Origin of the sequence: Streptomyces caniscabiei (genome assembly GCF_014930365.1) — a bacterium.
Lineage (GTDB): Bacteria > Actinomycetota > Actinomycetes > Streptomycetales > Streptomycetaceae > Streptomyces > Streptomyces caniscabiei.
In genome coordinates, this window is the sequence record NZ_JABXWI010000015.1 from 229,536 (window position 1) to 278,910 (window position 49,375).

At 71.8% G+C, this 49,375-nt stretch carries 39 protein-coding genes (1 of these 39 running past the window's edge); 24 read left to right on the forward strand and 15 right to left on the reverse strand.

Going from position 1 to position 49,375, the window contains the following annotated elements; translation table 11 throughout:
* Nucleotides 1-1,254, forward strand: the 3' portion of a protein-coding gene (locus tag HW837_RS35940; protein WP_045556328.1) for an ATP-binding protein. Its footprint begins 15 nt before the window's first position; only the last 1,254 of its 1,269 coding nucleotides appear in the window; its start codon lies beyond the left edge, outside the window; it ends in the stop codon at nt 1,252-1,254.
* Between the two features lie 178 nt (nt 1,255-1,432).
* Here the strand turns inward: HW837_RS35940 and HW837_RS35945 are convergent, their stop codons facing one another.
* Nucleotides 1,433-1,975 carry a GtrA family protein gene (locus tag HW837_RS35945; RefSeq protein WP_045556329.1) on the reverse strand — a complete coding sequence of 181 codons (543 nt, stop codon included), beginning with the start codon at nt 1,973-1,975 and terminating at the stop codon, nt 1,433-1,435.
* A 272-nt stretch (nt 1,976-2,247) separates the two neighbouring features.
* On the opposite strand from HW837_RS35945, the gene HW837_RS35950 reads away from it, so the two are divergent.
* From HW837_RS35950 to HW837_RS35965, 4 genes are all read left to right on the forward strand, one after another.
* The gene (locus HW837_RS35950; RefSeq protein WP_045556330.1) at nt 2,248-3,408 is read left to right on the forward strand and encodes a 5-(carboxyamino)imidazole ribonucleotide synthase; all 1,161 of its coding nucleotides are present in this window, start codon (nt 2,248-2,250) and stop codon (nt 3,406-3,408) included.
* On the forward strand, nt 3,405-3,929 hold the full coding sequence (gene purE / locus HW837_RS35955; RefSeq protein ID WP_078853337.1) for a 5-(carboxyamino)imidazole ribonucleotide mutase: 525 nt from the start codon (nt 3,405-3,407) through the stop codon (nt 3,927-3,929). The genes HW837_RS35950 and purE overlap by 4 nt, the downstream gene beginning before the upstream one ends.
* A gap of 48 nt (nt 3,930-3,977) precedes the next feature.
* Nucleotides 3,978-5,165 carry a dipeptidase gene (locus tag HW837_RS35960; protein ID WP_193380298.1) on the forward strand — a complete coding sequence of 396 codons (1,188 nt, stop codon included), beginning with the start codon at nt 3,978-3,980 and terminating at the stop codon, nt 5,163-5,165.
* A 152-nt stretch (nt 5,166-5,317) separates the two neighbouring features.
* Nucleotides 5,318-6,643, forward strand: coding sequence for a dipeptidase (locus HW837_RS35965; protein WP_234442456.1), 1,326 nt, complete (start codon nt 5,318-5,320; stop codon nt 6,641-6,643).
* Nucleotides 6,644-6,762: 119 nt separating this feature from the next.
* On the opposite strand, the gene HW837_RS35970 is transcribed toward HW837_RS35965, so the two are convergent.
* Nucleotides 6,763-7,125 carry a VOC family protein gene (locus HW837_RS35970; protein ID WP_045556332.1) on the reverse strand — a complete coding sequence of 121 codons (363 nt, stop codon included), beginning with the start codon at nt 7,123-7,125 and terminating at the stop codon, nt 6,763-6,765.
* A 108-nt stretch (nt 7,126-7,233) separates the two neighbouring features.
* Between HW837_RS35970 and HW837_RS35975 the strand changes: the two genes are divergently transcribed.
* A complete protein-coding gene (locus tag HW837_RS35975; protein WP_093791827.1) occupies nt 7,234-7,740 on the forward strand; it encodes a CGNR zinc finger domain-containing protein in 507 nt (168 codons plus the stop codon).
* A gap of 130 nt (nt 7,741-7,870) precedes the next feature.
* Here HW837_RS35975 and HW837_RS35980 read toward each other — a convergent pair whose 3' ends face one another.
* Nucleotides 7,871-9,214: a UDP-glucose dehydrogenase family protein gene (locus HW837_RS35980; protein WP_193380297.1), complete on the reverse strand. Its 1,344-nt coding sequence runs from the start codon at nt 9,212-9,214 to the stop codon at nt 7,871-7,873.
* 218 nt (nt 9,215-9,432) lie between these two features.
* Between HW837_RS35980 and HW837_RS35985 the strand changes: the two genes are divergently transcribed.
* A complete protein-coding gene (locus HW837_RS35985; protein WP_045556335.1) occupies nt 9,433-10,590 on the forward strand; it encodes an acyl-CoA dehydrogenase in 1,158 nt (385 codons plus the stop codon).
* Between the two features lie 179 nt (nt 10,591-10,769).
* Nucleotides 10,770-11,135: a four-helix bundle copper-binding protein gene (locus tag HW837_RS35990; protein WP_045556336.1), complete on the forward strand. Its 366-nt coding sequence runs from the start codon at nt 10,770-10,772 to the stop codon at nt 11,133-11,135.
* Nucleotides 11,136-11,236: 101 nt separating this feature from the next.
* Here HW837_RS35990 and HW837_RS35995 read toward each other — a convergent pair whose 3' ends face one another.
* Together HW837_RS35995 and HW837_RS36000 are read right to left on the reverse strand one after the other, a co-directional pair.
* Nucleotides 11,237-12,508 carry an LCP family protein gene (locus tag HW837_RS35995; protein WP_045556337.1) on the reverse strand — a complete coding sequence of 424 codons (1,272 nt, stop codon included), beginning with the start codon at nt 12,506-12,508 and terminating at the stop codon, nt 11,237-11,239.
* A 186-nt stretch (nt 12,509-12,694) separates the two neighbouring features.
* Nucleotides 12,695-14,137: an LCP family protein gene (locus tag HW837_RS36000; RefSeq protein WP_435002744.1), complete on the reverse strand. Its 1,443-nt coding sequence runs from the start codon at nt 14,135-14,137 to the stop codon at nt 12,695-12,697.
* A gap of 142 nt (nt 14,138-14,279) precedes the next feature.
* Here HW837_RS36000 and HW837_RS36005 point away from each other — a divergent pair, with 142 nt between their 5' ends.
* A complete protein-coding gene (locus HW837_RS36005) occupies nt 14,280-15,308 on the forward strand; it encodes a glycosyltransferase family 2 protein (RefSeq protein WP_093791831.1) in 1,029 nt (342 codons plus the stop codon).
* A gap of 80 nt (nt 15,309-15,388) precedes the next feature.
* Here the strand turns inward: HW837_RS36005 and HW837_RS36010 are convergent, their stop codons facing one another.
* The 4 genes from HW837_RS36010 to HW837_RS36025 all read right to left on the reverse strand — a co-directional run bounded on the left by HW837_RS36010 (nt 15,389) and on the right by HW837_RS36025 (nt 21,613).
* Entirely contained in the window at nt 15,389-17,089 is a 1,701-nt protein-coding gene (locus HW837_RS36010) for an LCP family protein (RefSeq protein ID WP_093791833.1), read from the reverse strand.
* A gap of 292 nt (nt 17,090-17,381) precedes the next feature.
* Entirely contained in the window at nt 17,382-19,133 is a 1,752-nt protein-coding gene (locus HW837_RS36015; protein ID WP_093791835.1) for an LCP family protein, read from the reverse strand.
* A gap of 243 nt (nt 19,134-19,376) precedes the next feature.
* Nucleotides 19,377-20,573 (reverse strand): LCP family protein, encoded by a 1,197-nt coding sequence (locus tag HW837_RS36020; RefSeq protein ID WP_045556342.1) that lies wholly within the window; start codon nt 20,571-20,573, stop codon nt 19,377-19,379.
* A gap of 284 nt (nt 20,574-20,857) precedes the next feature.
* On the reverse strand, nt 20,858-21,613 hold the full coding sequence (locus HW837_RS36025) for a TIGR03089 family protein (RefSeq protein WP_045556343.1): 756 nt from the start codon (nt 21,611-21,613) through the stop codon (nt 20,858-20,860).
* Between the two features lie 120 nt (nt 21,614-21,733).
* Between HW837_RS36025 and HW837_RS36030 the strand changes: the two genes are divergently transcribed.
* Nucleotides 21,734-23,191, forward strand: coding sequence for an N-acetylmuramoyl-L-alanine amidase (locus HW837_RS36030; RefSeq protein WP_193380408.1), 1,458 nt, complete (start codon nt 21,734-21,736; stop codon nt 23,189-23,191).
* 196 nt (nt 23,192-23,387) lie between these two features.
* Nucleotides 23,388-24,470 carry a mannose-1-phosphate guanylyltransferase gene (gene manB / locus HW837_RS36035; RefSeq protein WP_045556345.1) on the forward strand — a complete coding sequence of 361 codons (1,083 nt, stop codon included), beginning with the start codon at nt 23,388-23,390 and terminating at the stop codon, nt 24,468-24,470.
* Between the two features lie 201 nt (nt 24,471-24,671).
* Here manB and HW837_RS36040 read toward each other — a convergent pair whose 3' ends face one another.
* The 4 genes from HW837_RS36040 to HW837_RS36055 form a co-directional block, all read right to left on the reverse strand.
* A complete protein-coding gene (locus HW837_RS36040; protein WP_045556346.1) occupies nt 24,672-25,673 on the reverse strand; it encodes a DNA-3-methyladenine glycosylase family protein in 1,002 nt (333 codons plus the stop codon).
* 178 nt (nt 25,674-25,851) lie between these two features.
* Nucleotides 25,852-27,153 (reverse strand): coenzyme F420-0:L-glutamate ligase, encoded by a 1,302-nt coding sequence (locus HW837_RS36045; RefSeq protein ID WP_045556450.1) that lies wholly within the window; start codon nt 27,151-27,153, stop codon nt 25,852-25,854.
* 80 nt (nt 27,154-27,233) lie between these two features.
* A complete protein-coding gene (gene cofD / locus HW837_RS36050; protein WP_193380295.1) occupies nt 27,234-28,193 on the reverse strand; it encodes a 2-phospho-L-lactate transferase in 960 nt (319 codons plus the stop codon).
* A 107-nt stretch (nt 28,194-28,300) separates the two neighbouring features.
* Complete coding sequence (locus HW837_RS36055) at nt 28,301-28,798, reverse strand: cysteine dioxygenase (protein WP_093791839.1); 498 nt, start codon at nt 28,796-28,798, stop codon at nt 28,301-28,303.
* Between the two features lie 627 nt (nt 28,799-29,425).
* On the opposite strand from HW837_RS36055, the gene HW837_RS36060 reads away from it, so the two are divergent.
* From HW837_RS36060 to HW837_RS36070, 3 genes are all read left to right on the forward strand, one after another.
* Nucleotides 29,426-29,689, forward strand: coding sequence for a WhiB family transcriptional regulator (locus tag HW837_RS36060; RefSeq protein ID WP_003975777.1), 264 nt, complete (start codon nt 29,426-29,428; stop codon nt 29,687-29,689).
* Nucleotides 29,690-29,891: 202 nt separating this feature from the next.
* Nucleotides 29,892-33,524 (forward strand): glycosyltransferase family 2 protein, encoded by a 3,633-nt coding sequence (locus tag HW837_RS36065; protein WP_093791841.1) that lies wholly within the window; start codon nt 29,892-29,894, stop codon nt 33,522-33,524.
* Nucleotides 33,521-35,059: a DUF5719 family protein gene (locus HW837_RS36070; protein ID WP_193380294.1), complete on the forward strand. Its 1,539-nt coding sequence runs from the start codon at nt 33,521-33,523 to the stop codon at nt 35,057-35,059. The genes HW837_RS36065 and HW837_RS36070 overlap by 4 nt, the downstream gene beginning before the upstream one ends.
* 253 nt (nt 35,060-35,312) lie before the next feature.
* Here the strand turns inward: HW837_RS36070 and HW837_RS36075 are convergent, their stop codons facing one another.
* Nucleotides 35,313-35,768, reverse strand: a complete 456-nt coding sequence (locus tag HW837_RS36075) for a metallopeptidase family protein (protein ID WP_093793006.1) — start codon at nt 35,766-35,768, stop codon at nt 35,313-35,315.
* A gap of 346 nt (nt 35,769-36,114) precedes the next feature.
* Between HW837_RS36075 and HW837_RS36080 the strand changes: the two genes are divergently transcribed.
* From HW837_RS36080 to HW837_RS36120, 9 genes are all read left to right on the forward strand, one after another.
* Nucleotides 36,115-36,543 carry a DUF3499 domain-containing protein gene (locus HW837_RS36080; RefSeq protein ID WP_086786971.1) on the forward strand — a complete coding sequence of 143 codons (429 nt, stop codon included), beginning with the start codon at nt 36,115-36,117 and terminating at the stop codon, nt 36,541-36,543.
* A gap of 227 nt (nt 36,544-36,770) precedes the next feature.
* Nucleotides 36,771-38,387 (forward strand): L-lactate permease, encoded by a 1,617-nt coding sequence (locus HW837_RS36085; RefSeq protein ID WP_193380293.1) that lies wholly within the window; start codon nt 36,771-36,773, stop codon nt 38,385-38,387.
* Nucleotides 38,388-38,503: 116 nt separating this feature from the next.
* Nucleotides 38,504-39,868 carry a phosphomannomutase/phosphoglucomutase gene (locus HW837_RS36090; RefSeq protein WP_045556451.1) on the forward strand — a complete coding sequence of 455 codons (1,365 nt, stop codon included), beginning with the start codon at nt 38,504-38,506 and terminating at the stop codon, nt 39,866-39,868.
* A 246-nt stretch (nt 39,869-40,114) separates the two neighbouring features.
* Nucleotides 40,115-40,285, forward strand: coding sequence for a Trm112 family protein (locus HW837_RS36095; RefSeq protein WP_193380292.1), 171 nt, complete (start codon nt 40,115-40,117; stop codon nt 40,283-40,285).
* A gap of 100 nt (nt 40,286-40,385) precedes the next feature.
* A complete protein-coding gene (locus tag HW837_RS36100; protein WP_193380291.1) occupies nt 40,386-41,513 on the forward strand; it encodes an SIS domain-containing protein in 1,128 nt (375 codons plus the stop codon).
* A 117-nt stretch (nt 41,514-41,630) separates the two neighbouring features.
* Nucleotides 41,631-42,782, forward strand: a complete 1,152-nt coding sequence (manA, locus tag HW837_RS36105; RefSeq protein WP_093792984.1) for a mannose-6-phosphate isomerase, class I — start codon at nt 41,631-41,633, stop codon at nt 42,780-42,782.
* Nucleotides 42,783-42,957: 175 nt separating this feature from the next.
* Nucleotides 42,958-43,935 (forward strand): cation diffusion facilitator family transporter, encoded by a 978-nt coding sequence (locus HW837_RS36110; protein ID WP_193380290.1) that lies wholly within the window; start codon nt 42,958-42,960, stop codon nt 43,933-43,935.
* Nucleotides 43,936-44,370: 435 nt separating this feature from the next.
* A complete protein-coding gene (gene ahcY, locus HW837_RS36115) occupies nt 44,371-45,828 on the forward strand; it encodes an adenosylhomocysteinase (RefSeq protein ID WP_045556357.1) in 1,458 nt (485 codons plus the stop codon).
* Between the two features lie 161 nt (nt 45,829-45,989).
* Entirely contained in the window at nt 45,990-46,604 is a 615-nt protein-coding gene (locus HW837_RS36120) for a hypothetical protein (protein WP_045556358.1), read from the forward strand.
* A 99-nt stretch (nt 46,605-46,703) separates the two neighbouring features.
* Here the strand turns inward: HW837_RS36120 and HW837_RS36125 are convergent, their stop codons facing one another.
* Complete coding sequence (locus HW837_RS36125; protein ID WP_177262177.1) at nt 46,704-47,735, reverse strand: RDD family protein; 1,032 nt, start codon at nt 47,733-47,735, stop codon at nt 46,704-46,706.
* A 149-nt stretch (nt 47,736-47,884) separates the two neighbouring features.
* On the opposite strand from HW837_RS36125, the gene HW837_RS36130 reads away from it, so the two are divergent.
* Entirely contained in the window at nt 47,885-48,892 is a 1,008-nt protein-coding gene (locus HW837_RS36130) for a stage II sporulation protein M (RefSeq protein WP_045556360.1), read from the forward strand.
* Nucleotides 48,893-49,375: the final 483 nt, after the last annotated feature.

Below are 49,375 nucleotides of genomic sequence, written 5' to 3' on the forward strand. Positions count from 1 at the left end.
ATCCAGTCCACCCTCGCCGTGGTCCTCGTGGTCATCGCCGTGTTCGGCGTCTCCCTCGTCATCGTCGAGACCCGCACGATCAGCAACAGCGCCGAGGAACGCGTGGAGTCCGAGGCCGTCCAGCTGACCAGCATCGTGGACAGCCGGATCATCGGCGACGAGAGGATCACCCCCGAGGTCCTGCGGGACCAGGTCGGCGACGAGCGCTACGCCCGTATCGAGATCCCCGGCCAGTCCGTGATCGAGATCGGCGAGAAGCCCGTCGGCGACGTCATCAGCCACCAGGCCACGGGCGAGAAGGACGAGGTCGTCACGGTCGAGGAGTCCCGCTCGGCGGTCAGCCGCGAGGTCGGCCGGACGCTGCTGATCATCGCGGCCGTGGCCCTGCTCGCGGTCATCGCCGCCGTCCTCCTCGCCGTACGCCAGGCCAACCGCCTCGCCTCCCCCCTCACCGACCTCGCCGAGACCGCCGAACGGCTCGGCTCCGGCGACCCGCGCCCCCGCCACAAGCGGTACGGCGTCCCCGAGCTGGACCGCGTCGCGGACGTGCTCGACGCCTCCGCCGAGCGCATCGGCCGCATGCTGACCGCCGAGCGGCGGCTCGCCGCGGACGCCTCCCATCAGCTGCGCACACCGCTGACCGCGCTGTCGATGCGGCTGGAGGAGATCACCCTCACCGACGACATCGACACGGTGAAGGAGGAGGCGCACATCGCGCTCACCCAGGTCGAACGCCTCACGGACGTCGTGGAGCGGCTCCTCACCAACTCCCGCGACCCCCGCAACGGCTCCGCCGTCTCCTTCGAGCTCGACGAGGTCATCAAGCAGCAGCTGGAGGAGTGGCGGCCGGCCTACCGCAGCGCCGGGCGGGCCGTCGTCAGCTCCGGCAAACGCCACCTCCAGGCCGTGGGCACCCCGGGCGCGGTCGCGCAGGTGCTGGCCGCGCTGATCGAGAACTCGCTGATGCACGGCGGCGGCACGGTGGCACTGCGCACCCGGGTCACCGGCAACCAGGCGGTGATCGAGGTCACCGACGAGGGGCCCGGCGTCCCCGCCGACCTCGGGGCGCGGATCTTCGAGCGGGCGATCAGCGGGCGCAACTCCACGGGCATCGGGCTGGCGGTGGCGCGGGACCTCGCCGAGGCCGACGGGGGGCGCCTGGAGATGCTCCAGGCGCAGCCGCCGGTGTTCGGGCTGTTCCTGTCGCGCACGCCGGTGCGGACGCCTGCCGGCGAGGACCGGCCGGTTCGGTAGCCCGGCGGTCGGTCAGCCGGCTCTCGGCGGTCGGTGCGAGGGGTTCGCGGGGGTGCTGAGCCTCGGGTTCGCGGATGCGCCGTGGCTGTCCCGGGCGTGATGCGGCGGCTGCGGGCCGGTGAGGCTTCTCGCGCGGTTCCCCGCGCCCCTGAAGGCGCGGCCCGCGCCCCCTCCGGTGTCAGCGGCGTTTGCCCGTGACCGTCCGCGGGTGGGCCGACTCCGCTTCCAGGAACGATTCCGCTCGGGCCACCGTCTCGCGCGCCGGGAGGGCCCGGAACACCCAGGTGCGGTACGACCAGAACCGGAAGAGGGTCGCGACGCCGATGCCGAGGAACTTGAAGACGTTGGACTGCAGGGGGCTGTCCCAGCCGAAGCCGTACGTGGCGGTGTAGAGGACGCCGTTCTCGATGACCAGGCCGACCGCGCTGAACAGCAGGAACAGCGACAGCTCCTTCGTACGGCCGCTCTTGTCACGGTCCCGGTACGTGAAGTAGCGGAAGCCGACGTAGTTGAACACGATGGCGACGACCGTGGCGATGACGCTGGCCCGGACCACCTGGAGCTCGGTGGTGTGCCGCACGAGGTTGAAGACCCCGAGGTTCACCAACAGCCCCGCACCGCCCACGGCGCCGAACTTGGCGAGCTCGCGCACGAGCAGGTCGAGTCGGCGGCGCAGGGCGCCGCGGGGCCTCGTATCGGGCCCCGAGCTGGTATGTCCCATCGTGTGCTGCCCCCGTCACTCGGTTCCGGTCGGTGTCGTGCCGGTGGTCAGCCGGGCGCTGCCCCGTCCGAAAAGATCTGAACGATCAGAAATGAGTTGATCTTCGGTCGAATTCCACTGGTCCCGCCATGCTAACCAGCGCCCCTGGACGATGCCTGTGCAGAAGCTCACAGCCGGGACACACGGGAGGTCCAGGGGCGGTCCGGTGGGGAAATCGGCGAGGAAATCGGGCACCCGCAAGTGGCCGATTCCGTGGCCGATACCCTGGGGGCGTGACGTTCCCGGTAGTCGGCATGGTCGGCGGTGGCCAGCTCGCTCGTATGACACACGAGGCGGGCATCCCGCTCGGCATCAGGTTCAAGCTCCTCAGTGACACCCCTCAGGATTCCGCGGCGCAGGTCGTCGGCGATGTCGTCATCGGCGACTACCGCGACCTCGACACGCTGCGGGCGTTCGCGCAGGGCTGCGACGTGATCACCTTCGATCACGAACACGTACCCACCGAGCATCTACGGGCACTGGAGGCGGACGGCATCCCCGTGCGCCCCGGCCCGGACGCGCTCCAGCACGCCCAGGACAAGGGCGTGATGCGGGCCAAGCTCGTCGAGATCGGTGTGCCGTGCCCACGGCACCGGATCGTCGCGGACCCCGACGACGTGGCCGCCTTCGCCGCCGAGGGGCTCCCCGAGGGCGCCGAGGGCGACGGGTTTCCGGTCATCCTCAAGACGGTCCGCGGCGGCTACGACGGCAAGGGCGTCTGGTTCGTCCGGTCCGTCGAGGACGCCGCCGAGCCCTTCCGCGCCGGCGTCCCGGTCCTCGCGGAGGAGAAGGTCGACTTCGTACGGGAGCTGGCGGCCAACGTCGTGCGGTCGCCGCACGGGCAGGCCGTCGCCTACCCGGTGGTGGAGTCGCGGCAGGTGAACGGCGTCTGCGACACCGTCATCGCGCCCGCCCCCGACCTGGGCGAGACGCTCGCCCTGCGCGCCGAGGAGATGGCCCTGCGGATCGCCAAGGAACTGGACGTCGTCGGCCACCTCGCCGTCGAGCTGTTCCAGACCCGCGACGGCCGCATCCTGGTCAACGAGCTGGCCATGCGCCCCCACAACTCCGGCCACTGGAGCCAGGACGGCGCGATCACCTCGCAGTTCGCCAACCACGTCCGGGCCGTCCTCGACCTCCCGCTCGGCGACCCGCGCCCCCGAGCGAAGTGGACCGTCATGGTCAACGTCCTCGGCGGCGACTATCCGGACATGTACTCCGCGTACCTGCACTGCATGGCCCGCGACCCGCAGCTCAAGATCCACATGTACGGCAAGGACGTGAAGCCGGGTCGTAAGGTCGGTCACGTCAACACCTACGGCGACGACCTCGACGACGTGCTGGAGCGCGCCCGTCACGCTGCCGGTTACCTGAGAGGCACGATCACCGAATGAGCCCCGTCGTAGGCATTGTCATGGGGTCGGACTCCGACTGGCCCGTCATGGAGGCCGCCGCGCAGGCCCTCGACGAGTTCGAGATCGCGTACGAGGTCGACGTCGTCTCGGCGCACCGGATGCCGCGCGAGATGGTCTCCTACGGCGAGGAGGCCGCGGGACGGGGCCTCAAGGTGATCATCGCGGGTGCGGGCGGTGCCGCCCATCTGCCCGGCATGCTCGCGTCCGTGACGCCGCTGCCGGTCATCGGCGTGCCGGTGCCGCTGAAGTACCTCGACGGCATGGACTCCCTGCTGTCGATCGTGCAGATGCCGGCCGGTGTGCCCGTCGCGACGGTCTCCGTCGCCGGCGCCCGCAACGCCGGTCTGCTGGCCGCGCGCATCCTCGCCACGCACGACGAGGAACTCCTCGGCCGGATGCGGGAGTTCCAGCAGGAGCTGAACGACCAGGCGACCGAGAAGGGCAAGCGCCTGCGCACCAAGGTCGAGGGAGCGGGCAGCGGCTTCGGCTTCGGGAAGTAGGCACCAAACGACATGACGGGGAACACGGGGGACACGGGGGAGATGGCCATGGCATCGCTGGAGGCGGCGCGGGAACTGCTGCGGGAGTTCCCGGTCGCGGACGGGCACAACGACCTGCCCTGGGCGCTGCGTGAGCAGGTCCGCTACGACCTGGGCGCGCGCGACATCGCGGACGACCAGAGCGCCTTCCTCCACACCGATCTCGCGCGGCTGCGCGCGGGCGGGGTGGGGGCGCAGTTCTGGTCGGTGTACGTCCCCTCGCACGCGGCGGCCCTGCCGGGCGCCGTCACCGCGACCCTCGAACAGATCGACTGCGTACGGCGGTTGATCGACCGTCACCCGGCGGAGCTGCGGGCCGCGCTGACCGCCGCCGAGATGGAGGCGGCCCGCGCCGAGGGCCGGATCGCCTCCCTGATGGGCGCCGAGGGCGGCCACTCCATCGACAACAGCCTCGCCACGCTGCGGACGCTGTACGCGCTCGGCGTCCGCTACATGACGCTCACCCACAACGACAACATCGCCTGGGCGGACTCCGCGACGGACGAGGCGGCGGCCGGCGGCCTCACCGCCTTCGGCCGGGCGGTCGTGCGGGAGATGAACCGCGAGGGGATGCTCGTCGACCTCTCGCACGTCGCCGCGACGACGATGCGCGACGCGCTGGACACCTCGGTCGCCCCGGTGATCTTCTCCCACTCCTCGTCGCGGGCCGTCTGCGACCACCCCCGCAACATCCCGGACGACGTCCTGGAGCGGCTCCCCGCCAACGGGGGAGTGGCGATGGTGACGTTCGTGCCGAAGTTCGTGCTCCAGGCCGCCGTCGACTGGACGACCGCCGCCGACGAGAACATGCGGGCCCACGGTCTGCACCACCTCGACACCACCCCCGAGGGGATGGCGGTCCACCGCGCCTTCGAGGAGCGCAACCCCCGTCCGGTCGCCACGGTGGCCACGGTCGCGGACCATCTCGACCACATGCGGGAGGTCGCCGGCATCGACCACCTCGGCATCGGCGGCGACTACGACGGCACGGCCTTCACCCCGGACGGTCTGGGCGACGTCTCCTGCTACCCGAACCTGATCGCCGAGCTGCTCGACCGCGGCTGGTCCCGGACCGACCTGGCCAAGCTGACCTGGCGGAACGCGGTCCGGGTGCTGGGCGCGGCGGAGGACGTGGCCCGGGACCTCCAGGCCCGCACGAGCGCGTCCCCCGCGACGCTGGAGCAGTTGGACGGGTGACCCCGGGCGCCGCCCGGTGACCTCACCCGGGTGGCGTAGCGGCGGCCCCGCGAGGGCCGTTCAACCCGAACGCCCCACCCACCAGGAAGGCGGGCGGCCTCCGTGCCACGGTGACGAGTACTGCGATCACCCAACGGCTACGGAGGTCCGCCATGGCAGATCTGCAGGACGAACTGCAAGCCGCGGGGGAGGCCGGCGAACTCGACACGCCTCCCGCGACCACCCGCACCGGACTCGGGCGCAAACGCGACCGGCGCCCGCCGGCGGCGGAGCCGATAGCCCCCGGCGACGGCGGCCACCCCGACGACGGCGGCGACGGCGCGACCGACGACGGCACGGCCGACGACATCCGTCCCGGCACAGCGGCCGACGTCCGCCGCGGCGGAGCGGACGTCCCCGAGGCACCCGGAGGCGAAGCCGTCGTGGTGGCCGGCCCCGAGCCCTCCTCGGCGGCCTCGCCCGCCTCGCCCTCCTCGGAGCTGGCCGAGGCGGACGCCTTCCTCGTCGCGCACCCCGTCGCCGACGGATACAGCGGGCTGCCGTGGGTGTTGCGTCAGCTGCCCCGGTACGACCTGGAGCTGGGCGGGGGCGGCGTCGACACCGACGTGCCGCGCATGCGCAAGGGCCACATCGGCGCACTGTTCTGGTCGCTGCACCTCCCGGACGGCCTCGCGGGCGAGCGGGCCGTGGGAGCCACGCTGGAGCAGCTGGACCTGGTCCGGACGGTCGTCGACGCCCACCCCGAGGGCCTGCGGCTGACGCACAGCGCCGGTGAGACCACCGACGCCCGCAACTGCGGTCGCGTCGCCGTCCTGCTGGGCCCCGCCGGAGCCCCGGCCATCGGCGACTCCCTCGGCATCCTGCGCTCCCTGCACGCCCTCGGCCTCAAGGCCCTCACCCTGGCCGGCGCGTCCTGGGCGGGCGAGTCCGGGCTGAGCAGGTTCGGTGAGGAGGTGGTCCGGGAGATGAACCGCATCGGTGTCCTCGCCGACCTCTCCGGCGCCTCCGGGGAGACCGTCCGCCGGGCGCTCGCGGTCTCCCGCGCGCCGGTGGTGTGCACCCGCTCGGCGGCCGCCGCGCTGCGGTCCCACCCCGCCAACCTCCCCGACGACCTCCTCGCCGCGCTGGGCGAGGCGCGGGGCCTGTGCATGGTGCCGCTCACCGCCGAGCAGACCGGGCCCTCGATCCGCGACGTCGCCGACCACCTCGACCACGTCCGCGCGATCGCCGGCCCCGAGTGCGTCGGCCTCTCCGGCGCCTACGACTCCGGCGAGGCCCATCCCCGGGACCTCACCGACGCCTCGTGCTACCCCCGCCTCGTCGCCGAACTCATGCACCGGGGCTGGTCGGAAGCCGACCTCGCCCTGCTCACCTGGGGCAACGTCCAACGCGTCCTGCGCACCGCCGACTTCACGGCCAGGGCGGCACGCGACCGCCGGGAGGCCTCGACGGCGAGGATCGCGGAACTGGACGGCTGACGGGGCCACGCCCCGTCAGGGGCGCGGGGAACTGCGCGACCAGCCACGTACGACCCGCGGCCGCCGAACACACCCCGCGCCCCTCCCCCTATCGCGAACTACCGCGAACCACCGCGACCTCAGCCGTGGCAGAGACAGAACGGATGCCCTGCGGGATCCGCGTACACCCGGAATCCCCGCTCCCGGTCCGCCGCGTCCAGCACCGTCGCCCCCAGCGCGAGCACCTGCTTCTCCGCCGCGTCCATGTCCTCCACGTCCAGGTCGAGATGGAACTGCTGCGACCGCTCCGCCGAGGGCCACGCGGGAGCGACATACCCCGGCGCCCTCTGGAACGCCAGCCGCGCGCCCCCGCCGGGCACCTCCAGATCCACCCACTCCCCCTCCCCGCTGACCTTCCCGCCGAGCACCTCGGCGTAGAACCCGGCGAGCGCGGCCGGGTCGGGACAGTCCAGGACGACGACATCCAGCTTGGCGATGGCCACGGCTTTCTCCTTGCTCGTTCTCAGCTCACGTGTGCGTCGGTTACCTGTAGAGGAGAGTAACCAGTAACGGTTACCTTATGCACCCCCATAAGCAGTAACCTCACCGGCATGAGCGAGAGAGCGTCCGCGCCGGGGGCCCTGGCCCTCGTCGAGGACCTGGTGAACACGCTGGACGTGGAGACGGGCGCCGACACCCTGGAGAGCCCGGAGAGTCGCGCCCGCCTGCGCCTGGCGGCCGACGAGGACCTCACGGCCGTACGCGATCTGCGGGAGTCCCTCCGCGCGACCCTGCTGGCCCACGCCGGTCACCCCCCGCACCGCGCGGTGACCCCGCTGGGCACCCTGCTGGCCGCCGCGCCGCTCGTCGTCATGGTCTCCGCGGAGGACGGCTCGGCGAGTCTGCGCCCCGCCGCAGACCCGGCCCCGCTCCTCTCCCGCGTCGCCGCCGCCGTCGCCGAGGCCCTCACGGCGGACACCTGGCAGCGCCTCAAGGCCTGCGAGGCCGGTGACTGCCACTGGGCGTACTACGACCGCAGCCCGGCCGGACGCCGCCGCTGGTGCTCGATGCAGGTGTGCGGAGCCCGTGCGAAGATGCGCCGCTACCGAGCGAAGTAAGCGCTTCGCCCCCGCCGGGCGCCGGAACGGTGGACAATGGCGAAAGACGCCGTTCCGGCCGACTGAGCCTCGGCCGGAACGGCGTCACCTGTCACTGCGGTGAGCACCTCAGGGCATGCCGCGAGGCGTCCTACGCGGTCGGCCGCCCCATCGCCCGGTACGTCCAGCCCGCACGGCGCCACAGCTGAGGGTCCAGCGCGTTGCGGCCGTCCAGCACGAGCCGGGTCGACGCGACCTCGCCCAGCGCCTCCGGGTCCAGCGCCCGGAACTCCTGCCACTCCGTCAGATGCAGCACGATGTCGGCGCCGCGTACGGCGTCCAGCGCGGTGTCGGCGTACCCGAGCGTCGGGAAGATCCGCCGCGCGTTGTCCATGCCCTTGGGGTCGTAGACGGTGACCTGGCCGCCCTGGAGGTGGATCTGCCCGGCCACGTTGAGGGCGGGGGAGTCGCGCACGTCGTCGGAGTCGGGCTTGAAGGTGGCGCCGAGCACGGCGACCCGCTTGCCCAGGAAGGAACCGCCGCCCAGCGCCTGCCGGGCCAGCTCCACCATCTGGCCGCGCTGGCGCATGTTGATGGAGTCGATCTCGCGCAGGAACGTCAGGGCCTGGTCGGCGCCCAGTTCACCGGCGCGGGCCATGAACGCCCGGATGTCCTTCGGCAGACAGCCGCCGCCGAAGCCGATGCCGGCCCGCAGGAACTTCTTCCCGATCCGGTCGTCGTGCCCGATGGCCTCGGCGAGCTTGGCGACATCGCCCCCGGAGGCCTCGCACATCTCGGCCATGGCGTTGATGAAGGAGATCTTGGTGGCGAGGAAGGAGTTCGCGGAGGTCTTCACCAGCTCGGCGGTCGGGAAGTCGGTGAGGACGAACGGGGAGCCCTCCTCGACCGGCGTCGCGTACACCTCGCGCAGCAGCTTCTCGGCACGCTCACTGCGCACCCCGACCACGATCCGGTCCGGGTGGAGCGTGTCGTTCACGGCGAAGCCCTCGCGCAGGAACTCCGGGTTCCAGGCCAGCTCGGCGTCCTCCCCGGCGGGCGCGTGCTCGCTGAGATAGGCGGCCAGCCGGTCGGCGGACCCCACCGGCACGGTCGACTTGCCGACGACCAGCGCCGGGCCCGTCAGATGCGGGGCGAGCGAGGCGAAGGCCGCGTCGACGTAGGACATGTCGCAGGCGTACTCGCCGTGCCGCTGCGGGGTGTTCACACAGACGAAGTGGACGTCGCCGAAGGCCGCGACCTCGGCGTAGTCGGTGGTGAAGCGCAGCCGCCCGCTCGACCCCTCGATCCCGGCGACGTGCTTGCGCAGCAGCTCCTCCAGCCCCGGCTCGTACATCGGGACCTCGCCCCGCCGGAGCATGTCGATCTTCTCCTCGACGACATCTAGCCCCAGCACCTCGAATCCCAGCTCGGCCATGGCGGCGGCGTGGGTGGCGCCGAGATAGCCGGTGCCGATCACGGTGATCTTGAGGGCCATGGGGTGCTCCTGGGGTGTCCGGCCGAGGGGTTGCGCACGCGGGCACATGCCGTGTGCACGCGTGCTCGTGAGCATAGTCGGGGCGTGTTCGAGCCCTTCACGGGGCAGATTGCCCGGAGAATCGCGGCCTGTCGTCAAACTCACGTACCCAGCGCCGTGGGCGGCCCTTTAAAATTTGAGTTACTTAACGGTAGTTAGCGTCAGGAGCGTGAGAGACCTTGGCCGGATCGGCTGATTTCGACCTGTACCGCCCGTCCGAGGAGCACGACATGCTCCGTGACGCGATCCGTTCCCTCGCCGAGGCGAAGATCGCGCCCCACGCCGCCGCCGTGGACGAGGAGGCCCGCTTTCCGCAGGAGGCGCTGGACGCGCTCGTCGCCAACGACCTGCACGCCGTGCATGTGCCCGAGGAGTACGGCGGCGCCGGCGCCGACGCCCTCGCCACGGTCATCGTGATCGAGGAGGTGGCCCGCGCCTGCGTGTCGTCCTCCCTGATCCCGGCCGTCAACAAGCTCGGCTCGCTGCCCGTGATCCTCTCCGGCTCCGAGGAGCTGAAGAAGAAGTACCTGGGCCCGCTCGCCAAGGGCGACGCGATGTTCTCGTACTGCCTCTCCGAGCCGGACGCCGGCTCCGACGCGGCCGGGATGAAGACCCGCGCGGTCCGCGACGGCGACCACTGGATCCTGAACGGCGTGAAGCGCTGGATCACCAACGCGGGCGTCTCCGACTACTACACGGTCATGGCCGTCACGGACCCGGACAAGCGCTCCAAGGGCATCTCCGCCTTCGTCGTCGAGAAGTCCGACGAGGGCGTCTCCTTCGGCGCCCCGGAGAAGAAGCTCGGCATCAAGGGCTCCCCGACCCGCGAGGTCTACCTCGACAACGTCCGCATCCCCGCCGACCGCATCATCGGCGAGGAGGGCACCGGCTTCGCCACGGCGATGAAGACCCTGGACCACACCCGCATCACCATCGCGGCCCAGGCCCTCGGTGTCGCCCAGGGCGCCCTCGACTACGCCAAGGGCTACGTCCAGGAGCGCAAGCAGTTCGGCAAGCCGATCGCCGACTTCCAGGGCATCCAGTTCATGCTCGCCGACATGGCCATGAAGATCGAGGCCGCCCGCGCCCTGACCTACCAGGCGGCGGCCAAGTCCGAGCGCGGCGACAAGGACCTCACCTTCCAGGGCGCCGCCGCCAAGTGCTTCGCCTCCGACGTCGCCATGGAGGTCACCACGGACGCCGTCCAGCTCCTCGGCGGCTACGGCTACACCCGCGACTACCCGGTGGAGCGCATGATGCGCGACGCCAAGATCACGCAGATATACGAGGGCACCAACCAGGTCCAGCGCATCGTCATGGCGCGCAACCTGCCGTAACCCCGTCGGCGCAGTCCGTGCACAGCCCCCGGCACCCGCCGGGGGCTGTTGTCGTACGGGACGAACGGGGCGGATTGTTTCCGTCCGCCCGATGGCGGGCGGGGGCGCGGAGGCGTAGGACGGAAGGGTGCGAGGGTCCGGCCCCGGGCCCCGTTCTCCCACCAACCCCAGGAGGAGCCATGACGCAGCAGGCCGGGAACATGACCGCGATGAGCAAGGAGATGCAGGACTGCGTCAACGCCTGCATGACGTGCCACAGCATGTGCGAGGAGACCATGAGCTCCTGCATGCAGGCCGGCGGCCAGGCCCAGATGCAGATCATGCGCGCCCTGATGGACTGCGCCGAGATGACCCGTATGTGCGCGGACATGATGATGCGCCGCTCGCCGCTGTCCGCCGAGATGTGCGCGATGTGCGCCCGCGCCTGTGACATGTGCGCCGAGGCGTGTATGTCCATGCCGGACGACCCGCAGATGATGCGCTGTGCCGAGGCGTGTCGCCGCTGTTCCGAGATGTGCCGGACGATGGCGGGCGCGACCGCCTGACCCGTCACACGAACGCCCGAACGCCCGAACGCCCGAGGGGCACCCCACCATGGAACAGGGGGTGCCCCTCGGTCGCGTCGTCCGCCGGGTCGGTAGCCGGGTCAGTTGCCCGACACCGTCACCGTCTCGTCGTTCTTCAGCTGCTCCACCAGCTGCTTCACCTTCGCGGTGTCCCACTGGAGGTTGCCGTTGCCGGAGTTGCCGGAGATCGGCATGTTCATGGACTTGCCGTCACCGCCCGTCACGCCCTTCATCGCCCAGAACATGTCGGCCAGGTCGAACAGGCTCATGTCCTTGTCGACGATCAGGGTGTCCAGACCCGCGCCCATCGTCGGGTACAGCTTGAAGGGGTTCAGGATCGTGCTCGGCGTCGCCGTCTGGCTCGCGAGGGCCGCCAGGAACTTCTGCTGGTTCTTCGTCCGGTCCAGGTCGCTGCCCGCGAGGGCGTAGCGGGTGCGGACGAAGGCGAGGGCCTGCTCGCCGTTGAGGGTCTGCTTGCCCGCCTCGAAGTCGGCACCGGACTTGGTGTCCTTCATGCCGCCCTTCGGGATCTCGATCTCCACCCCGCCGACCGCGTCGACGATGTTCGCGAAGCCCGCGAAACCGATCTCCACGTAGTGGTCGATGCGCAGCCCGGTGTTGGCCTCGACGGTACGGACGAGCAGCTCGGGCCCGTCCTCCGCGTACGCCGCGTTCAGCTTCACCTGGCGTCCGGTGCCCTTGTAGGTCTTGCCGGACTCGGAACCCACGAACGACGGGATCTCCACGTTGGAGTCGCGGGGTAGCGAGATCAGGGTCGGGCCGTTGGACCCGGTGTGCAGGATCATCATCGAGTCCGTGCGCTTGCCCTCGGCGGACCCGGTGTGGAGCTCCTTCTTCTGCTCGTCGGACAGGCCCGCACGGCTGTCCGAGCCGACGATCAGGTAGTTGGTGCCCTCGCCCTCGCCCGGCCGGTCGATGACCTTGGAGAGGTCGACCTCGCGGTTCAGCTTGGAGTCGGCCCAGAAGTAGGTGCCGATCGTCGTGGCGAGCAGTACGACGGTGACCGTGATCGCGGTCAGCTTGATTCGGCGCCCCCAGTTCGGTGCGCCACGCTCGCCCCGGCCGCCACCGTGACCCCCGGTGCCGCCCGAGCCGGCGCCGTAGACCTGGCCGGTGTTGTAGTCGCTCTGGTAGCCGCCGCCGTACTGGTCGGGGCCGCTGTTGCCGTGGCCGTCACCGTACGGGTCGCCGTACGACGGCTGCTGGGGCACACCACCCTGAGGGGGTGCCGACGGGCCGCGCCGGACCTGGCGCATCACGCGCGGCCCGTCGGGCTGGGCGTAGTCGCCGCCGCGGTTGTTGCCGGACCATCCCTCGGGCCAATCGTTCATGCGCCCCAGTGTGCCGGGTCGGGCTGTGCCCTTTACAAGGGTCGATGAAAAACAAAGGCAGGGCTGTTGCGAAGCCGACACAAATTGCACGGTTTTGTAGGGGGCCGGGCGCCTGTTGATCAAGGGGGAGCGGTTTGGGGGCGAGTGCGGGTTGTTCGTGGTCGCCCGCGCGGTTCCCCGCGCCCCTCACGGGGCGCAGGAGACCTGGTCGCCCCGCACCACGCCCGACTCGTCCTGCTCCGGGTTCTCCGCGCGCACCTTGCGGACCCGTTCGAAGTCCGTGCCGGCGATCACCTTCATGGTGGGGCCCTGGGCGCGGACCGGGCGGAGCTCCGAGCCCGGGAGGGCGGCCGCGAGGGAGCGGGCGGAGCGGTCCCAGCGGGGGTCGTAGAAGACCTGGGTGCGGGTGGCGTTCGGCTGCGGGGCGTTGACCGGGGCCCTGGTGGTGCGGAAGCCGGTGGCGGCCAGCTGCCGGTCGACCTTCCTGCCGAGGCCCGGGACGGCGGTGCCGTTCTCGACCTGGACACGGATCTGCTGCGGCGCCACGTCGACGAGCGCGTACGTGCCGCGCGCCTTGTAGGGGGCGAGGGGCCGGTCGTCGCGCAGGGCCTCGAAGAGGCGGGCGGCCTTGGCGTCGTCCCACTTCAGCGTCGAGCCGACGCCCTCCACGGCGTATCCCATGCGTCCGATGGGCACGGTGGTGAACTCCGAGGACGCCGGTGTGAGATTGCGCAGCGCGCGGCCGAGGTCGATCAGCTCGCCCGTGCCGAACTCCTTGTCGGCGCGGACGGAACCGAGGACGGCCTGGGTGATGTCGCGGAACTTCATCGGGTTGAGCAGGACCCCGGAGGAGGTGGCCTGCGACATCAGGGCCGCCATGAACCGTTGCTGGCGCTTCATCCGGCCGAGGTCCGAGGAGCCGTCGGTGTGCCGGGAGCGGACGTACTGCAGGGCCTCGCCGCCGTCCAGCTCATGGGTGCCCGCGTCCAGGTCGAGGCCGGTGTAAGAGTCCTTGAGGGGGCGGGTGGTGCAGATCTCGACACCGCCGAGGACGTCGACGGTCCGCATGAAGCTGGTGAAATCGACCTCGACGTAGTGGTCGATCTTCACCTTGGTCATGTGCTCGACCGTCCGCACGGTGAGCTGCGGCCCGCCCTCGGCGTAGGCCGCGTTCAGCTTGAGCGGGTGGGAGCGCAGCACCTTCCCGGTGGCGCGGTCGGTGTGCTCGGGCGTCTCGGCGTAGGAGTCGCGCGGCAGGCTCACCACGCTCGCGCGCTCCCGGTCCTCCGAGATGTGCACGATCATCATCGTGTCCGTGCAGTGGCAGGGGGCACCCCCCAGCCGGTACTTGCGCCGCTCCCGCTCGCTGATCCGGTCGCGGCCGTCGGTGCCGACCAGCAGCACGTTCATGCCGTGGCCCGCCTCGGGCCGGTTCTTCATGTCCTTGAAGGCGTCGACCCGCTTGATCTCGCCGTCCAGGCGGGTCACCACCGCGTGCCCGATGCCCGCGGCGGCCAGCACCACCACCGAGAGCGTGGTCACCGCCCGCATGGCCCAGCTCCGCCGCCGGGGAGGCACGGGGGGCCGGGGCTGCTGCGGACGGGCTGGACGGCGGGGCGGTGCGGACACGGGGGACACCTCCGCGAGACCGGTCAGGGGAAGAGGAGAGTCAGAGAACCTTGAGCACCGTAGGGTCCCGGCATCCGCGCCCCGCGCACGCGACCGGGCGGCGCGCGTTCGTGTCCCCCGTTCGCGGTAACGTGAGCCCCCTATGAACGCCAAGCCCGACGTGCCGCTCCCCGCCGTGTCCGTGATCATGCCCGTCCTCGACGAGGAGCGGCATCTGCGCGGAGCCGTCCAAGCGATCCTCGCGCAGGAGTACGCCGGCGAGATGGAGGTCGTGATCGCCCTCGGTCCGTCCGCGGACCGTACGGACGAGATCGCGGCCCAGCTCGTGGCCGAGGACCCGCGCGTGCACACCGTCCCGAACCCCACCGGCCGTACGCCCGCCGCGCTCAACGCCGCGATCAAGGCCTCACGCCACCCGATCGTGGTCCGGGTCGACGGCCACGGCATCCTCTCGCCGAACTACATCGCCACCGCCGTACGGCTCCTGGAGGAGACCGGCGCGCAGAACGTCGGCGGCATCATGCACGCCGAGGGCGAGAACGACTGGGAGCACGCGGTCGCCGCCGCGATGACCTCGAAGATCGGCGTCGGCAATGCCGCCTTCCACACGGGCGGCGAGGCGGGCCCGGCGGAGACGGTCTACCTCGGTGTCTTCCGGCGCGAGGCGCTGGAGCGGCAGGGCGGCTACAACGTGGAGTTCATCCGCGCCCAGGACTGGGAGCTGAACTTCCGTATCCGTGAGGCGGGCGGCCTCATCTGGTTCTCGCCCGAGCTGCGGGTGTCGTACCGGCCCCGGCCCAGCGTGAAGGCGCTCGCCAAGCAGTACAAGGACTACGGGCGCTGGCGGCACGTCGTCGCCCGCTACCACGAGGGCTCCATCAACCTGCGCTACCTCGCCCCGCCGACCGCGGTGTGCGCGATCGTGGCCGGCACCCTGGTGGGCGCCCTGCTGACCCCGCTGGGCTTCGTCGTCCCCGGCGGCTATCTCGCGGCGATCGTCGCGGGCTCGGTCCCGGCGGGCAAGGGGCTGCCGCTCAAGGCCCGCCTCCAGATCCCTGTCGCCCTCGCCACCATGCACATGTCGTGGGGCTTCGGCTTCCTCACCAGCCCTAAGTCGCTGGCGAAGAAGGTCATCGCCTCCCGCCGCCCGGCGGTGCCGGCCGAGAGCTGAGCACCGAGCACCAGCACCGAGCACGTACGAGCGGGGCCCCTCCCACAGCCGGGAGGGGCCCCGCTCGACGTTCCGGGCACTCACCAGGTGAACGCCGGATTGACCTCCATGCAGGCCTTCTTGTCAGCGCCGTTGAGGGCGTCCGCCGACTCCGGAGTCGTGTCGTCCTCCTTCTCGGCCTCGTACGTCTTCCCCTCGCGCCAGTCGGCGCCGACGACGAGCGTGACACCACTGACGTTCGTGGACTTCTCCACCTGGCCCAGCGGGATGCCGAGGGCCTTGGCGACCGCCTGGGCGTCACCCTCCAGCTCGGCGCTCGGGTACCGGACGACCGTCTTGTCCTCGACGACCGCGGTCGTCGTGGACGACGAGGCCTTGGCGAAGCCGTCCTCGACGAGCAGCTGCGACACCGAGAGCGCGCGCCCGGGGACCGGCTCCAGGGTGGAGGTCATGGTGCCGTTGATCACCAGCACCCCGATCTCGTCCTTCGCCGCCGCCGGGTCGTCGGAGGCCGCTTCCTCGGTGGTGGTCTTCTTCTTGTCCTTGCCGTCCAGGGCGATGTCCTCGCGCACCAGGCGGAACAGCTTCTCCGCGTCGCCCTCCTTGGGCACGACGCGCGCGCCGGCGTACGTGTACGGCATCGTCGTCATCGTGATCCGGGCCGGCTCGACCTTGCGCAGCTCCGTGCTGAGGTCGTAGAGCTTGGCGACGTCACCGAGGCCCTCGTCGACGGTGAGCGCGTCGGTGGCCTGCTCGGCGAGCTTGCGCAGCTTGTTCGGGTTGGTGATCGTGGCGTTCTCGCGCAGCTCGCGGACCATCGCGTTCATGTACTGGTGCTGGGCCTTGGCGCGCGCGATGTCGCTGCCGTCCTCGAAGCCGTACCGGGTGCGCAGCCACTGCAGGGCCTGCTTGCCCTGGATGTAGGTGGTGCCCTTCTCCAGCTTCAGCCCCGAGCCCTTGCCGTCGCTGGTGTGCGAGTAGATGTTGGCGTCCACGCACACCGGCACACCGCCGATCGCGTCGGCCATCGACACCACACCGGCGAAGTCGACCATCATGAAGTGGTCGATGTGTATGCCGGTCAGTTCCTGCCAGGTGGCGACCGTGCAGCCGGGGCCACCGCGGCGCAGCGAGTCGTTGGTCATCGCCTGGGTGGACGCGTCGTACACGTCGCCGCTGTCGGGGTCCGTGCACTTGGGGATGGGGAGCAGGGTGTCGCGGGGCATGCTGACGACCGACATGTTGGTGCGGTCGGCGGACAGGTGCAGCAGCATCTGCACGTCGGCGAGCGGCGGGCCGTCGAAGGTGTCCCGGGCGCCGCCGAGTTTCTGGTTCTCCGCGGTGTCCCGGGCGTCCGAACCGATCAGCAGGATGTTCAACGGGGTCTGACCGGCCGCGTTGGGCGTCGGCTCGGCGATCTTCGTGTCGCCGAGGTTCAGCTTCTCCTTCTTGATGTTGCCGTTGAGGTGCTGGTAGTAGAGGTAACCGGCACCGGCGGTGCCGAGTATCACCACCGCCAGGACCGTCGCCGACCAGCGCAGCACCCGTCTGCGCCGGGGCCTCCCGGGGGCCTTGGCGCGCCCTCGCCCGCCGTCGTCGTCACCGTCACCGCCGCTGTCGCGGCGCTTGCGTCCGCCCCGCCCGCCCTGCCCGGGAACCCTGGCGCCCGCGTCGCCGTCCGAGCCGGACGCGTCGTCCTTCGGATCCAGGTCCCCGTCCTGCTCGCCGGGTTCGTCGACACGCGGTCGCCCCCCGTCCCCGCGCACGTCGCTCCGTACCATCTCCCTGCCCCTCCCCACCCTGCCGTGGCGGGGCCGTCCCCGCCTCCTGTTGGACTGTCGAGAACCCAACCGGGATGTACTCATGTTCTGTTGAACGCGTCATGTGTTCCGACCGGATGACATGCGGACACGGTTCGCCGCGGCGGCGCACGCCGCCCCACGGCATCTTCGACGACATTCAGAACTGCACCGGGCGGGCGCGTCCTCGCGCCCGCCCGGTGCACCACCGGATCTCTCGACCGTTCTTGCGCTGCTCGCGTCGGGTTAGACGCGCCGCGACCCCGTCAGGTCATCAACTGGCGCACTTTTCCTTGTCCGCGGTGTTCTTCTGGACGTCCAGATCCGCCGCCGAGCCCCCGCTGAGCGGCACCCCGGCTCCCTCGAAGTCCTCGCCCAGGGTCAGCACCATCGAGGGCAGGCCCTGGGAGTTGGTCTCGCTGTTGCCCTTGCCGGGCTTCAGCGCGGACGCGGACAGACCCATGAGGTCGGCCAGCTTGCGCGCCTGGTCGGCCTGGTCCGGGTCGTACGCGAGGGTCGTCTTCTTCAACGTCTTGTCGGCGTTGCCGAGCTGGCTCGACTTGGTCACGCCGACATCGTTCTGCAGCCAGCTGAGAGTGGCCTGTGCGCTGCCGGCCTCGGCACCGCCGTTGTAGACGCTGACCCGGACCTCGGAGGCGTCGGCGCGCGCGCCCTTGAGCTTCGCGGCCTCCTTCTCCTTGGCCTGCTTCTTCACCTCGGTGAGGGAGATGTCGTTCCTGATGGTCTCGAAGAGCTGCTCGGCGCTCTGCGGTTTGGGCAGCACGGTCGCGCCGTCGGTGTTGTCGACGACCGGCACGGTGGTGAAGGTGATGTTCTTCGTCTTCACCTTGCCGACCTCCTGGCCGAGCGAGGCCAGCTTCTTGATGTCCGAGATCTTCGAGTCGACCGACAGCGCGCTGGTGGCGGCCTCCGCGAGGTCCAGCACCTTCGACGGGTCGGTCAGCGTGTCCTTGGACTTCATCTGCCGGATCATCGAGCTGAGGAACTGCTGCTGCAGCTCGATCCGGCTCAGGTCGCTGCCGAGGCCCACGCTGTAGCGGGTGCGCAGGAAGGCCAGCGCCTCCTCGCCCTCGATGGTGTGCTTGCCCGCGGTGAGGTCCAGCTTGGACTTGGAGTCCTTGATGTCCTTCTCCAGACACACCTCGACACCGCCGATGGCCGTGGAGAGCGTCTTCACCGCGTTGAAGTCGGCCACCATGAAGTGGTCCGACTTGATTCCGGTCAGCTCCTCCACGGTCCGCATGGTGCAGCTCGGGGTCCGGCCGTCCTGGCCGAGGCTCGTGTTGAACCGGACGTTGGAGGTGCCCCGGATGTTCTTCTTGGAGCCGTCCTCCTGCGTGGTGAGGCAGTCCGGGATGTCCACGATCATGTCGCGCGGGATGCTCATCGCGGTGGCGTTCGTGCGGTCCTTGGACACGTGCAAAAGGATCGTGGTGTCGGCGTGGCCGACGCTGTCCTTGTCGCCGTAACTCCCGTTGCCCGCGCCGGTCCGCTTGTCCGTGCCGATCACCAGCAGGTTGATCGCCCGGTCCTTGCTGAAGCCGCCGGTGCTCGCGCCGTCGTCCGAGATCTTCTGGATGTTGTTGTTCAGGTGCTGGTAGTAGAGGTAGCCGGCGGCGCTCACCCCGACCAGCACGAAGGCCAGCGTGCCGCCCGTCCACACCAGTATCCGCTTGCCCGTCGACTTCTTGGGCTTCGTCCTGCCCCGGCCGCCGCGGCGGCCGGGCAGCGGCTCCTCCTCGGGCGTGCCCCGCCGACGCCGGGGTCCCGGCAGCGTGTCGGGGATCTCCCGGGTGTCCGTGCCCGCCGACGCGGAGCGCGTGGACGTACCGCTTCCCGCGGCCCTGGCCCCCGCCGCGGCGGGGGCGGCCCGACGCGGCCTCGGCACCGCCGACTGCGGTGCGGAAGGGGTCAGTCGCAGTTCGTATTCACCGGTGCTCGGGTTGAGTACCCACTGGTCTGCGGGGTCGATGTCGTCCGCCCGCCCACGGCCTTGCGCGTCCACGGTTGTCTGATTCCTCCGTCGGGGCCACGCGGCGTCTTCCCCCTCAAAAGACGCTCGGGTCTCGCTGCAAGGTGCGTGGCCGAGAAGGCCTGCCGCACCGGATCGCTCACACTAGCCGCACGATCAGGCGCCGAGCGACGGCGGTGACAAATTGCACGTCCCTACAACCGGGCAATCCGCCCATTTCCTAGAGCATTTGTTCCTGCTGTTGACGTGCGCTTTACCTGCGGAACCCCGCCGGAGTCATCCGCAGTCCTCCTCGGCGGCCGTACTGCCCCGGAAAGTCGGTACCGGATCCGGTGTCCCGGAGAGGCTTCCCGAAAGCTCTTCCGAATGCCCTTCCCGCGTTCCTTCCGGCAGTTCCCGCGCCACAGCCACGGGTGCGTCGGCGCGCAACCGTGCGAAAAGACTCCGCGCCGCCGGCTCGACGAGCTCGTCACGATTGGCGTCGTACGCATACGACTTCCGGGGGACGGTCAGGAATTGCACCTTTTCCATGGGGACCGTGCGCAGGCCGCGCACAAGGTCGTAGAGCCCGCGCAGACTCGCCAGTCCCGGGTCCGTGGTGAGTGACGAGGTGGCCGCGTCGAGCACCGGATAGAGCTTCACGGGATTCAGCAGAACGTCATTGCCGCGCACCTTCGCCGCAAGCGCCGCGAGGAAGCGCTGCTGCCGGTCCATCCGTTCGGTGTCGCTTCCGTCACCCAACGACTTGCGGGCGCGCACATATCCCAGGGCCTGTTCCCCGTCGAGCTTCACCCTGCCCGCGGGCAGTCGCAGTTCGGCCTGTTTGTCGTGAATGGGTTCGGTGAGGCACACCTCGACGCCGTCCACGGCGTCGACCATCTCCTTGAAGCCGCTGAAGTCCACCACGATGTGATGGTCGACACGGATATCGGTCATTCGCTCGACCGTCCGGATCGTGCAGGCCGAACCGCCGCTCTGGAACGCGTAGTTGAACATGGTGAACACCGGTTCGGTGCGACTGCCGTCCGGCCGCCGGCAACTCGGCACGTCCACCATCAGATCCCGGGGCAGCGACACCGCGGTCGCGCTCCGCCGGTCCGCCGCGAGATGCAGCAGGATCGTGGTGTCGGAGCGCTCGGTGCCCGAATCGCGCCCGTACTCGCCGTTCTCGTCCCCCGACCGCGAGTCCGACCCGATGACGAGGATGTTCTGCGCGCCCCGCACCAGCGCCGTGGGCCGCTCCTTCTCGTACCGCGCCAGCTCGTCCGCCGCCGACCGGTCCGAGGTGATGTTCCCGTCCAGCTTCTGGTACGCCGCCCAGCCCACCCCCAGGGCCCCGACGACCATCAGGACGGCGCCGCCGCCCACCCACCGCACCCACCGCCGTCGACGCCGACGCCGGGGCCCGAGTCCGGTGGGCGAACCGCCCGCACCGGGCCCCAGCCCACGCGCCTGCCCTCCGACGTCGTCCATGTCCGGCCACCCCTCACGGCGTACGAGCGAGTCGTTGCTCCTACGACGATGGCGCGAGAGGGGCCGGAGAGGCGGCCGGGGCTAGGCCGAATGGGGGACGGGGCGGCGCCCTGCGGCTGATGGGCGGGGGCAGCCGCGCCCTTCAGGGGCGCGGGGAACTGCGCGAACAACCACAACGCACCCGCAGCCGCCCACCGACCTCACCCCCACGGCGCCATCGCGCACAGGTCACCGAGAACACGTCACCGAGGACACGTCACCGAGGACACGTCACCGAGGACACGTCACCGGGAGACCGAAGTGACCCGTTCACTCTCGATCCGCTTGGCGAGCGCGTCCTCACCCACCTGCTCCAGATGCCGGCACAGCACCACCGACCCCCCACTGGCGAGCGGCCCGTACAGCCCCGCGGCCAGCCCCTCCCACGTGTCGTACCCCAGCCCCGACAGCAGCCGTGACCCCGGCCCCGTCAGCCCCAGCCCGGCGGCGTCGGCCCGGGCCCGCTCCACGACCTCGGCCCCGCTGAACTCCCGCCCGGCCACGACCAGCGCCGCCTCCTCGGGATCCACCGGCGCGTACGCCACGAACCGGTCCCCCTGCGAGGGCACCTCGACGGCGTAGTCGGCGAACCCCGCGGGAGCCTGCGGGAACCGCCCGCCGAGCGGCCGCAGCGCGAGCGCGACGCGTTCGCCGGAGCACGCCCGGGCCGCGTCCAGCGTGTCCGGGCCGCTCACCACGAGGTCGGCCGCCCCGGGGTCCCCGCCGACCTCGGCGACCACCCCCACCGACGAACACGCCAGCAGCCACACCGCCGTCTGCCAGTGCGCCGGCAGCAGCAGGGCGACCCGGTCGCCCGGCTCCGCCGACAGCTCGCCCTGGAGGAGGTTCGCGGTCTTGGCCACCCAATTGGCGAAGGTGGCCACGGACAATTCGACCCGCTCGCCCGTGGCGTCGTCGTAGAAGGTCACCAGCGGGCGCGCGGGGTCCGCGGCCAGCGCGGATCGCAGCAGGTCGGCAGGGGTGCGGTCGGTGGCGTTCATCCGCGTAAGCGTACGCGGGCACCACGGCGCCCGCGGGCCCGGGCGGAGCGGAAAGCTAACCGGTTCGGCGGAGCGGAGCCGACGACCCGTCAATTCCGCGATGGACAGATATGTATGACTATGTCCAGGATCGGACGCATGCGTAGATCACGATTCCTCGCGTCCTCGATCGGCGTCACCTGCGCCGCGGCACTCGCCCTCCCGGCGGCCCTCCCGGCGACGGCCTCCGCGGTGACCCCGACGGACTCGTCCTCCACGGTGGCCCGGGCCCTGGCGCGGCCCTCGACCCCCACCCGTCCGCTCGCACCGGCCACCGCGTCCGGCAGCACCCAGTCGATCCCCCTCGCCCCCCTCGGAACGGACCGGAACCTCGGCCAGGCCGCTCCCGAACAGGGCCTCGGCAAGCGGGACGTCCGCTCGTTCTCCCTGGTCGGCGTGGTCTGGGACAACCCGGACGCCGAGCTGGAGGGCCGCGTCCAGGTCCGTGCCCGCGCGACGGACACCGCTCGCTGGTCGGGCTGGCAGGACGTCGAGACACACAACCACGAGCACGCCGCCGACCCGGACACCCCCGAACGCTCCTCGGGCCGGGTGCGCGGCTCCACCGCCCCGCTCTGGGTCGGCGACTCGGACGGCGTCGAGGTGCGGGTGCGCGCCGAGACCCGGGGCCGTACGGCCGCCCCGGGCGTCCAGCTGCTCCCGGAGGGCCTGCGTCTGGAGCTGGTCGACCCCGGCGTCGGCGCCCCCGACGCGGCGGCGGGACCGGAGACCGTCACGGAAGCCGCGCACACCACGGAACCCCCGCCCGTCGGCACCGTGGACGCCCCGAGGCTGGGCGCGCTGACCGTCGAGTCGGCCGCCGCCTCCGCCGTCAACGCCGACCTCGCGCCGCTCGGCTCCACCACGATCCCGGCGCTGTCGCGCAAGGAGACGGTGGAGCGGCTGGCGACCGCGGTGCCCGGGGCGAAGCCGTACATCGGCCCGCGTCCCCGTATCGTCACGCGGGCCGGCTGGGGCGCCGACGAGAAGCTGCGCGAGCGCGACTTCCGCTACACCAAGCGGGTCAGCGCGGCCTTCGTGCACCACACCGCGTCGGGCAACAACTACAAGTGCGCGCAGGCCCCTTCGGTCATCCGCAGTATCTACCGCTACCACGTCGTGAGCAGCGGCTGGCGCGACATCGGCTACAACTTCCTCGTCGACAAGTGCGGAAACATCTACGAGGGCCGTGCGGGTGGCGTCGCGAAGGCCGTCATGGGGGCCCACACCCTCGGGTTCAACACGAACAGCATGGGCATCGCGGTCATCGGCAGCTTCGGCGCGACCAAGCCGCCCGCCGTTTCCGTCAAGGCGATCGCGCAACTGACCGCCTGGAAACTGGGTCTTTACGGAGCGAACCCGAAGGGCAAGACATACCTCACCTCGGGTGGCGGCAATCTCTACCCGAAGGGCAAGAAGGTGCGACTGAACGTGATCTCCGGTCACCGCGACGGGTTCGCGACCGCGTGCCCGGGGGGGCGCCTTTACGGAAAGCTCGGTACGGCACGCTCGGAGGCCGCCCGCTTGCAGGGCCGGTGACCGGGCGGGGGTCACACACGTACACAGCACAGGCCGGGGGCGCGCCCGCCGCGCCCTCGACGGACACCGCCGTTGACGTGCCCCAGGGCACGTCAACGGCTATGCGCACGGCCGCGAAGGCGCCATGGAACGGTCTGCATACACTGGCCGGTCGAATGACAGTTCGGCCGGTCCCGGCAGGAAGCAGAGACGACAGGTGACAGAAGCGATCCTCCTGGTCGGCGGCAGAGGCACTCGGCTGCGTCCGCTCACGGTGCACACTCCGAAGCCCATGGTCCCGGCGGCCGGAGTCCCTTTCCTCACCCACCAGTTGGCCAGAGCCAGAGCGGCGGGTGTGGACCACATAGTCCTCGCCACCTCCTACCTGGCGGAGGTCTTCGAACCCCACTTCGGCGACGGCTCCGCCCTCGGCCTCCACCTCGAGTACGTCACGGAGGAGGAACCGCTGGGCACGGGCGGCGCGATCCGCAACGCCGCCTCGCACCTCCACTCCGGCCCCGAGGACCCCGTCCTCGTCTTCAACGGCGACATCCTGACGGGCCTGGACATCCGCCGGCTGGTCGCCACCCACGAGACGACCGGCGCGGACGTCTCCCTCCACCTGACCCAGGTGACCGACCCCCGCGCCTACGGCCTGGTCCCCACCGACGGCACGGGCCGCGTCCTCGCCTTCCTGGAGAAGCCACAGACCCCCGAGGAGATCGTCACCGACCAGATCAACGCGGGGGCGTACGTCTTCCGCCGCTCGGTCATCGACACGATCCCGTCGGGCCGCCCGGTCTCGGTGGAACGCGAGACGTTCCCGGACCTCCTCGCCGCAGGCGCGCACCTCCAGGGCATGGTCGATTCCACCTACTGGCTGGACCTCGGCACCCCCGCGGCCTTCGTCCGGGGCTCCGCCGACCTGGTCCTGGGCCGGGCCCCGTCCCCCGCCGTCCCGGGCCGCTGCGGCGACCGTCTGATCCTCCCCACCGCCCGGGTCGCGGGCGACGCCAAGCTGACCGGCGGGACGGTGGTGGGCGAGGGCGCGTTCGTCGGCGAGGGCGCCCGGGTCTTCGGCAGCACCGTCCTGGCCGGCGCGGTCGTCGAACCCGGCGCGGTCATCACCGACTCCCTCATCGGCGCCCGCGCCCGCATCGGCCAACGCTCGGTCCTCACCGGCACGGTCGTCGGCGACGGCGCGATCATCGGCGCCGACAACGAACTCCGCACGGGCGTCCGCGTCTGGTGCGACGCGGAAATCCCCACGGGTGCGCTCCGCTTCTCGTCGGACCAGTAACGGCGGGGTGCGTTGTCGGGTGCGGGCCCGGTGGGGCTTCTCGCGCAGTTCCCCGCGCCCCTGAAAAGCAGGGGCTGCGCCCCGTGCTTTTCGGCCCGAAATGGCCGCAGGCCTTTCAGGGGCGCGGGGAACTGCGCGACCAGCCCCCACCGGACGGACGGCCGACGGTTCAAGCGGCGCAGCCCTCCGCGGCCGGGGGCGCTACAACCGCCCGATATCCCCCCGAGGCATCCGCGGCGCCCGACGCGCCGGCACCCGCCCCGACAACAGAATCAACCGAGCAGCCCGATGCCGCTGCCCCACATACGGCTCCAACAACGACAACATCACCGAGTCGTCCGCATCCCGGTCACCCGCCAACGCGAACCCCACGATCCCCGGCAGATGCAGATCCCCCACGGTCACCTCGTCCGCCGCCCCATGACTGCGCTGCACGGTCTCCGCCGAGGTCCACGGCCCGATCCCCGGCACCAGCTCCAACCGCGCCCGCGCCTCCACCGGCGCCATCCCCACGGCTTCCTCCAGCCGCCCCGCCACCCGCACCGCCCGCAGGATCGTGGACGCCCGCTTGTCGTCGACCCCGGCCCGATGCCACTCCCAGGACGGGATCAGGGCCCAGTCCCGAGCCCCGGGCATCACACACATCCGCCCCGGCGCGGGCCCCGGCGCGGGCTCCCCGAACTGCCGTACGAGCAGCCGCCAGGCCCGATAGGCCTCGTCCGCCGTGACCTTCTGCTCCAGCACCGACGGGATCAACGACTCCAGCACCAGCCCGGTCCGCGTCAGCCGCAGCCCCGGGCGCCGCCGCCAGGCCATCGCCACGATCCGATGCCGGGGCGCGAAGGCCTCGGGCTCGTCCGACGCGCCGAGCATCGTGGGCACCTGGTCGAGCAGCCACTCGGCCCCCGGCCCCCAGGCCTCCGCCTCGACGACCCCGCCCCGCAGAGCGACCCGCAGCGTCCCGGCGCCGACCGGTGTACGACTGGCCCGCCACACGGACCCGTCCGGTGTGGCGCGGAAGGTCGGATCGCCGGGCCCCCGCCGCAGCGGCCCCAGCACGAGCCCCAGATCGAGCGCCCCCTCGGGCACCCAGCTCCGCCGCCGCCCGGCCACCGCCCCCTGCCGGGGCACCCCACCGGGCACGGCGACATGCCCACCCCGCACGGTCGTACGAGTGGGCCGCTGAGGAAACCGTCCGGCCACGAAGAGGTCCTAGGTGGTGAGGGGCACCCTATGAGCGTAGGGGCCTTTCAGGGCCGGGGGAACCGCGCAGCGGTGACGCCCCAGGGGCGCGGGGAACTGCGAGAACCCCCACTCACCCGCACCCGCCCACGAGACCCGGGCCACCCCTAACCGTAGGCACCCCGGCCCCATTCCGGCGTCACCGCACCTCGATGAACGCCCCCGCGTCCCGCTCAGCCCGAGCGGCGGGCGCGACCGCCGCGTGCCCCACAGCAACCGCCCCCATCGGATCCCACCCCTCCGGCAGCCCCAGCACCCCCCGTACGACATCCCGGCAGAACATCGTCGACGACACCCACGCCGACCCCAACCGCTCCCCGGCCAGCGCGACGAGGAAGTTCTGCACGCCGGCGCCCGCGGCGACGACGAACATCTCCCGCTCGGCCGCGTCCCGCCGCGCGTCCCCGTACGTGTGCGACCCGTCCATCACCAGGCACGGCACCACCAGATACGGCGCGCCCCGCAGCACATCCCCCCGTCGTACCCGCTTCGCGATGGACTCCTCGCTCTTGCCGTCCCGCCGCAGATCCGCGATCCACGCGTCCCGCATGGCGTCGAGCAGCCGCACCCGCGACTCCTCCGACTCCAGCAGCACGAACCGCCACGGCGTCGTATGGTGCGGCGCCGGCGCGGTCACGGCCGCTGCCACGGCCCGCCGCACCGCCCCGGGGTCCACCGGCTCGTCCGTGAACGCCCGGACCGTACGCCGCTGGGTCACCGCCAGCCGTACGGCCTCGGAGGTGCCGAGCCGGAACATGTCGTCCGCCGCGCCCCGTACGAGCGCCCGGGTCCCCTCGCCGGCGTCCTCGGCCACCATCTGCCCGAGCCCCCGGACGACGGCGACGGGCAGCCCGGCGGCCTTGCCCTTCACCAGGTCACCGGCGCCGGCCAGCTCGTCGGCGGTGGCGACGACGGTCGCGCTGAGCGGATTGCCGTGCGCGTCGGTGCCGCCGCGCAGGTCGTCGAGGACCCGCACACCCGCCGCACCGATGGCGACGTCCGTCAGCCCGCTGCGCCAGGGCCGCCCGAACGTGTCGGTGACCAGGACCCCGACCTCGACCCCGAGCGCGTCCCTGAGTCCGTCGCGGATCGCCCGCGCGGAGGCGTCGGGGTCCTCGGGCAGCAACAGCACGGTCCCGGAAGGGGTGTTGGAGGCGTCGACCCCGGCGGCGGCCATGACGAGCCCCTGCCGGTTCTCCACGATCCGCAGTGCCCCGCGCCGGGCCACCACCCGCACGGTCTCGGCGTCGATCGCGGCCTCCCGGTCGACCGCCTCGACCGACCGCCCCTCCGCCTTGGACACGATCTTGGAGGTGACGAGCACCACGTCCCCGTCGGCCAGCCTCGGCTCGGCGGCGGCGATCAGCTTGGCCAGATCGTCCCCCTGCTGGACCTCGGGGATCCCCGTCGGCGCCCAGACCCGGTAGGCGGGACCGGGCAGACCGTCCCCACCCGAGGCCGCGCCCGACGCGTCTCCGAGGTCCCGCGCTCGCTGTGACTCCCGGGAGTCCCGCGTATCGCTCACGCCCCCCGCACCTCCTCCGCCAGCGCCAGTGCCTCACGCGCCATCTCCGCTGTCGCGTCCACGTCGGTCATCATCAGCGGCACGGCCCGGCACCGGATCCCGGCGCTCTCGACCCGCTCGACGACGCCCGCGTCGACCGTGTCGACGAGCCAGCCGTCCAGCAGCCCGGAGCCGTAGTGCTCGGCGACGGCGGCGGCCGTGGACTCGACACCGACGGCGGCGAGGACCTTGTCGGCCATACCGCGCACGGGCGCGTCCCCGACGATGGGGGAGAGGCCGACGACGGGGACCCCGGCCTCGGCGATCGCCTCCCGGATGCCGGGCACGGCGAGGATGGTGCCGACGGAGACGACGGGGTTCGACGGCGGGAAGAGGATCACGTCCGCCTCGGCGATCGCCTCCAGGACCCCGGGCGCGGGCTTCGCCTGCTCGGCGCCGACCGGCACGATCGCCTCGGCCGGCACGGAGGCGCGCAGCCGCACCCAGTACTCCTGGAAGTGGATCGCCTTGCGCTCGCCGTCCACCTCGACGGCGACATGGGTCTCGACGCGGTCGTCGGTCATCGGGATGAGCCGCACGCCCGGCTTCCACCGGTCGCACAGCGCCTCGGTGACGGCGCTGAGCGGATATCCGGCGCCGATCATCTGGGTCCGCACGATGTGCGTGGCGAAGTCCCGGTCGCCCAGGCCGAACCACTCGGGCCCGACGCCGTACGCCGCGAGCTCCTCCTTGAGGTGGAAGGTCTCGTCGGCACGGCCCCAGCCCTGCTCCTCGTTGATGCCGTCGCCGAGCGTGTACATCACCGTGTCGAGGTCCGGGCAGACCTTCAGCCCGAAGAGGTGGATGTCGTCCCCGGTGTTGCCGATGACCGTGATGTCCGCGTCCGGCACGGCCCGCTTCAGACCGCGCAGGAACCGGGCACCACCGATGCCGCCTGCCAGAACCACAATGCGCATGGCACTCAGTCTCGCAGGCGGGTACGACAGCGGGTCGCCCGGCCGTGATCACGGCCGGTTTCGCACCCCGGGGCGGGCGGCGGGCCCGGCGGGGCCCGGTGTCCGGCTCAGACCGTGGCGGTCGCCACCCCGGTCGCGCAGGCCTTGGTGCGCATCGGCATGTCCGTAAGACCGGGGTAGTAGATGTGCAGGCTGACGGCCGGTTCCAGCGTGTCGTTGACGACCTCGTGCGCGTAGCCCGGCGCGAACACCCGCTGCGCGCCCGCGCCGAGCACGCGCGTGCCCCGGTCGGTGCGCTCGGTCAGCGTGCCGTCGAGCACCGTCAGTACGCCGGAGGAGCCCCCGTGGTCGTGCAGCCCGGTGCCCTGTCCCGGCACCCAGGACAGCAGCCACACCTCGTAGCCGGGCCCGGTCTGCAGCCGGTGGTACCAGCGGGTGGTCGCGTCGTACTCGACGAGGTGCTCCCAGCGGGAGCGGTCGTCGGCGAGGGATCGGGCCAGTCCGGCGAACTCGGCCACGGTGACGGGGTGTTGGCGCGGCGCCTGGAGGAGGTGCGGTACTTCGAGAAGGTCGCCGGCGATCTGGAGGTCGCTGTCGCTGTTCATGAAGAGAGGTGGTCCTCGACGATGAGTGCGTGGGGGAGGGCTGGGTTTCGCGTGCGGGAACAGCAGCCGAGCCGGGACGGGCTCAGTGGCAGCCGGAGCGGGTGACGCTCAACAGCTGGGACAGCAACAGCTACAGCGGCAGCGGGCAGCACCGTGGGACCCGGCGGTGCGGGTCGAGGTGAGTGCCAAGTGCGCGAGCATGCCCACAAGCACAGCGGTTCACACCTCCGCTGTCAACTTCGCGTCCGGTATGTGGATGACCGTTCACCTCTTTCGGTGTATCCGCACGGCGAAAGGTTTGTGCTGCGGGAGTCGGGGACACATGGCGCACAACCCGGAACGAGCGAGTCGGATCGAGCCGGAACGAGATCGAACTCCTGGGCGTCTTTCCCCGTAAGGAAGGGTGATCCGGTGAGAACTCCCCTCTGCGGCCGCGCTGCTGTCAGGGTTTATGCCGATTTGAACACTTTCCGCATAGCCTTGGTTCCGCAGAGTGAATAAGGGGCTCAATAGCAGATCTCGGCTTGACTCGCCCGTAGCAGCACACTTGTAATTTCACTCGTGTCGTTCAGCCGAAATCGGTAACGGCCGCACGACGGGGACGCGAAAGACGGACGAGGGGCGCACATGACCGAGCTCGTGCAGCAACTGCTGGTCGACGACGCGGACGAGGAACTCGGCTGGCAGGAGCGCGCGCTGTGCGCCCAGACCGATCCCGAGTCCTTCTTCCCCGAGAAGGGCGGCTCGACCCGCGAGGCCAAGAAGGTCTGCCTCGCCTGCGAGGTCCGCTCCGAGTGCCTCGAATACGCCCTCGCGAACGACGAGCGGTTCGGGATCTGGGGCGGCCTGTCGGAACGCGAGCGCCGCCGCCTCAAGAAGGCGGCCGTCTGACCCTCCCGGAACACCCGACCCGTCCCGGGAACAGTCGAACAGAAACAACCGAACATGTCCGGCCCGTCGCGCGTGGGTTGTCCACAGGCGGCGGGCCGCCGTGCTGCCCAGCCGTTAGTGTGGGCCCTCGTCCGAGACGTCCCGCTGTCCCCGCCGGACACAGACGTCCACCGCAGTCCATCGAACCGGGGCCCGTACCTCGATGTCCGTGCACAGCCACACCGCAGCCCACCACGACGCTGCCACTCCCGAGTTCCCACGTCACGTGGTGACCGCGGTCCTCGTCGCGCACGACGGCGCCCGCTGGCTGCCCGACGCGCTCGCCGGGCTGCTCGGCCAGGAGCGCCCCGTGCAGAGCGCCATGGCGGCCGACACCGGCAGCGCGGACGACTCCGCCCGGCTCCTCTCCGACGCCCTCGGCGAGGACCGCGTCCTGCACCTCGCCCGCCGCACCGGCTTCGGCCAGGCCGTCGAGGAGGCCAACCGCACCGCTGGCGTCCTCACCCAGGACGACCTGGCGTACCTCCGCCGCCCCAGCGGCTGGGACCCGGTCACCCGCAGCTGGCGCGACGACGCGTACGACCTGCCGGAACTCCCCCACGGGGAGCCGGTCCAGTGGCTCTGGCTGCTGCACGACGACTGCGCCCCCGAACCCGACGCCCTCGCCCAGCTGCTGCGCGTCGTGGAGAACGAACGCGAGCTGGGCCGCGACGACGTCGCCGTCGTCGGCCCCAAGCTGCGCGGCTGGTACGACCGACGTCAGCTCCTGGAGGTCGGCGTCACCATCGCCCCCTCCGGCCGCCGCTGGACCGGCCTGGACCGCCGCGAGCAGGACCAGGGTCAGCACGACCACGTCAAGCCCAGCCTCGCCGTCTCCACCGCCGGCATGCTGATCCGCCGCGACGTCTTCGAGGAGCTGGGCGGCTTCGACCGGCGACTGCCCCTCATGCGGGACGACGTCGACCTGTGCTGGCGCGCCACCGCCGCCGGACACCGCGTCCTCGTCGCCCCCGAGGCCGTCGTCCGGCACGCCGAGGCCTCCTCGCGCGAGCGCCGCACCGTCGACTGCGTGGGCCGCAGCGCCGCCTCCCCGCACATGGTCGACAAGGCGGGCGCGGTCTACACCCTCCTCGTCAACTCCCGTACCGCACAGCTCCCCTGGGTGCTGCTGCGCATCGTCCTCGGCACCCTGCTCAGGATCGTCGCGTACCTCGTCGGCAAGGTCCCCGGACAGGCCGTCGACGAGATCCGGGGCCTGCTGAGCGTGCTGCTGCGGCCCGAGCGGATCATCGCCGGGCGGCGCAGACGAGGTCGCTCGCAGCTGGACAAGGGCGAGCTGCGGCCGCTGTTCCCGCCGCCCGGAGCGACCGTTCGGGCCACCGTCGAACAAGTCGCCGGCGACCTGTTCGGCAGCGCCGACGCCGAGACCACCCCGGCCGGACGGCACGGCGGCGCGGTCGAGTCGGGCCCCGGCGACGACGACGCCGAGTTCCTCCAGGTCGAGCAGTTCGCCCGGCTCAAGCGCATCGCGCGCGCCCCCGGCCCCGTGCTCTTCGCCCTCCTGCTGCTCGCCTCGCTCGTCGCCTGCCGTGCACTGCTCGGCGGCGGCGCGCTGGCCGGCGGCACCCTGCTGCCCGCCCCCGCGGACTCCGCCGAGCTCTGGTCGCGCTACCTGGACGCCTGGCACCCGGTCGGCGCGGGCGGCGCCGAGGCCGCCCCGCCGTACCTGGCCGTCGTGGCCATGCTCGCCTCGCTGCTGTTCGGCTCCACCGGGCTCGCGGTCACCGTGCTCCTGGTGGCCTCCGTGCCGCTGGCCGGTTTCACCGCGTACTTCGCCTCCCGCTCCCTGGTCGAGTCCCGGCTGCTGCGCGCCTGGGCCGCGATCGTGTACGCCTTCCTGCCCGCCGTCACCGGCGCGCTGGCGACCGGCCGCCTGGGCACCGCCGTCCTCGCGATCCTGCTGCCCCTGATCGCCCGCGCGGGCGCCGCGGCCTCCGGGCTCGCGAACAACACGGGGGCGCGCGGCAGTTGGCGTGCCACCTGGGCGTACGCGCTGCTGCTGACGATCACCACCGCGTTCACCCCGATCGTGTGGCCCATCGCGTTGCTCCTCGGCCTCGGGCTCCTCGTCGTCCGCCGCCGCGAGCTCACCGCCTACGGCCCCCGCTTCATCGCCCAGCTCGGCACCCCGCTGCTGATCCTCGCCCCCTGGTCGCTGACGCTGCTGCCGTTCGGCTTCTTCGAGGAGGCCGGCCTGGAGTACGGCTCCGGCACGGCCTCGGCGACCGACCTGCTCGGCATCAGCCCCGGCGGGCCCGGCACGGTCGGCGGGCTGACGCTCATCGGTGTCGTCCTGGCCGCGCTGGCCGCCCTGCTGCGCGCGGAACGCCAGCCGGCCATCCGCACCGCCTGGACGGCCGCCCTGGTGGCCCTCGTCCTCGCCGTCCTCTCCAACGGCTCCACCTGGGCCGGCCCCGCGACCCTCGTCTACGGCCTCGCCCTCCTCGCCGCCGCCACCCTGGGCGCCGACGGCGCCCGCCACCGGGTGGCCGAACAGAGCTTCGGCTGGCGCCAGCCGGTGGCCGTGCTCATCGCGCTCGCCGCCGCCGTCGGCCCGCTGCTGGCCGCCGCCGGCTGGGTGCTCGGCGGCGCCGACGGACCCCTGAAGCGCCGTGACCCCGTCCAGGTGCCCGCGTTCGTCGCCGAGGAGAGCGGCACCCGCGACCAGGCCCGCACCCTGGTCCTCGACAGCGACTCCACCGCCGAGGTCGGTTACACCCTGATCCGCGGTTCCGGCGTCCGCCTCGGCGACGCCGAACTCACCGCCGGCGCCGGGGAGAACGAACAGCTCGACAAGGTCGTCGCCAACCTCGTCGCGGGCTCCGGCGCCGACCAGACCGACGAACTCGGCGGCTTCGCCGTGCGCTACGTCCTGGTCCGGCCGGGCGCGCCCCGCGAGGTCGGCCGGGTCCTGGACGCCACCCCCGGTCTGAGCAGGCTCAGCCAGCAGGACGGCAGCGCCCTGTGGCGGGTGGACCGCCAGGTCGCGCGCGTCACCATCGAGGCATCCTCCGGCGCCCCCGAGCCCGTCGCCGCGGGCCCCGTCGACGTGCACACCACCATCCCGGCCGGCAGCTCCGGCCGGGTCCTGCGGCTGGCCGACACCGCCGACGAGTCCTGGACGGCCACCCTCGACGGCAAGCCGCTCACCCCGACCACGGTCGACGGCTGGGCCCAGGGCTTCCAGCTCCCCGTCGACGGCGGCCGGCTGGACGTCACCTTCGACGCCCCGGTCACCCACACCGGCTGGCTGTGGACCCAGGGTGCGCTCGCCGTGGTCCTGGTGGTCCTCGCCCTGCCCGGCCGCCGCCGGGACGTCGACGACGACCTCCCCGACGAGCCCGTCGCCGTGCCCGCCCAGGACCTCACCGGCGACGGCCGCCGCGCCCGCCGACTGCGCGCCCAGGCGGAGGCGGAGGCCGAACAGTCCGCCGACGCCGGCCTGCCCCCCGCGCCGGAGGAGACCCCGGTCGGCGCCCCCGTCCCGCAGCAGCAGACGTACGGGGAGTGGGCGACCGCGGACCAGGCGGGCGCCGAGTACGGCCACTACGACCAGGCCTACCAGGGCGGTCAGCAGTACCCCGCGGGCGCCTACGACCAACAGCAGTACCAGGCCGACCCCTACCAGGGCGCCCAGTACGACCCGTACGCCACCTACGGCGGCAACACGGCCTCGTACGACCAGACGTACGCCCAGGGCTACGACGCGACGTACGACCCGTCGCACGGCACCGACGCCGACAGCGAGCGCCCCGACGGGAGCCACCAGCAGTGAACCGCCAGACCCTGTCCCTGATCGCCGGCGCGACCGCCCTCGCCGCAGTCACCGGCTTCGCCACGCTCTCCGCGCCCGACGCCTCCGGCGGCGACACCACGGCGAAGGCGGCGGCCCAACTCCCCGTGCAGCGCACGAGTCTGCTCTGCCCCCAGCCGAGCACGTCGGACCTCGCGGAGACGGCGTACACCGCGTTCACCCCCGTCACCAAGGGCACCGGCGGCGAGGGCGCCGCCGAACTCGTCGCGGCCGGCGGGGGATCGGCAGCCCCCGACACCGGCGGCGAGGACGACAAGGGCGACAAGGGCGACAAGGGCGACGGCAGCGGCAAGGGCAAGGTCGCCAAGCCGGTCATCGAGGCCAAGGAGCCCGGCAAGCCCGTCGCCGACAGCACCGACGGCGGTGACTCGCCCGCGCTGATCGGCACGGCCGAGGGGAAGTTCGCGCCCGGCTGGACGGTCCAGGAGACCACCGAGGTCGCCGCCGGCACCGGCCGCGGTCTGCTGGGCGTCAACTGCTCCGCCCCCGACACCGAGTTCTGGTTCCCGGGAGCGAGCACGGCCGCCGGCCGCACCGACTACGTCCACCTCGTCAACCCGGACGACTCGGCGGCCGTCGTCGACATCGAGCTCTTCGGCAAGGACGGCGCCCTGAAGTCGACGGTGGGCGACGGCATCACGGTCCAGCCCCGCTCCGGCGAGCCGGTCCTGCTGTCGACGCTCGCCACGGCGAAGGAGGCCGGCCTCACGGTCCACATCAACGTCCGCAGCGGCCGGGTCGCCGCCGCGGTCCAGGCCCTCGACGACAAGCAGGGCGGCGACTGGCTCTCGGCCGCGGCCGACCCGGCGGGCACCCTGGTCCTCCCCGGCATCCCGGAGGACGCCACCTCCGTCACCCTCGTCGCCTTCGCCCCCGGCGAGACCGACGCCGACCTGAAGCTGCGCCTCGCCGCGCCGAGCGGCTCGATCACCCCGGCAGGCAACGAGACGCTGCACGTCAAGGGCGGTATGACCGCCACCGCCGACCTGGGCGACATCACGCGCGGCGAGCCCGGGTCGCTGATCCTCGCCCCCACCGGCGAAGCGGTCCCGGTGGTGGCCGCCCTCCGTGTCGTCCGGGGCAAGGGCGCCGACCAGGAGACGGCCTTCATCCCGGCGACCCGCGCGGTCGGCGCGCGCGCCACCGTCACCGACAACCGCGCCAAGGGCACGACGCTCGCCCTCACCGCCCCCACGGGCACGGCCGAGGTCAAGGTCACCGTGTCCGCCGGCAGCGGTGGGGGCGAGGCCACGACGAAGACCTTCAAGATCAAGGCCGGCACCACCCAGAAGGTCGAGATGCCGGCCCCGAGCGGCCTCAAGGGCACCTACGCCCTCACCGTGGAGTCCACGTCCGGCGCCCCTGTCTACGCCTCCCGCACCCTCGAATCCAAGCTCGACGGCATCCCCGCCTTCACGATCCAGACCCTCCCGGACGACCGGGGAATGGTGGCGGTCCCGGAGGCGCGCCAGGATTTGTCGATCATGCAGCGGTAGGTGGGGGCTTCTCGCGCAGTTCCCCGCGCCCCTGAAAAGCAGGGGCTGCGCCCCGTGCTTTTCGGCCCGAAAGGGCCGTAGGCCCTTAAGGGGCGCGGGGAACTGCGCGACCAGCCCCCACCGGGCGGACGTGTGGGGGTCGAAGGGGCGCAGCCCCTTGGTGGGGGCACCTCCCGCTCGAGCGAAGCCGAGAGTGGGGGAGGGACGGGTAGGGGCGGCGGGGGCGAATCCCTCCCGGGCACACCCACCGACGTCAGTCCTCCCCGTACCGCGGATCCACGGTCTCCGGATTCAGCCCCAACAACTCCGCCACCTGCTCCACCACGACCTCATGCACCAGCGCGGCCCGCTCCTCCCGCCCCTTGGTACGAATCTCCACCGGCCGCCGATACACCACGACCCGAGCCGGCCGCCCCTCCCGCGCCACCACGATCCCCCCGAGCGGCACCGCCTCGTCGTTCCACGCCCCGTCCGAGGGCCCGTCGAGCCGAGGCACCTCCAGCACGAGGAAGTCGATGTCCGCCAGCTGCGGCCACCGCCGCTCCAGCCGCTCCACGGAGTCCTGCACGAGATCCGCGAACACGTCCGCGCGACTCGCCGCGAGCGGCACCTGCGGCGGCGCGATGGGCCCGCGCATCCCCCTGCCGTGCCGATCTCGGCGGCGGGGCCCGGGTGCGGAGGCGGCGCGGGGCGGTACGAGGTCGTCCATCACCTGTGAAGCGTAGTCCCCGCACGGTCCGCCCGCCCGGCTCCACACTCCCGGCCGCGCCCCGGACCCGGCACCGCTGACCAGGCCTGTCCAACCGGCTCGCCGCGCGGAGGCGCCCCGGCGGGCCGTGGGGCCTGTCGCGGGATGACCGTTCCAGCCAAGGTTGGGCTCGTTTCCGTACCTCCACGAGACCGGCGATCTCACGCCAATTAGCGTGGTTTGTGCGGAAAATTGATCGGCCCCGGTACTGTTCGGCATTCCGGACGCGGGGTTACCCGCAGGTCAACGAGGTGGGTTTCCAGGGGCGTGTGGGGCGTTTCACAGCACGACACGGGGGAGTGACCTGGTGCAGAGTCGTCGCGGCCCGCTCAAGAGTGCGGTACCGTCCAACGTCGTGAGCCCTGTACGTCGCTGTTCGCGCACCGCTTGCGGCCGCCCCGCCGTCGCGACGCTGACGTACGTCTACGCCGACTCGACCGCGGTCCTCGGCCCGCTCGCCACCTACGCCGAACCCCACTGCTACGACCTGTGCGCCGAGCACTCCGAGCGCCTCACCGCGCCGCGCGGCTGGGAGGTCGTACGGCTGCTGGACGCCTCCGCTCCGGCGCGCCCCAGCGGTGACGACCTGGAGGCGCTCGCCAACGCCGTGCGTGAGGCGGCCCGTCCGCAGCGGCGCACGGCCGAGGCCGGTGGCGGTGGCGGCGCCCGCACGGCCGACCCGATGGAGGTCGCCCGCCGCGGCCACCTCCGGGTGCTGCGCTCGCCCGACAACTGATCTCCGGCCGACCTGGGGCTGTCACCCATTCCTCTCCGGCATTCCTCTCCGGTCTCTCTCTGGCGAGAAGCCGTCGTCGTAACTCCGCTCCCGTCGTGGCTCTTTCCGCTCGCACCGTTCCCCGCGAGGGCGCACGCCTGTTGACGCCGCCTCGGTGCGGACGCGATCATTCCGGGTGCCCGTGCCGTGAGAAACCGCTTCCGCATCGCGGAATCCGGGGAGGCTCCGTGTACGTCCAGCAACTGGAACCCGTGGCCGGTTCGCTCGGCCTGTCCGCCCTCGTCGCGACCGTGCCTCTCGTCACCGTCCTGGTGCTGCTCGGCGTTGTACGGCTGAAAGCCCATCTGGCGGGCCTGATCGGCCTTCTGACGGCCGTTCTGGTCGCCTGGCTCGCCTTCCGCATGCCGCTCGGCCAGACGCTCTCCAGCGCCGCCCAGGGGGCCGCTTTCGGCCTCTTCCCGATCATGTGGATCGTCGTCAACGCCCTCTGGGTGTACCGGATGACGGTCCACACCCGGCACTTCGACATCCTGCGCCGCTCCTTCGGACGGCTCTCCGACGATCCGCGCATCCAGGCGCTCGTCGTCGCGTTCTGCTTCGGCGCGCTCCTGGAAGCTCTCGCCGGCTTCGGCGCGCCGGTCGCCATCTGCTCGGTCATGCTCGTCGCCCTCGGCTTCGAACCGGTGAAGGCCGCCGTGGTCGCCCTGGTCGCGAACACCGCGCCCGTCGCCTTCGGCGCCATGGGCACCCCGGTCGTCACCCTCGCCCAGGTCACCGAACTGCCCCTGGACGCCGTCGCGTCCGTGGTCGGCCGCCAGACACCGCTGCTCGCCCTCGTGGTGCCCCTGGTGCTGGTCTGGCTCGTCGACGGGCGGCGCGGGCTGCGCGAGACCTGGGTGCCCGCCCTCGTGTGCGGACTCGCCTTCGCGATCGGCCAGTTCATCGCCTCCAACTACGTCTCCGCACAACTCGCCGACATCGGCGCCGCCTTGCTGGGCGCGGGCGCCCTCGTCGCCGTACCGCACGCCCGCCGGCCCGCCGCCGAGCCCGTACGCGCCGCCGTCCTGACCGGCGTGCGCAGCGAGGACCTCGACGAGCGGGACCCGCCCCGCGAAGTCCTGCGCGCCTACGCCCCGTACGCGCTGATCGTCGTGATCTTCTCCGTCGCCCAGCTCCCCGCGGTGAAGGACTGGCTGGCGGGGGCGACCCGGACGTACGACTGGCCCTTCCTGAACGTCGCGGGCCCCGACGGCGATCCGGTGGGCGGCAACGTCTTCACTTGGCCGATCGTGTCCACCGGCGGCACGCTGGTGCTGCTGGCCGGCGTTCTCACGGCCGTGATCCTGGGGGTCCACGCGCGCGTGGCGGTCAGGGAGTGGGCGGCGACGGTCCACGAACTGCGGTTCGCCCTCCTCACCGTGACGTCGGTGCTCGCCCTCGCCTACGTCATGAACCTCTCCGGACAGGCCGCCGTCATCGGCCACTTCGTGGCGGCGGCCGGCGCGGGACTCGCCTTCCTGTCGCCGGTGCTCGGCTGGTTCGGCGTCGCGGTCTCCGGCTCGGACACCTCGGCCAACGCCCTCTTCGGCGCCCTCCAGGTGAACGCGGCCCGCGAGTCGGGCCTGTCGCCGGAACTGCTCGCCGCCGCCAACAGCTCCGGCGGCGTCCTCGGCAAGATGATCTCCCCGCAGAACCTGACCATCGCCTGCGCCGCCGTCGGCCTCGCCGGACGCGAGGGCGACCTGCTGCGCAAGGTGCTGCCGTGGAGCCTCGGACTGCTGCTGGTGATGTGCCTGATCGTGGTGGGACAGAGCACGCCCGTACTGGAATGGATGCTTCCCTGAAGCCCTTCCGCCGGACCCGAGCCGCCCTCGGCCGTCACCCGGAGGTCCCGCCCTCGGCTGTCGGCCCCTCCGGGTAGTTTGGGGTGATCCGGTGGGGACTTCAGGAGGGTGTGGCCGTGGCGGCTGATCTGTCGACGATCGTGAAGGCGTACGACGTACGCGGGGTGGTCCCGGACCAGTGGGACGAGCCCCTGGCCGAGCTCTTCGGGGCGGCCTTCGCCCAGGTGACCGGCGCCGACGCCCTCGTGACCGGCCACGACATGCGGCCCTCCTCGCCCGGCCTGTCCCGTGCCTTCGCGCGCGGGGCGGCGGCGCTCGGCGTGGACGTCACCGAGATCGGCCTCTGCTCCACGGACCAGCTGTACTACGCGTCGGGCGCGCTGAACCTGCCCGGCGCGATGTTCACCGCCTCCCACAACCCCGCCCAGTACAACGGCATCAAGATGTGCCGCGCCGGCGCCGCCCCCGTCGGCCAGGACACCGGCCTCGCCGAGATCCGCGAGCTGGTCGAACGCTGGAGCGAGACGGGTGCCCCGGAGCCGGCGGCGACCCAGGGAACGATCACTCGGCGCGACACGCTGGAGGACTACGCGGCCCACCTCCGCTCCCTCGTCGACCTGACCTCCGTCCGCCCCCTGAAGGTCGTCGTCGACGCGGGCAACGGCATGGGCGGCCACACCGTCCCCACGGTCTTCGCGGGCCTGCCGCTGGACCTGGTCCCGATGTACTTCGAGCTGGACGGCACCTTCCCGAACCACGAGGCCAACCCCCTCGACCCGGCGAACATCGTCGACCTCCAGAAGCGCGTCCGCGAGGAGGGCGCCGACCTCGGCATCGCCTTCGACGGCGACGCCGACCGCTGCTTCGTCGTCGACGAGCGCGGCGACGCCGTCTCACCCTCCGCGATCACCGCCCTGGTCGCCGCCCGCGAACTCGCCAGGAACGGCGGCAAGGGCACAGTCATCCACAACCTGATCACCTCCTGGTCCGTCCCGGAGGTGGTGCGCGAGAACGGCGGCACGCCGGTGCGCACCCGGGTCGGCCACTCCTTCATCAAGGCCGAGATGGCGAGATCCGGCGCCATCTTCGGCGGCGAGCACTCCGCCCACTACTACTTCGCGGACTTCTGGAACGCCGACACGGGCATGCTGGCCGCCCTCCACGTCCTTGCCGCGCTCGGCGGCCAGGACGGCCCCCTCTCCGGCCTCCTCGCCCAGTACGACCGCTACGCCGGCTCCGGCGAGATCAACTCCACGGTCGCCGACCAGCCGGGCCGCCTGGCCGCGATCCGCTCCGCCTACGAGGGCCGCGAGGGCATCACCCTCGACGACCTCGACGGCCTGACGGTCTCCGCCGCCGACTGGTGGTTCAACGTCCGCCCCTCCAACACGGAACCCCTGCTGAGACTGAACGCGGAGGCGAGGGACGAGACGACGATGACAAAGGTGAGGGACGAAGTCCTGGCGATCATCAGGGCCTGAGCCCCTGCTTTTAAGGGGCGCGGGGAACTGCGCGACCAGCCCCCACCGGACGGACGTGTGGGGGTCGAAGGGGCGCAGCCCCTTCGTGGGGGCACCTCCCGCTCGAGCGAAGCCGAGAGTGGGGGAGGGCCGGGTAGGGGCGGCGGGGGCGCGAACCACCCCGCCCCCAACCCCGGCGCCAACCTCCCCACGGCGGTACTCTGACCAGGCCGCACCGCACGACCCCGCCCCCGAAGGGACCGAGACATGCCGCTCGAAGCCGGCCTCCTGGAGATCCTCGCCTGCCCGGCGTGCCACGCCCCCCTCACCGAGGAGGACACCGAGCTGACCTGCACGAGTCAGGACTGCGGCCTCGCCTACCCGATCCGGGACGGCATCCCCGTACTCCTCGTCGACGAGGCCCGTCGCCCCTCGTGACCCACGCGATCACGCTCCCGCGCAAGGCGTAACCCCGCACGAGCCGGGAAACCCGGTGAAAAGGCGTATCAGGGCACCCGGCGATCGGAGGCTGCCGCCCATGCTCGACGAATCGCTGCTAGACACCCCCGACGCCTTGTCGGAGGCCGACCGCCGCGACCTGCTCCGCGGCGCCGCCGAGGCAGGCGCCCGGGTCCGCACGGCCATCCGCCTCGGCACCGAGGCGGGCATCGCGGACCTGAAACCGGACGGCCGCCCCCGCGCCCTCCTGATCGCGGGCCCCGGCATGGCCTCCGCGGGCGTCGCCGACCTGCTCGGCGCCCTCGCGGGAGCCGGCTGCCCCCTCACCCGCATCCACCCCACCGGCGTGGCCCCCGCGCCGGGCGCCCTCCGCTGGGACCTCCCGGGCTGGGCCGGCTCGGTGGACCTCCTCATGATCGCCACCGCCGACGGCACCGAACCCGGCCTGTCGCTCCTGGCCGAGCAGGCCTACCGGCGCGGCTGCACGGTCGTCGCCGTGGCCCCGCCCCGCACCCCGGTCGCCGAGGCCGTGGACGGCGCCCACGGGCTCTTCGTACCGATGGCGAGCGCCCCGTACGAGCAGGAGGTGCCCCTCGGCGCCGCCGCCCCCGGCGTGCTCTGGGCGCTGCTCACCCCGATGCTCGCGCTGCTGGACCGCACCGGCCTGGTCGCCGCCGCGCCGGACGCCCTGCAGAAGGTCGCCGACCGCCTCGACCACGTCGCCGAGCGGTGCGGCCCGGCCATCGCCACGTACAGCAATCCGGCCAAGACGCTCGCCGCCGAGCTGGCCGACTCCCTCCCGATGATCTGGACCGAGGGCCAGACCGCAGGACCCGTGGGCCGCCGTTTCGCCGCCGCGCTCGCCGAACTGGCCGGGCGCCCGGCCGTCGTCGCCCAGCTACCGGAGGCGCTCGCCTCGCACGCGGTGCTGCTGTCCGGTCCGCTCGCCGGGAACGCCGACCCGGACGACTTCTTCCGTGACCGCGTCGAGGACGCTCCCGTCATGCACGCGCGCGTGGTGCTCGTCCGCGACCGGCCCACCGGCGGCCTGAGCGCCGTCCCGGCCGCCCGCGAGCTGGCCCTCGGCCACGACACCGCGATCAGCGAGCTGGAGCCCGAGGAGGGCAGCGACCTGGAGACCCTCGCGGAGATGATCGCCATCACCGATTTCGCCGCCGTTTACCTGTCGCTCGCCTCCGGAGCCTGATCCTTACGGACGCTTCCGGAGCCAGAACCGGGACGGACGCTTCCGGAGCCCGACCCCGAACGGGCCCGACCTCGACCGGGGCCCGACCGGCTCCCCACGTACGGAGAAACACACGCCATGGACCGCCTCGACAACACCGTCCGCCCCTACGCCTGGGGCTCGACCACCGCCATCCCGCAGCTCCTCGGGGTGGCCCCCACCGGCGAGCCGCAGGCGGAGATGTGGATGGGAGCCCACCCCGGCGCCCCCTCGCGCACCGGGCGCGGCCCCCTCACCGAGGTGATCGACGAAGCACCCGAACGCGAGCTGGGAACCCGCACGGTCGAGAAGTTCGGCCCCCGCCTGCCCTTCCTCCTGAAGCTCCTCGCCGCCGGCGCCCCCCTCTCCCTCCAGGTCCACCCCGACCTCGAACAGGCCAGGGAGGGGTACGAGGACGAGGAGCGGCGCGGCATCCCCATCGACGCGGGCCACCGCAACTACAAGGACGCCAACCACAAGCCCGAACTGATCTGCGCCCTCACGGAGTTCGACGGCCTCTGCGGCTTCCGCGAACCGCTCCGGGCCGCCGAACTGCTGGCCGCCCTCGACGTCGACTCCCTCAAGCCGTACGTCGACCTCCTGCACGCCCACCCCGAAGAGGCCGCGCTGCGCGAGGTGTTGACCGCAGTCCTGGGCGCCGACCCCGAGGAGATGGCCCACACCGTCACCGAGGCCGCGGCCGCCTGCGCCCGCCTCGGCGGCGACCACGCCCCCTACGCCGACCTCGCCCACCACTACCCGGGCGACCCCGGCGTCATCGCCGCCATGCTCCTCAACCACGTACGCCTGCAGCCCGGCGAAGCCCTGTTCCTGGGCGCCGGCATCCCGCACGCGTATCTGAACGGCCTGGGCGTCGAGATCATGGCCAACTCCGACAACGTCCTGCGCTGCGGCCTCACCCCCAAGCACGTCGACGTCCCCGAACTCCTGCGCGTCGTCCGCTTCGAGGCGACCGACCCGGGCGTACTGCGCCCGGAGGCGTCCCCCGACGGCGAGGAGGTCTACGAGACGCCCATCGACGAGTTCCGCCTCTCCCGTTTCGTCCTCCCCGAGGCCGGCGCCCCGCACGACCTCACCCGCGCCACCCCGCAGATCCTTCTCTGCACGGCCGGTTCGGTCCGGGCCGGCGAACACACGCTCGCACCCGGCGAGTCCGTCTTCGTACCGGCGGACGAGAAGGCCGAGGTGTCCGGCCCGGGCACCCTGTTCCGCGCGACCGTGATCGCGTGACGGCCTGACCCCCTCCCGATCCACGCCCCCTCCCGACCCGGCGCACCGACACCCGGCCGGGCTGCAACAATGCCCCCTGCAAAAGGCGGGCAAAGCCCGGCCGGTGACGGACGGAAGCGTGGGTACCCATCCCCACGCACAGACATATGCGTAGGCGAAGGGACACCTCGGACACATGAGCGCGTCAGGCGGCACCAAGGCGATCGTGGCGGCACTCGCCGCCAACCTCGCGATCGCGGTAGCGAAGTTCGTGGCGTTCCTCTTCAGTAACTCGTCGTCGATGCTCGCCGAATCCGTGCACTCGCTCGCCGACTCGGGCAACCAGGCCCTGCTGCTCCTCGGCGGCAAGAAGGCCAAGCGCGAGGCAACCCCGGAACACCCGTTCGGCTATGGCCGCGAGCGCTACATCTACGCCTTCCTCGTCTCCATCGTCCTCTTCTCCGTCGGCGGCATGTTCGCCCTCTACGAGGGCTACGAGAAGATCAAGCACCCGCACGAGATCGAGGCCTGGTACTGGCCGGTCGGCGTCCTCGTCTTCGCGATCATCGCCGAGACCTTCTCCTTCCGGACCGCCATCAAGGAGTCCAACGTCCTGCGGGGCAACAAGTCCTGGACGGAGTTCGTCCGCCACGCCAAGGCCCCCGAGCTGCCCGTCGTCCTCCTGGAGGACCTCGGCGCCCTCGTCGGTCTGATCCTCGCCCTCGGCGGCGTCGGCCTCGCCCTGCTCACCGGCGACGGCGTCTGGGACGGCATCGGCACCCTCTGCATCGGCATCCTGCTCATCCTGATCGCGATCGTCCTCGCCGCCGAGACCAAGTCCCTCCTCCTCGGCGAGTCCGCCGGCACCGAGAACGTCGAGAAGATCGCGAACGCCGTCGTCGACGGCGACACCGTCACCCGCGTCATCCACATGCGCACCCTCCACCTCGGCCCCGAGGAACTCCTCGTCGCCGCCAAGATCGCCGTCCAGCACGACGACACGGCCACCGAGATCGCGAACGCCATCGACGCGGCCGAGGCCCGCATCCGCGAGGCCGTCCCGATCGCCCGCGTCATCTACCTCGAGCCCGACATCTACAGCGAGGCCGAAGCCGCCAAGGGCGCCGACCCCGAGGCCGCCCCCGGCGGCCCGACCGCGCCCGCCGAGCACTGACCCGACGGCCCCGCGGAGCACCGGACCACCGGTGCTTTCGGGCCACCCCACCAGGCACCGAGCACCGGGGCCCGTCGCGCGAACGGACGCGACGGGCCCCTGCTCGTCCCCAGGCCGCGTGGCCTCCGCCCCGCCCCGCCTCCGTTCCGCCGTCCGTCTCCGCACCGCCCGCGGCAGCGCTCCCTTCGGCTCGATCTGTACGCAGGCGGACTGGGGCAGACCGGGCCCACCGTGTAGCTTGGGACGGAGCCAGACGTCGCTGCTGATGGCGGTCGGGCGGTCCCACCGCGGACCGGCCGAGGGAGAGAGGGCCTCCGACGGACTGCGCTGCGCGCACGCGGGCATGCCTGTGTCCTCTTCGGGGCACCCCTGTGTCCGCCGCCGCGCAGACCAGCCCTACCCATCCCTCGACCCGACACCGAGGAGCAGTTCGCAATGACGACTGTCGAAAACCGACAGGACTTCAAGGTCGCCGACCTCTCGCTGGCCGTGTTCGGCCGCAAGGAGATCACCCTCGCCGAGCACGAGATGCCCGGCCTGATGGCGATCCGCAAGGAGTACGCCGAGGCCCAGCCCCTCGCCGGCGCCCGCGTCACCGGCTCCCTGCACATGACCGTGCAGACCGCCGTCCTCATCGAGACCCTGGTCGCCCTCGGCGCCCAGGTCCGCTGGGCCTCCTGCAACATCTTCTCCACCCAGGACCACGCCGCCGCCGCCATCGCGGTCGGCCCGAACGGCACGGTGGACAACCCGCAGGGCGTCCCGGTCTTCGCCTGGAAGGGCGAGACCCTGGAGGAGTACTGGTGGTGCACCGAGCAGGCGCTGACCTGGCCGGACAGCCCCACCGGCGGCCCCAACATGATCCTCGACGACGGCGGTGACGCCACCCTCCTCGTCCACAAGGGCGTCGAGTACGAGAAGGCCGGCGAGGTCCCCGCGGTCGACACCGCGGAGAACGAGGAGCACCGCGTCATCCTCGAACTCCTCAACCGCACCATCACCGACGGCTCCCAGAAGTGGACCCAGCTTGCCTCGGAGATCCGCGGTGTGACGGAGGAGACCACCACCGGTGTCCACCGCCTGTACGAGATGCAGCGCGACGGCCAGCTCCTCTTCCCGGCGATCAACGTGAACGACGCCGTGACGAAGTCGAAGTTCGACAACAAGTACGGCTGCCGCCACTCCCTGATCGACGGCATCAACCGCGCCACCGACGTCCTCATCGGCGGCAAGACGGCCGTCGTCTGCGGCTACGGCGACGTGGGCAAGGGCTGCGCGGAGTCCCTGCGTGGTCAGGGCGCCCGCGTCATCGTCACCGAGATCGACCCGATCTGCGCGCTCCAGGCCGCCATGGACGGCTACCAGGTCACGACCCTCGACGAGGTCGTCGACAAGGCCGACATCTTCATCACCACGACCGGCAACAAGGACATCATCATGGCCGCGGACATGGCCAAGATGAAGCACCAGGCCATCGTCGGCAACATCGGCCACTTCGACAACGAGATCGACATGGCCGGCCTCGCCAAGGTCCCCGGCATCGTCAAGGACGAGGTCAAGCCGCAGGTCCACACCTGGACCTTCCCCGACGGCAAGGTGCTCATCGTCCTGTCCGAGGGCCGCTTGCTGAACCTGGGCAACGCCACCGGTCACCCGTCGTTCGTGATGTCCAACTCGTTCGCGGACCAGACCCTGGCCCAGATCGAGCTGTTCACCAAGCAGTCCGAGTACCCGATCGGCGTGTACACGCTGCCCAAGCACCTCGACGAGAAGGTCGCCCGCCTCCACCTCGACTCGCTCGGCGTGAAGCTCACGACCCTGCGTCCGGAGCAGGCCTCGTACATCGGTGTCGAGGTCGAGGGCCCGTACAAGCCGGACCACTACCGCTACTGATCCACCCGGCGGCGGGTGCGTCGTACGTCGACCTTCGGCCGCCGACGCATCCGCCACGGCAGCACCCAGGCAGGCCCCCGCACCCCCGTGCCGGGGGCTTGCCCGTTCGGCTCCTCGTCACGCCCGCAGGCCGGACCAGCCCGTCAAGACCCAGGACCCCCATGCCCCGCGGCCGGTATTCGCTTCACGACACGCACGACCACACCCTCCTCGCCGAGGAACACTTCCACTGCGCGCCCGGCCCCTCCGGCTGGCGCTATGTCTCGCAACTGACCGCCCCTTCCGGCGACCACGCCGGCTCCGTCGACCTGGCCCTCGACGAACTCGGCCGCCCCATCCGCCTCGAACTCCACGCCGCGAGCTGGCAGGTCCGCGGCGCCGCCCTGGACGGCGTCACCTGGGTCCGCACCGACCCCACCGGCTCGGAAGCCACCGAAGGCAATGTCCGCGCCCACGCCTTCACCGGCGCCTCCCCGGCGTTCCTGATCGCCACCGCCCGCCTGCTGCGCCTCACCCCCTCCGCCCCGGCCACCCGCGTACGCCTCGTCGCCTTCACCGACCCGGTCCTGGCCCCGCGCACCCTCGACCAGTCCTGGGCCTTGATCGCAAGAGAAGCACACGCCACTGACAACGGCCCTCTGAGCGTGGACGAATACCAGGTCACAGCCCTGGACACGGGCGAGCGGCACACCGTTCACATCGCGGGCGACGTCGTCCTGGCGGCCCCCGGGATCGAGCTGGAGCACCTGGAGACCCCGCCGTCCACGTTCGACTGACGCGGCCTGGCCGGGTGATTCGCCTGAGCCGTGATCCGGTCGGCACCGGCAGGGAGGCTGAGCCCGTGCCCTCCGGCACCGCACGACAGGGACCCGCGATCAGGCGGGCGGGGCGAACCCGGTACTCGGCCGCTCGGGAGACGGCGCCTGCGGCGGCTCGGCGGCGACAGGCGGTGCCCCGGGGGCGGGAGCGGCACCCACGGCTCCAGCAGGCGGCGCGTATCCGGACCCGCCCGCAGCCGGGCCAGGGCTCACATACCCGCCGGGCTGCGCAGACGCAGGAGCGACGGGAGGCTGAGCGAAAGGAGGTTGTGCGGCGGGCGGTTGTACGCCGGGCAGCTGAGCGGGTGCCGCGCCACCCGCAGCCACGCCCGCCCCTGCCGCGCTCTGGAACGCCTGCCGCGCCTCCCGGGCCTGCCGCTCGTGCACCACGGCCGCCAGGTACGCGCCCGGCGGCACCCCGTAGGGCGCCGGCGTCCCGATACGCGCCGCGAGGTCCGAGGCGAGACGTTCCGCCATGGCCGCGCCGACGTGCGGGTCCAGCTGCCGCATCCGGGTCAGGTACTGGCGGATGGCCAGCCACAGCGCGTCCGGCACGGCGGAGAGGTCGAGCGCGGCGAACTGTCCCGCGAGCCACGGCGGAGGCGGAGGCACGAACGCCGCCCGCCCAGCAGGCACCCGCTCCCGCACGACCAGGGTCCCGGCGAACACGTCACCCAGCCGCCGCCCCCGAGCCGACACGAGTGAGGCGATGCACGCGACCACCCCGAACGTCATGAGGATCTCGACCACCCCGACCGCCCCGCGCACCAGCGCGTGCCGGAACCGGATCGGCCCCCCGTCGTCCCGCACCACCCGCAGTCCGCAGGCCAGCTTCCCCAGCGAACGCCCATGACTCAGCGTCTCCACCGCGATCGGCCCGCCCACCAGGACGAGCAGGAAGCTCGCGATGGATATCGCCGTCTGCGCGGCCTCGTCGAGGCCGGCCGTCGACAGCACCAGGACCAGAACCACCGCGAGGTAGACGACCATGGCCACGACCAGGTCGAGCAGCACGGCCAGCGCCCGGCTCGGCAGCTTCGCGGGACGCAGTTCCAGCGCCACCGCCTCGCCCGTCACTAGCTCACTCACACCCGTAGTCCCTTCCGGATTCATCCCCTGACCTGCCCCGAGAGTGGCCAGTCTGCCAAGCTGAGGTCATATCGCGCCGCAGTACGACCGGCGCGATCAGTACGACAAGCCGACACGCAGTGCGAGAGGGACGAGGAGCAGCACACCCGATGGACCTCGATGTCTTCGTGTCCGCCCATCGTGCCGAGTGGGACCGCCTCGACGCCCTGCTCCGCCGCCAGCGCCGCCTCGACGGAGCCGAGGTCGACGAACTCGTCACCCTCTACCAGCGCACCGCCACCCACCTCTCACTGATCCAGTCGAGCGCTCCGGACCCGCAGCTCACCGGACGGCTCAGCCAACTGGTGGCACGCGCGCGCAGCGCCGTCACGGGCAACCGACGAGCCTCCTGGCGCGACGTCACCCGCTTCCTGACCCACGGCTTCCCCGCCGCGGTCTACCGCTCCCGTCACTGGTGGGTCCCCACCGCGCTGCTCTCCACCCTCGTCGCCGTGCTCCTGGGATGGTGGATCGGCACCCACCCGGAGGTCCAGGCCAGCATCGCGGCCCCCGACGCGCTCCGCGAGATGACCCGCCCCGGCGGTCAGTACGAGACGTACTACTCCAGCCACCCCGCCGCGTCCTTCGCGGCCCAGGTATGGACGAACAACGCCCAGGCCGCCGCGATGTGCCTGGTTCTGGGGATCTTCCTAGGTCTGCCGGTGCTCTGGATCCTGCTCCTGAACATGCTCAACCTGGGCGTCGGCATCGGCCTGATGACCTCGGCCGGCCGCCTCGACGTCTTCCTCGGCCTGATCCTCCCGCACGGCCTGCTGGAACTGACCGCGGTGTTCGTGGCAGCCGGCACGGGGTTGCGACTGGGCTGGACCCTCATCGACCCAGGGCCCCGAACCCGCCGGTCGGCGCTGGCCGAGGAGGGGCGAGCCGCCCTCGGCATGGCGATAGGCCTGGCGCTGGTCCTCTTCGTGTCCGGCGCCATCGAAGGCTTCGTCACCCCGTCCGGCCTGCCCACCTGGGCCCGCATCAGCATCGGCATCCTCGCCGAACTCGCCTTCCTGGCGTACGTCTATGTCCTGGGCGGACGAGCTGTCCGGGCAGGCGACACGGGCGATGTCGAGGAGCACGAACGCAGCGCCGCGGTCCCGACGGCCGCCTGATGTGCGTCCACCCCCGTTGGGCTGTTAGTCTCCTCTTCGTTCCCGCAAGAGCCGTTGACACGGCCGCTGCGGGGAGGTAGATTTGAACAGTTGCCTAGAGGTGGTCATACCCCAGGGCGGCAGTGAAAATCTACTGACTCCTCGTGAATGCAATGTCCCGAGCGAGTCCACCCGATGAATCGGAACGAACGCCCGGTCAGCCCGGTCAAAAACTTCTGATAAAGTCGGACTCACCGAAAGAAAGCCCCAGGGTAATCGATTAGGTAAGGCCCTCCAACGGCCACCGGAAATGAATTCCGACCGGAAACGGAACGGAAAACGGATCTGGTAAGGTTGGAAACGCAAGACCGAAGGGAAACTGCCCGGAGGAAAGCCCGAGAGTAACTCGGGTGAGTACAAAGGAAGCGTCCGTTCCTTGAGAACTCAACAGCGTGCCAAAAATCAACGCCAGATATGTTGATACCCCGTTCCCGGCCGGTCATC

What these genes read in the sequence shown, in the direction of transcription:
- HW837_RS35945 (WP_045556329.1), bottom strand. Translation starts at nt 1,975, where the DNA reads ATGGGACATACCAGCTCGGGGCCCGATACGAGGCCCCGCGGCGCCCTG.
- purE (WP_078853337.1), top strand. Translation starts at nt 3,405, where the DNA reads ATGAGCCCCGTCGTAGGCATTGTCATGGGGTCGGACTCCGACTGGCCC.
- HW837_RS35960 (WP_193380298.1), top strand. Translation starts at nt 3,978, where the DNA reads ATGGCATCGCTGGAGGCGGCGCGGGAACTGCTGCGGGAGTTCCCGGTC.
- HW837_RS35965 (WP_234442456.1), top strand. Translation starts at nt 5,318, where the DNA reads ATGGCAGATCTGCAGGACGAACTGCAAGCCGCGGGGGAGGCCGGCGAA.
- HW837_RS35975 (WP_093791827.1), top strand. Translation starts at nt 7,234, where the DNA reads ATGAGCGAGAGAGCGTCCGCGCCGGGGGCCCTGGCCCTCGTCGAGGAC.
- HW837_RS35980 (WP_193380297.1), bottom strand. Translation starts at nt 9,214, where the DNA reads ATGGCCCTCAAGATCACCGTGATCGGCACCGGCTATCTCGGCGCCACC.
- HW837_RS35990 (WP_045556336.1), top strand. Translation starts at nt 10,770, where the DNA reads ATGACGCAGCAGGCCGGGAACATGACCGCGATGAGCAAGGAGATGCAG.
- HW837_RS35995 (WP_045556337.1), bottom strand. Translation starts at nt 12,508, where the DNA reads ATGAACGATTGGCCCGAGGGATGGTCCGGCAACAACCGCGGCGGCGAC.
- HW837_RS36005 (WP_093791831.1), top strand. Translation starts at nt 14,280, where the DNA reads ATGAACGCCAAGCCCGACGTGCCGCTCCCCGCCGTGTCCGTGATCATG.
- HW837_RS36010 (WP_093791833.1), bottom strand. Translation starts at nt 17,089, where the DNA reads ATGGTACGGAGCGACGTGCGCGGGGACGGGGGGCGACCGCGTGTCGAC.
- HW837_RS36020 (WP_045556342.1), bottom strand. Translation starts at nt 20,573, where the DNA reads ATGGACGACGTCGGAGGGCAGGCGCGTGGGCTGGGGCCCGGTGCGGGC.
- HW837_RS36025 (WP_045556343.1), bottom strand. Translation starts at nt 21,613, where the DNA reads ATGAACGCCACCGACCGCACCCCTGCCGACCTGCTGCGATCCGCGCTG.
- HW837_RS36030 (WP_193380408.1), top strand. Translation starts at nt 21,734, where the DNA reads ATGTCCAGGATCGGACGCATGCGTAGATCACGATTCCTCGCGTCCTCG.
- cofD (WP_193380295.1), bottom strand. Translation starts at nt 28,193, where the DNA reads ATGCGCATTGTGGTTCTGGCAGGCGGCATCGGTGGTGCCCGGTTCCTG.
- HW837_RS36055 (WP_093791839.1), bottom strand. Translation starts at nt 28,798, where the DNA reads ATGAACAGCGACAGCGACCTCCAGATCGCCGGCGACCTTCTCGAAGTA.
- HW837_RS36060 (WP_003975777.1), top strand. Translation starts at nt 29,426, where the DNA reads ATGACCGAGCTCGTGCAGCAACTGCTGGTCGACGACGCGGACGAGGAA.
- HW837_RS36065 (WP_093791841.1), top strand. Translation starts at nt 29,892, where the DNA reads ATGTCCGTGCACAGCCACACCGCAGCCCACCACGACGCTGCCACTCCC.
- HW837_RS36075 (WP_093793006.1), bottom strand. Translation starts at nt 35,768, where the DNA reads ATGGACGACCTCGTACCGCCCCGCGCCGCCTCCGCACCCGGGCCCCGC.
- HW837_RS36095 (WP_193380292.1), top strand. Translation starts at nt 40,115, where the DNA reads ATGCCGCTCGAAGCCGGCCTCCTGGAGATCCTCGCCTGCCCGGCGTGC.
- HW837_RS36100 (WP_193380291.1), top strand. Translation starts at nt 40,386, where the DNA reads ATGCTCGACGAATCGCTGCTAGACACCCCCGACGCCTTGTCGGAGGCC.
- manA (WP_093792984.1), top strand. Translation starts at nt 41,631, where the DNA reads ATGGACCGCCTCGACAACACCGTCCGCCCCTACGCCTGGGGCTCGACC.
- HW837_RS36110 (WP_193380290.1), top strand. Translation starts at nt 42,958, where the DNA reads ATGAGCGCGTCAGGCGGCACCAAGGCGATCGTGGCGGCACTCGCCGCC.
- ahcY (WP_045556357.1), top strand. Translation starts at nt 44,371, where the DNA reads ATGACGACTGTCGAAAACCGACAGGACTTCAAGGTCGCCGACCTCTCG.
- HW837_RS36120 (WP_045556358.1), top strand. Translation starts at nt 45,990, where the DNA reads ATGCCCCGCGGCCGGTATTCGCTTCACGACACGCACGACCACACCCTC.
- HW837_RS36130 (WP_045556360.1), top strand. Translation starts at nt 47,885, where the DNA reads ATGGACCTCGATGTCTTCGTGTCCGCCCATCGTGCCGAGTGGGACCGC.